Here is a 57,671-nt window from a genome sequence, read left to right on the forward strand (position 1 = left end):
GACTTCGTGTTCATGGTCCGTGAGACCTCGCAGATGTTCATCACCGGCCCGGACGTGGTCAAGGCCGTCACCGGTGAGGAGATCACCCAGAACGGCCTGGGCGGTGCGGACGTGCACGCCGAGGTGAGCGGGGTCTGCCACTTCGCCTACGACGACGAGGAGACGTGCATCGCGGAGGTGCGCTACCTGCTGTCGCTGCTGCCGCAGAACAACCGGGAGGCGCCGCCGCGGGTCGTGGCCTCGGATCCGGGGGACCGGCGGTCGCCGGTGCTGCTGGATCTGGTGCCGGCCGACGGGAGCCGGCCGTACGACATGACGAAGGTGATCGAGGAGATCGTCGACGACGGCGAGTACGTCGAGGTCCACGAGCGCTGGGCGCGGAACATCATCTGCGCGCTGGCGCGGCTGGACGGGCAGGTCGTGGGGGTCGTGGCCAACCAGCCGCAGGTCCTCGCGGGGGTGCTGGACATCGAGGCCAGCGAGAAGGCCGCCCGGTTCGTGCAGACCTGCGACGCCTTCAGCATCCCGATCGTCACCTTCCTGGACGTTCCGGGGTTCTTGCCGGGTGTGGACCAGGAGCACGGCGGGATCATCCGGCACGGGGCCAAACTCCTCTACGCCTACTGCAACGCCACGGTGCCGCGGATCTCGGTGATCCTCCGGAAGGCGTACGGAGGCGCCTACATCGTCATGGACAGCCTGTCCATCGGGGCGGACCTCGCCTACGCCTGGCCGACCAACGAGATCGCGGTGATGGGGGCGGAGGGCGCGGCGAACGTGGTGTTCCGACGTCAGATAGCCCAAGCGGAAGATCCCGAAGCCGTACGGGCGCGCATGGTCAAGGAGTACAAGTCGGAGCTGATGCACCCGTACTACGCGGCCGAGCGCGGCCTGGTCGACGACGTCATCGACCCGGCCGACACCCGTGCCGTGCTGATCCGTTCCTTGGCGATGCTGCGCGCCAAGCACGCCGAGCTGCCTTCCCGCAAGCACGGCAACCCCCCGCAGTGAACGCATGTACGACAGGCACCCGGTCGATGAGTGCCTCAGTACCGAGGCCCCGGCCAGGAGATGACTGATGGTCAAGCAGGAACGCGCGGCCCGTACCCGCCAGGCACTCATCCGTGCCGGGGCCGAGGTGTTCGCGCAGGAGGGATTCGCGGCCGCTTCGCTCTCGGCGATCAGCCGACGGGCCGGAGTGAGCAACGGAGCCCTGCACTTCCACTTCGAGAGCAAGAAAGCGCTGGCCGAGGCGGTCGAGGACGAGGCGCTCAAGGCGATGCGCGAGATCGTCCAGGAGGCGTCCGCGCGGGACGGCCGGGCGCTCGTGGAGCTGGTCGACGCCACCCACGGGCTGGTGAGCCGGATCGCCGAGGACGTCGTCGTACGGGCCGGGTTCGAGCTGTCGGGCGATCCGGGGCGGGGCGAGGGGCCCTCGCTGCGCTGGGAGTGGCAGCGGTGGGTCGAGGAGACGGTACGGCGCAGCGAGGAGGACGGCTGGCTGGCGCGGGGAGTGTCGGCGGACGACGCTGCGACCGCCATCGTGGCGGCGACCATGGGGTTCGAGGTGCTGGGCGCCGAGGACAAGGCATGGCTGTCGGAGGAGAAGGTCACCGGGTTCTGGGACCTGCTGCTGCCGCGGCTGACCGAGCGGCACGCGCAGGTGCGTGCGATCCGGAGCAGGCAGGCGCGGGTGGGGGCGCAGCGTGGTGAACCCGACCCCGTCGGGGGTTAGGGCTCTTCTGGCGGATCTCCGCGGCGTCGTGACGCCCGGCACGCACGCTCGCTCGCTCGCCGCACGGTGTGAAGGGCCGGGTGGCTCCGCCGCATGACCCTCCGCACCGCACGCCGGTCGCACGCACCGAACGCCGCTCCCATTCCCACGGAGATCCGTCAGGAGGGCCCTGGAGGCTGTCGTCCGGATCGTGCCGGCGCCGGGGGCGCCGGCACGCGCTCTCCCGCAGGGGGCGCCCCCTGCGGCGTTGCCGTCGGCCGACGGCTCCCCGCGCCCTGCGGCCCTGCTCGTGCCCGGCTCCCCGCGTCCGGCCCTGCTCCCCGTACCCGGTTCCGCTCGTGCCCGGCTCCTCCACGCCCGGCCCCCGTGCCCGGCTCTCCCACCCCGGCTCTCCCACCCCGGCTCCCCCGTACCCGGCTCCGCCGGTGCCCGGCTCCGTCCGCGCGGGGGTACCTCGTCGCGTCGACGCCTCTCTCGCCTTCTCGCCTCGCAGGCTCACGCACCGGACCCTGCCCAGGACCTGCTCGGATCCCGCTCAGGCCCTGTTCGGACCCCGCCCAGGTCCTGCTCGGACCCCGCTCAAGCCCTGCTCGGGGTCGGCCGAGAGGCGCTGTCCCTGCCTGATTCCTGGTCGGTACGGGCCCTCTGACGTCGGAAAACAGACCGCGCACCCTGTGTTTTGCTCCGGTTTGCGAAGGGGGCACCCAGGGTGAGGGGTGGCGCGGTCTGTTTACTGGATGGCTTCTACCTGCATCTATGTCGTTAAAGCCGGTATCCGGCGTCACTCAAGGCGCTCCTGAAAAATAAAAACAGCACGGTCGGTTTGGTATTGACAAACCGTCCGTCCTGTTTTTTAGTTGGTGTCACACCGACAGACGGCTGCTGGGCTCACGACTCAACATGCACGGGGATAGGGGAGACGGCATGGACATCGACGTTCTGGGAGCACTGAGCGTCCGGGAGAACGGAGTCTCGGTGACTCCGACGGCACCGAAGCCACGGCAGGTGCTTGCGCTGCTCGCCCTTCACGCCGATCAGGTCGTGCCCGTCGCGACGCTCATCGACGAGCTGTGGGGCGACCGGCCGCCGCGCAGCGCCCGCACCACGCTGCAGACGTACGTGCTCCAGCTGCGGGAGCTGATCGCGGCCGCCCTGGAGCGCGACCCCGAGAACGCCGCACGGCGTTCCGCCAAGGACGTGCTCGTCACCTCTCCGGGCGGGTACCTCCTCAGCTCGTCGGGCGGCACCATCGACGTCTGCGAGTTCGAGCGGCTGGCCGGCATGGGCTACCGGGCCATGGACGCCGGGGACTTCACCGGCGCGGCCCGCCAGCTGCGGGACGCCCTGAGCCTGTGGACCGGGTCCGCGCTCGCCGACGTGCAGACCGGGCCGCAGCTGGAGATGGAGACCAAGCGGCTGGAGGAGACCCGGCTGTGCGCGCTCGACCAGCGCATCGAGGCCGATCTGCGCCTGGGCCGCCACCGTGAGCTGCTGGGCGAACTCACCGTGCTGGTCAGCCGCTACCGCACCCACGAGAACCTGCACGGCCAGTTCATGCTGGCGCTGCACCGCTCCGGCCGGCGCAGCGAGGCGCTGGAGGTCTACCAGCGGCTGCGCAACGCGCTGGTGCGGGAACTCGGGCTGGAGCCGTCCTCCGGGCTGCGCCGGATGCAGCGGTCGATCCTGATGTCGGGGCCGGAGCCGGTGCTCGGCCAGCCGGCGGCCGCGGCGGAGCGCCTCAGCCGGGTGGGCTGAGGGTGTCGGTACACAAGCCTGTGGGTGAGGAGGAGCCGGAATGCAGGCGAGGTCGGAGAGGACGCGGCGCAGGCTGATCCGCGCAGGGGCGGAGATGTTCGACCGCGACGGCTATGCCAGTGCCACACTCGGGCAGATCGCCCGGACGGCGGGTCTGACCAAGGGGGCGCTCTACTTCCACTTCGCCTCCAAGGACGGGCTGGCCGACGCCGTGCAGGAACAGGGGGAGGTCCTGCTGCGCGACTTCGTCGTGCGGCAGCGGGAGGCGGGGGTCCCGCCGGTGCAGGGACTGATCGATCTGTCGCACTGGCTGGTGTGGACGCTGCACGATGATCCGGTGATCCGTGCGAGCTTCCGTATCACCGACGAGTGCGCCGGACGGCAGCTTCCGGTGACCGACTTCCATCAGGCATGGATCGCGGAGGTGATGCGGTTGGTGGGGCAGGCCCGTGCGATCGGTGAGCTGTGCGAGCCGTCTGCCGCGGACGGGCCGGAGACCCTGCTGTCCGCGGTCGTGTGCGGCCTGGAGGTGATCGCCGGATCCGCCGGTGTGCAGTACCCGGAACTGAGGCGCAGGGTGGGGGCGTTGTGGGAGTTCCTGCTGCCCTCCCTGGTGCCGGACGGGCAGGCCGGGCGCTACGACGTCCATGCCGCCGGGCTGGTCGTGCGGCCCGTCGAGGCCGCCTGAGCCCTGAGCCCTGAGCCCTGAGCCCTGAGCCCTGAGCCCTGAGCCCTGAGCCCTGAGCCCTGAGCCCTGAGCCCTGAGCTCCGAGCTCCGATTCCTGGGCCCTGAGCTCTGCGCTCTGCCCGCCTGCCCGCTTTTGTCTTGTATCCGCGTTTCATCTCGTCCCGTGCGCCGGTCCGTACTCCCTCGAACGGAGTAGGCGGCGGCGGGTGATCCCTCGCGCGGGCCAGTCGCGGTGCGCGGCTTCATCCCGGTCGGCGATGGTCCCGGGGCGTCCGCACCTTCGATACTTCCGTCGTCGGCCTGCCGGGACGGATCCCTTGGAGTCAACCCATGCCGCATGACAGTCAGACACTTCCGGCCACGGCGTCCGCCCCGCCCGGCGACCTGCTCACCGAACTCGTGGCCATGCTCGCCGCGATCCTGCGCCTGAAGCCCGAGAAGATCGACCCGGACCACACGTTCCGCTCGCTGGGGCTCGACTCGCTGCTGACGGTCGAGTTCGTCGCCACCGTCAACGCCCGTTACGGCACGGCCGTCAAGGCCGACGCGCTGTTCGACCAGCCGACGCCGCTGGCGTTCGCCCGGCATGTCGCCCGGGAGCGGGGAGTGCCGGGAGCCGCCCCCGCCGAGACGCCTGTCCGGCCCGGTCCCGCCGCTGCCTCTGCCTCCGCCGTTTTCGTGCCGCGCGCCGAGACGCCTGTGCAGGTCGCACCGGCCGTTTCTGCCGCACCGGCCGCTCCGGTCGCGCAGCCCGCCCCGGCCGTGCGGATGCCGCAGCCCCAGGCGGGGTCGGCGGCGGCCGGCGGGGGAGCGGTGCTGGACGTGCTGCGGGAGGAACTCGCCCGCATCCTGTGCTGCGACCCCTGGGACATCGACACCCGGGCCGCCTTCAACCTGCTGGGCGTGGACTCGATCCTGGGCGCGGAGTTCGTCGCGACCATCAACCGCATCTACGGGCTGCACGAACGCGCCGTCACGCTGTACGACCACCCCAGCCTCGCGGCGATGGCCGCGCACATCGCCGCCGTCGCGCCCGCCCCGCCACCGCCGGCGGCAGCGGTGTCCGCGAGCGGTGGCATGGACCTCGACGCACTGCTCGACGCGGTGCGCGACGGGCAGCTGTCCGTCGACGACGCGGTGGCCCTGCTGCCGCGGCGCGGCTGAACGGGCCTGGTGTCGTGCGATGAACGAACGCGAGATACTCATGCGCTTCAAGGCCGGGACGCTCGGCCGTGAGCAGGCGGCGCGGCTGCTGACCGGGTCGGCCGGGACGGCCGTGCCGACGGTCGTGGCCGAACCGCGGACCCCGCCGGTCGTGCTGCCGGAGGACCGGCCGGCCGGGGCCGCCGAGGTCGTCGGGGCCGTCGTGTCCGGTCCGGCCGTGGCCGACACCGCCGTCGTGCGTACGGCTCCGGTGCCCGCCGCGGTCCCGGGGACGGTGGCCGGCGACCGGTACGCCGTCGTCGGTGTCGCCGGGCGCTATCCGGCGGCGGGCGACGTGGACGCCTACTGGGAGAACCTGCGGGAGGGCCGTGACACGTCCGCGCCCGCACCCGTGGCCCGGCCCGGCGGCAGCCCCCTGGCGGCGGGGCAGCGCGGGTACTTCGTGGACGGGGCGGCCGAGTTCGACCCCGAGTTCTTCGGTGTCACCGCGGCCGAGGGCGCTGTGACGGACCCCCAGGAGCGGCTGTTCCTGGAGGTGGTCTGGGAGGCGCTGGAGGACGCAGGCTGCACCGGGTCCCGGCTGGACGCGCTGACGGCCGCCGGGGGAGCGCCGCGCGCGGTCGGGGTGTTCGCCGGAGCAGGCTCCTTCGACTACGCGCTGCTCGCCGCCGCCGCCTGGGCGGACGGAGGGAGCGAGATGCCGGCGGGCGGTCACGGGGGGCTGTCCGCGAGGGCCGCCGCGCTGCTCGGACTGACCGGGCCGGCGCAGGCCGTCGACACCGCGGAGTGCTCCGCCCTGACCGCCGTCCATCTCGCGGTCGGGGCACTGCGCCGGGGTGAGTGCGCGGCGGCCGTCGCCGGTGGCGTCGAACTGCTGCTGCACCCCTCGCGGGCCCGGGACGGGGCGGGGGAGGGCGCGGGAGCCGTCGTCCTCAAACCGCTGGACCGGGCGCTCGCCGACGGCGACCGGATCCACGCCGTGCTGCGGGACACCTACAGCGCGTTCGGCCCGCGGCGTCCGGGCCCGGCGGTGGCCGGCCGGGACGGGACGGGCCGGGGGCACGAGGTCCGGGAGACCCGGCAGAGCACCGCGGCACGGATCGGGCACGCCGGAGCGGCCACCGGGATCGCGGCGCTGACCGCCGCCGTGCTCCAGACCCGGCACGGCGTGCTCACCCCCGGGGACGGCGAGGGCGCGGGCGCGCCGTGGCCGCGGGCGACGGACGCACACGGGCGCGAGCTGCCCCGTACCGCCACCGTCGAGGTGGCGGCGGACGGCGGGCATGTGGCGGGGGCCGTGGTGGAGGAACATCTGGCCGCCCCGGGCGGGCCGCCGCCCCGCCGGACGGCGGGGGAGGACGGCGCGGCACGTGCGGAGCTGGTGCTCCTGTCGGCGCCGACGCCCGCGCATCTGGCCGCCACCGCCGGACGACTGGCGGACTGGCTGGACGAGCGGGACAAGCAGGGCGAGCCGGACGGACGGGACGGGCAGGGCGGGCAGGGCGGGGACACCGGTGGCCGGCTGGCCGGGGTGGCCCGTGCCCTGCGCGGTGGGCGGGCCGCACTGCCCTGCCGGATCGCGGTGCTCGTGCACGACGTGCCGCATCTCGTCACCGTGCTGCGGCGGGTCGCGGCCGGTGGGGACACCGACGCCGCCGGTGCGCCGCGGTGGGCCGACCTGCGGAACGGGCCGGCGGATGCGCTGGGCCTGAACGACGTGCCGGAAACCCGTGACTACCTCGCCGCACTGTGGCGGGGAGGGCGTCTGGAACAGCTGAGCCGGCTGTGGCTGCAGGGCGTCGACGTCGACTGGAGCGCGCTGGAGGCCGCGGAGCCGTGGGAGGCGACGCCGGTGCCGCCGCCGTCGGTGTTCCTGCGCAGCCGGCTGTGGCTGGGCGGCGGCCGCCCGGCCGGTACGGTCCGGCAGCCGGAGTCCGCCGCATGACCGAGCAGACCCTGGCGGTCGGCCCCATGGACACCCGCACGCGCCCCGAGCCGGTGAAACTGTGGTTCTGCCCCAACGACGAACTCGCCCCGGGCATCGCGGCGATCCTGGCCAGACACTGGCTGGACGAACACGAGCAGGAGATCGCCGGAAGGTTTCTCTTCGAACGCGACCGGCGCCAGTACCTCGTCGCGCACGCGCTCGTGCGCCGGGTGCTCGCGCTGGAGAGCGGGATCCCGGAGGCGGAAGCCGTGATCTGGCGGTCCTCGCGCGGACGGCCCTTCCTGCAGAAACCGTCCGAAGGACTGCCGCGCGGCGGCCGGGAGCTGGACTTCAACCTCTCGCACGCCCACGGCCACAACCTGCTCGGCGTGGTGCGCCGGCACCGTATCGGCGTGGACGTGGAACGGCTGGACCGCGGGGACCAGGGCTTCGACGCCATCGTGGAGTCGTTCGCCGAGTCCGAGCAGGCATGGGTCGCGCAGGCGGCGCCCGGCCGGCCCCGCGACCGGCGGGTGCTGCGGCTGTGGACGCTGAAGGAGGCGTACTCCAAGGCGCGCGGGCTCGGGCTCGGGCTGCCCTTCGACACGTTCTCCTTCACTCTGGCCGAGGACCGCGGTGTGCTCGCCTTCCGGCCGCCGGAGCAGGACAGCGGACGGGGCTGGCGGTTCGTGGAACTCGAACCGGTGCCCGACGTGCTGGCCGCGGTGGCCGTGCTGGCCGACGACGGCGCCTCGCCCGAGCTGCATCTGCACCACGGTTTCCCGTGGGGGCGGGCGGCGCACCGGCTGCTGGCACTGCCCGGGCCGGTGGCGCTGTCGGGCTGAGAGGACGTGACACAGGGGGGAGGCCCAGGGGGATGCCCAGGGGCACGGCGCCCATTCTGGGGTTCTCGTTGCGGCGGGGCCGCCCGAGGATGGGGCGAACCGCCCGTGTGCCGGCCCCGAAGGAGTGCTTTCGTGTCTTTGACCGCCGTGCCCGCCCCCCAGGGGGCCGCCGCCCAGCAGGTCGTCGACGCCCGTCAGTTCAGGGACGCGATGGCGCTGCTCGCCGCCCCGGTCACCATCGTCACCACCGTCGACACCGACGGCCGCCGCCGCGGGTTCACCGCCAGCGCGGTCACCTCCGTCTCCGCCGAACCACCGCTGCTGCTGGTCGGCGTCACCCGGGGAACGGGCTGCCATCAGCCGCTGCTGGCGGCCGGGGAGTTCGTCGTCAACGTGCTCGGTGCCCACCACGGCGAGCTGGCCCGGCGGTTCGCGGCCTCCGGCGTCGACCGGTTCGCCGGCGGCGAGTTCGAGGAGTGGCCCGGCAGCGGGCTGCCGTATCTGCCGGACGCGGCGGTGGCGCTGCGCTGCACCACGGCCGGTGTCGTGGCCGCCGGGGACCACGATCTGCTGCTCGGCACCCCGGCCGGGACGCACGAGCACGGTTCGAGCGGGGCTCTGGTCTGGTACCAGCGAGCCTTCCATGTCCCTGTGCAGACTTTCCAGGACGGAAAGGCGGCCGTGCACGCAGCCTGACGACAGGGGGATGCCGGTGGAACTGACACGGCGAGGCGGTGCACTCCGGCTGCTGGACGGGCTGCTGACGGAGGTCCGGCACACCCGGGGCGCCGTCGCGCTGGTGACCGGCAGCCCCGGCACCGGCAAGAGCGCCCTGCTCCGGGCCTTCGCCGCGCGGGCGGCCGCCGCCGGTGCGCCGGTGCTGTACGCGTCCGCCTCCCCGGCGGAGGCGGAACTGCCGCTCGGTGTGGTGGGCCAGCTCCTCAGCGGCGCCGGCCACCACGGCATCCCCGCGGCCGTGCACCGTGAAGGGCAGGACGCGGGCGTACCGCCCGGCGGCACGCAGCCGCAGGTGCTGTACGACGCCCTGCGTGCCCCGCGGCCGGGGCGGCCGGCGGTCGTCGTCGTGGACGACGTGCACCACACGGACGAGGCGTCCGCGCGGAGCCTGCTCTATCTGTGCGGACGGCTGGCCGCCACCGATGTGCTGCTGGTGCTGGGCGGGCAGCCGCGTCCGTCGCTGTCCCTGCCGCTCGCGGAACTGCTGGAGCACGCGCGCTGTGTCCGCATGCCGCTCCAGCCGCTGCCCGAGGACGGCGTCGCCGAGTTCCTCGGCGCGCCCGCCGGAGGCGCGATGGACGCGGCGACCGCCGCACGGCTCGCCCCCGACTGGCACCGCTTCACCGGCGGCAACCCGCGTCTGCTGCGCGCCCTGCTCGACGACCATCGCGACTGCGAGCCGGTGCGGCCCGTCCGGCCGGTCGCCGGAACCGCCTTCCGGGCCGCCGTCGCCGGGTGCCTGCGCAGCGCGGGGGCGGCGGTGACACGGACGGCCCGCGCTCTCGCCGTGCTCGCCGACGACGCCACCCTGACCCGGCTCGCCCGGTTCCTCGCCGTACCCGAACGGTCCGTGTCCTCCCGCACGGAGCACCTCGACGCCATCGGACTGCTGGACGGCGGACGGCTGCGCCACCAGGGCGTGCGCGCCGCGGTCCTCGAAGGACTGACCGCCGAGGAGAGCGCGGGCCTGCACGCACGGGCGGCCCGTGTGCTCTACGACGACGGCGCCGAACCGCCCGTGGTCGCCGTGCACCTGGTGGCCGCCGAAGCGGACGAGACGGGCGACACGGACGAGGCCGGCGGATCCGCCCGCGGCCGGACCGGCACGGCTCCCGCCTGGGCCGCACCACTGCTCGCGGAGGCGGCGCGGCACGCGCTGCGGGCGGGCGGAGCGCACCGGGCCGCGCAGTTCCTGCGGGCCGCGCACCGCGCCCGCGGCGGCGGGCCGCTCGCGGGCGGCACGCTGGCCGCGCTCGCCCGCGCCGAGTGGGAGAACGATCCGGCGTCCGTGCTCCGCCATCTGCCCGCGCTGGAGCGCGAACCGGGGGACGGGGCGGGCGGACCGCCCGCCGACCCGGCGGCTGACGCGGAGCGCCGGGCGGAGGCGGCCGGGCTGCTGCTGTGGCACGGCCGGCACGAACAGGCGGCGGCCGTGGCCGGGCTCGGGGAGAGCGCGGCCGTACGGGAGGTACGGGCCGCGCTCGGCTATGTCCGGCCCGTACCGGGCGGATCCTCCGCGGTGCCGGACGCGGACACCGCCGAACTGGTGCTGGATTCGATCGTGCACGGGCACGCGCCGCCGCCCGCGGTCGCGGCCGTTCTGACGGCGCTGCTGTACGCCGGTGAGACGGAGCGGGCCGCGCAGTGGTGCGCGCTGACGGCCGGGGCGGAGCGGCTGCGCGGCACACCCGCACGGCGGGCCGTGGCCCTCGCCGCGGCGGCCGTCGTCCACACCCGCACGGGGCTCCACGAGACCGGCGCCCGGTGCGCCGGGCGGGCACTGGCGCTGCTGTCGCCGGGTGCCTGGGGGGTGGCGGTGGGGATGCCGCTGTCGGCCGGGGTGTCGTCGGCGACCGCGCGCGGCGCGCACGAGGAGGCGGCGCGGCTGCTGCGGGTGCCGGTGCCGGAGGCGATGTTCCGTACCCGGGCCGGGGCGCACTATCTGCTGGCGCGGGGACGCCATCGGCTGGCGGTGGGCCGGGCACGGGCCGCGCTCGCCGACTTCCACGCCTGCCGCGACCTGACGGCGGACTGGGGCGCGCAGGCCCCGGACGCGGTCGACTGGCGGCAGCCCGCGGCGCAGGCGCTGCGCAGTCTGGGCGGTCTGCCGGACGGCGACCCGGTCGCGGTGCTCACCCGGTCGGAGCGGCGCGTCGCCGTGCTGGCCGCGGACGGCTGCACCAACCGGGCCATCGCGGCACGGCTGTACGTCACACCGAGCACGGTCGAGCAGCATCTCACCAACGTGTACCGCAAGCTGCGGGTGAAGTCGCGGGGCGACCTGGCGGAGCTGGTGGGGACGCGGGCGCGGACCGCGGCGGGCGCGTCCTGACGGCCGCCGTGTGACGGTCACCGTCCTTCCGCGGCGGCGAGCCGTGACGGTCTCCCGTGCCCGCGCCCGGCCGCCGGAGGGGGTGACGGCCGGGCGCGGGTGTCAGCGGGCGGGGAGGGAGGCGGTGCGCAGGCCCTGTCGGTTCTTGCGGCCCAGCAGGTCGGCGGCCACGAGCTCGCTGAGAGCCTGCGAGGGAAGGTAGTCCGGGGTGGGGAAACGCTCGTACAGGCGGTTCTGGATGGCGAGGGAGACGTCCAGACCGATGGTGTCCAGCAGGGCGAAGGGCCCCATGGGGTAGCCGAATCCGTGCTGCACGGCGGTGTCGGTGCGCTCGACGACACGGTCGTCGGCGCCCGGCCGGTCCAGCAGGGCGAGGGCCGCGCCCAGGTAGGGGAAGAGCAGGCTGTTGACGATGAAGCCGGTGCGGTCGGGACACTCCACGGCCGTCTTGCGCAGCCCCCGGCAGAACGCGCGGGCCGTGGCGAGGGTGGCCGGGGCCGTCGCGGGGGCGTGGACGATCTCCACCAGCCGCATCACCGGGGCCGGGTTGAAGAAGTGCAGGCCCACGACGTCGGCGGGGCGGCCCGACGCCTCGGCGCAGGCGGCGACGGACAGACTGGAGGTGGTGGTCGCCAGCACGGTGCCGGGGGCGCACACCTCGCCCAGCGCGGTGAACATCTCCCGCTTGACGTCGGGGTCCTCGGCGACGGCCTCGATCACCAGGTCGCAGCGGGCGAGCGCGCCGAGGTCCGCGGTGCCCTCCAGCACGGCCAGTGCCTCGTCGCGGGCGGCCGGTGTCACCTTGCCGCGGCGCACGCCGCGGGTGAGGGAGTCGGCGATGCCGTCCAGGGCCCCCCGCGCCTTGCCGGCGCTGCGGGCGACGAGAACGGTGGGGTGGCCGGCGGAGGCGGTGACCTCGGCGATGCCGCGGGCCATGGCGCCGGAGCCGACCACGCCGACGCGGTGCACGGGACGGGCCGTGGTCTCGTCCGGGACGCCGGTGTGTTCCGGCAGGAGGGTTCCGGTCTCGTCGTAGGAGTAGAAGCCGCGGCCGGCCTTGCGGCCCGGACGGCCTTCGGCGATCATCCGGCCCAGTACCGGGGCCGGTGCGAAGGAACGGTCGCCGGTGCGCTGCCACAGGTCGCTCAGGGCGGCGTGCGCGGTGTCCAGACCGATGCGGTCGAGCGTCTCCAGGGGGCCCGCGGGCAGTCCGCAGCCCAGGCGCATCGCGGTGTCGACGGCGTGGTGGGGGACGTAGCCCTCGTCGTACAGGGCGGCCGCGCGGTTGAGCAGTCCGAGGACCAGAGCGGTGGCGTCGGCGGCGGGCTGGGTGCCGACCTCGACGGCGGTGAGTCCGGCGGCGTCGAGGAGCAGCTCCAGGGCGGCGGCGGTCCCGGCGGAGGTCAGGGCCGTGTGGACGGGCTCGACGGGGGAGCCGGCCGACGGCGGGGTGAACAGACGCAGCCCGGCGAGGTCGGCGGGGCGCCCGGAGGCGATGGCGAGCCGGGCGAGGGGAGCCGAGACCGTGGTGGTGATCAGGGGCGTGCCGGGCGGGCAGACGCCGGTGATGCGGCGCAGGGCCTCGGCCTTGACGGCCCGGTCCTCGGGCACGGCCTCGACGACCAGGCCCGTCTCCCGCAGCAGGGCGTGGTCGTCGGTGAGGACCGGCCCGGGGGCGCCGGCGGGGCCGGCCGCCCCGGCGCGCCGGCCGACGCGGGCGAGGACGGCGGGGTCGGTGTCGACGCCGACGACACGGTGGCCGGCGCCGTGCAGCAGGAGCAGCAGGGCCTCGCCGACGGAGCCGAGGCCGACGATGCCGATCGCCGGGGCGGAGACAGGGGCGGGGGCAGGGGCGGGGAGCGGGGGCTGCGCGGTCATGGGGTCTGGTCCTGCCCTTCGCGGAAGCGGTTGATGGCCTTCAGATGGCGGGCGCGCAGTTCGGGGTCGGTGACGCCGAGGCCCTCCTCGGGGGCGAGGCAGAGCACGCCGACCTTGCCCTGGTGGACGTTGCGGTGCACGTCGTGGGCGGCCTGGCCGGTCTCCTCCAGGGAGTAGACCTTCGACAGGGTCGGGTGGATCTTGCCCTTGACGATCAGGCGGTTGGCCTCCCACGCCTCGCGGTAGTTCGCGAAGTGCGAGCCGATGATCCGCTTCAGCGACATCCACAGGTAGCGGTTGTCGTACTCGTGCCGGAAACCGGAGGTGGAGGCGCAGGTGACGACCGTGCCGCCCTTGCGGGTGACGTAGACCGAGGCACCGAAGGTCTCGCGGCCGGGGTGCTCGAAGACGATGTCGACGTCCTCGCCGCCGGTGAGCTCGCGGATGCGCTTGCCGAAGCGCTTCCACTCCTTGGGGTCCTGGGTGTTCTCGTCCTTCCAGAACCTGTACCCCTCGGCGCTGCGGTCGATGATCGCCTCGGCGCCCATCGAGCGGCAGATGTCCGCCTTCTGGTCGCTGGAGACCACGCAGACCGGGTTGGCGCCGCCGGCCAGGGCCAACTGGGTGGCGTAGGAGCCGAGGCCGCCGCTGGCGCCCCAGATCAGGACGTTGTCGCCCTGCTTCATGCCGGCGCCGTTGCGGGAGACCAGCTGGCGGTAGGCGGTGGAGTTCACCAGACCGGGGGCCGCGGCCTCCTCCCAGGTCAGATGGGCCGGCTTGGGCATCAGCTGGTTGGCCTTGACCAGGGCGACCTCGGCGAGGCCGCCGAAGTTGGTCTCGAAGCCCCAGATGCGCTGCTCGGGGTCGAGCATCGTGTCGTTGTGGCCGTCGGCGGACTCCAGCTCCACCGACAGACAGTGCGCGACCACCCGGTCGCCGGGCTTCCACCGGTTCACGCCCGGTCCGGTGCGCAGGACGACGCCGGACAGGTCCGAGCCGATGACGTGGTACGGCAGATCGTGGCGGGCGGTGTCCTCGGACAGCAGGGCGTACCGCTCCAGGAACCCGAAGGTCGCCAGGGGTTCGAAGATGGCGGACCAGACGGTGTTGTAGTTCACCGAGGAGGCCATCACCGCGACCAGCGCCTCGCCCGCGGCCGGCTCGGGGACCGGCACCTGCTGGATGTGCAGGGACTTGCGGGGATCCTTGTCGCGGGAGTCCATGCCCTCGAACATGGTGACGTCCTCACGGCGTACCACGGCACCCCGGTAGGACTCGGGCAGACGCAGAGCGGCGACGTCGTCCGGCGACGCGTCACCGACCACAGCACTGATGATCTCGTCCACGTGTTCCCGGTCCTCTCGCCACGGCTGCAACGGCACGTCGCACACCAGCGTGGACGCGCGGCCACGGGCCGCGGTACCCCGGCCCACCCCCTGTGTTCACCCCCGGCCCCGGGGCGCAGGTTCAGGGGGATGACAGGGGAAGCGGGGGGTGCCGCAGCCGCACATTCTGGGGTGACGCACGCCCGGAACCGGCCAGAGGCGACAGCCCGTAGGAGAACTCATGACCGCACATCGCGGCGACAGCCCGTGGTTCAGGAACTTCCGCCCCGCTCCCGAGGCGCCCGTGCGCCTGGTGTGCCTGCCGCACGCGGGCGGCTCGGCGAGTTTCTACTTCCAGGTGGCTCGCGCCCTGTCCCCTCGTGTCGAGGTGCTGGCGGTGCAGTACCCGGGCCGCCAGGACCGGCGCCAGGAGCCGGCGGCCACCGACCTGGAGGTCCTCGCCGAGCGGATCGCGGAGGCGCTCGGACCGTGGACGGACAAGCCGTACGCCCTCTTCGGACACAGCATGGGCGCCGTCGTCGGCTTCGAGGCGGCGCGCCGCCTGGAGGCGGCCGGCCGTGGGCCGGCGCAGTTGTTCGTCTCCGGGCGCCGGGCGCCGTCGGTGGACCGTGACGACTGGCAGCCCGGCACCGACGAGGAGGTCGTCGCGGAGATACGACGGCTCAACGGCACCGGCGACGCGCTGCTGGAGGACGAGGAGACGCTGCGCATGATCCTGCCCGCGCTGCGTGCCGACTACGGTGCCGTGCGCCGCTACCGCTACCGGCCGGGCCCCGCGCTCGGCTGCCCGGTCACCGCGTTCACCGGCGACAGCGACCCGAAGGCGGAGATCGGCGAGGTGCGGGCGTGGCACACGCACACCGCGTCCGCCTTCGAGCTGAACGTGCTGCCCGGCGGGCACTTCTTCCTCGTCGACCAGCAGGAGCCGGTGCTGCGCACGATCGAGGAGCAGCTGGAACGGGCGGCCGCGTCGGTGGTCGCGTCATGACCGTGTACGCGCCGGCCGTGGGCACGGTCGGGGTCCTGGGCACCGGCTCCTGTCTGCCCGAGCGGGTCGTCACCAACGACACGGTCGGGGAGGCGGCCGGGGTGAACGCGGAGTGGATCGAGCGCAAGACCGGCATCGTGGAGCGGCGTTACGCCGCCGACCACGAGGCGGCGTCCGATCTGGCCGCGGAGGCGGCGGCGCTGGCGCTGGCCGATGCCGGGGTGCGGGCCGAGGACCTCGCGTGGATCGTCGTGGCGACGTCCACACCGGACCATCCGCAGCCGGCGACCGCCGCGTTCGTGCAGCACCGGCTGGGCGCGTACGGGGCCGCCGCCTTCGACGTCAACGCCGTGTGCGCCGGCTTCGTGGCCGCGCTGCACACCGCCGCCCGGCTGCTGGCGGGCGACGGCGGCGGCGGGCGGCGCTGCGCGCTGGTCGTCGGCACCGAGGTGTACTCACGGATCATCGACCGGACCGACCGCAGGACCGCGCCGCTGTTCGGCGACGGCGCCGGTGCGGTGGTGATCGGGCCGGTGGGCGAGGGCCGGGGCCTGATCGGGACGGCGATGCGCACCGACGGGCATCTGCACGGGCTGATCGGGGTGGACGCGGGCGGCAGCAGGCGGCCGGCGTCGGAGAAGACCGTCGCACGCGGCGACCACTGGTTCCGTATGCAGGGCCGGGACGTGAGGGAGTTCGTCGAGCGGGAGCTGCCGCTCGCGGTCGCGGGGACGCTGGAGCGGTTCTCGGTGGCGCCCGGGGAGGTCGACCACTTCGTGCCGCACCAGGCCAACGGGGAGATGCTGCGCTCGGTCGCCGGGCGGCTCGGGCTGACCTCGGCACGGCTGCATCTGCCGGTGGACCGGCACGGCAACACCGGCGCCGCCTCCGTCCCCCTCGCCCTGGACCACGCCCGCCGGGGGGCCGGGCCGGGGGACGGGGCGCTGCGGGACGGGGAACTGGTGCTGCTCGCCGGGTTCGGCGGGGGGATGACGCTGGGAACGATCCTGTTGCGCTGGGGACGCTGAGGCGCTCCGGGGCACCCTGCCGGTGCTTCGCCGGGTTCCGTGTCCGCCCGCCGGCGGTGCCCGGCCCGCTGCCGCCACCGCGACTTCGGCGACTGGCCGCACTGCGAACGCGCCGCCGACGCGCCCAGGCCCCCGGCCCCCCCGGCACTCGCCCGCGGCGGCACGGCCGTCGCGCCGAACGCCGTCCGAGGGCCCTGCGGGACGGGGTCCTGCTAGGACGTCTCCGGCAGCCGGGCGACCAGGGTGTCGAAGCGGCGGACCAGGGCTTCCTGGCAGCGGTTGAGTTCGTCGATGCGCTGCTGGAGACGGGCGATCTCGCCGCCCAGTTCGAGGGCGTCGGTGAGGGTGGCCGAGGAGCGGCCGCCGGGGGCCGGGTGGGCCGGGGCGGACAGGTCGGGGGCGTGGTTGAGGATCGCCTCCATCCGGGCGCGCAGAGCCGGGCCCGGCTCGATGTCGAGAGCCTCCACCAGACGGCGGCGGGCACGTTCGTAGACGCCGAGGGCCTCCGCCTGGCGCCCGCTGCGGTAGAGGGCGACCATCAGCAGGTCGTAGAAGCGTTCGCGCAGCGGGTGGTCGGCGGTGAGCTTCTCCAGTTCGCCGGTGATCTCGCCGTGGCGGGCGCAGCGCAGGCTCGCCTCGTACAGGGACTCCAGGGCGGCCAGCCGGTTCTCCTCCAGCCGGTCCGCCTCGCTGGTGCAGATCGGGCCGTAGCGGCTGTCGGCGAGGGCGGGGCCCCGCCACAGGGACAGGGCGTGGCGCAGCAGCCGGGCGGCGTGCGAGGGGTCGGCGGCGACCGCGGCACGGCCCTGGGAGGACAGCCGGGTGAAGCGCTGCACGTCGGTGGTGGCGCCGCCCAGGCTCAGCAGATAGCCGGTGGGCAGGGTGCTGATCCACTCGTGGCCGGGTACGGGCCGGACGGGCTCGGGCAGCAGACGGCGCAGCCGGGCGACATGGGCCTGGAGGGCGTTGGCGGCGTTCGCGGGCGGCCGGTCGCCCCACAGTTCCTCGGTGAGCTGGTCGACGGAGAGCAGCCGGTCGGCGTGCAGGACGAGCGCGGACAGCAGGGCGCGCTGCTTGGAGCCCGGGGGGACGATGTCGGCGCCCGTGGTGCCGTCGTGGAACTCCATGGGCCCCAGCAGCCGGAACTCGGTCTCGCCGGCGGTCCCTTCGGGCGCAGGGGCACGGGCGGGGGCGGGGGCGAGAACGGAGGCGGAGGCGAGAACGGAGGCGGCCGTGGGCGCCCGGCGCTCCGCCGTCGTGGCGGTGCCCGGGGCCGTCATCGGGGCCCTGCGGGAGCGGACAGGGCGAGCGCGGCACGGATGTCGGCCGTGATGCGCGCGGTCAGCGGCGCGGGGTCGGGCTGGAAGTAGAAGTGGCCCCCCTCGAAGAGGCGCAGGCCGAGAGGGTGCGTGCTGTGCGCGGCCCATCCGGCCAGACGGTCCGGGGGCGCGACCGGGTCGTCGGTGCCGCCGTACACGGACAGCGGTACGGGCAGGGGCGCCGGGTCGGGCAGCGGACGCCAGGTCTCCACCAGACGGAGGTCGCCGCGGATGGCGGGCGAGAACAGCTCCCACAGCTCGGGGTCGTCGAGGACCTCGGCGGGGGTGCCGCCCATGAGGGCGAGTTCGCGGCGCAGGCCGGCGTCGGAGAGCAGATGACGGCGGGTGCCGTCGCCCCCGGGGCGGGGGATGCCGCGGGCCGACAGGCCGAGCCACATCGGCGCGCGGCCCTCGGCGACCAGCGCGCGGGTCAGCTCGTAGGCGATCAGGCCGCCCATGCTGTGCCCGAACAGGGCGAAGGGGCCCCTGAGTTCGGCGTCCAGCTCGGAGCGGAACCAGGACACCAGGCGAAGGGCGTCGCCGATGGCGGGACGGTCGCCGCACAGGCCGCGGCCGGGGGCGTCGACGAGACGGACGTCCCAGCCGGCGGGGAAGAGGCGCGGCCAGTCGCGGTACGCCAGGTGGGAACCACCGGCGTGGTGGAACACGAACAGGCGCAGTTCCATTCGGGGCTCCCTGCTGGATCAGGTCACTCGGCGGGCGGCGGTGCGGGGCCCGGTCCAGGGACGATAACCGGCGCTGCGGGGCGGCGGCGGGGTGCGCGAGTGCCGTTCCAGTGGTCGTGAAAGCGTTCTTGAGCAGGGCGGACGCAGGTGGGAAGGCCGCGTGTGGAGAGTCGCTCGAACGCGACTGGAGATCCCGACGGGTACGGCGGGAACGGGGCTAGCTTGCTGGACGGCCGACGGCTTTGAGCCACCGAGGGGCCTCGACCACTCGACCGGTACGGGGAGGAAAACTGTGGACATACAGGTTCTGGGTCCGTTGAGCGCCGACGTCAACGGGGTCTCGATCGTTCCGACCGCGGGCAAGCCGAGGCAGATCCTCGCTCTGCTCGCGTTCTATCCGGGCCGGGTCATGCCGGTGCCGACGCTCATGGAGGAGATCTGGGGCACCGAGATGCCCCAGAGCGCCATGACGACCATGCAGACGTACATTCTCCAGCTGCGCCGCCGGCTCGGCACCGCGATGGGGCCCGACGCTCCCGGCACCGCCAAGGAGGTGCTGGCCACCCGGCACGGCGGCTATCTGCTCCAGATCCCGCAGGAGAGCGTCGACGTGCACCGCTACGAGCAGCTGGTGACGGCCGGTCAGTCCGCCTTCGAGAGCGGCGACGACGAGCGGGCGGCAGACCTGTTCCGCGACGCGCTCGCCATGTGGCAGGGGCCCGCGCTGGTGGACGTACGGGTCGGGCCGATCCTGGAGATCGAGGTGATGCGGCTGGAGGAGAGCCGTCTGGTCACCGTCGAGCGCCGGATCGACGCCGACCTGCGGCTCGGCCGGCACGCCGAGCTCCTCGCCGAGCTGACCGACCTGATCGCCCGTCACCCCCAGCACGAGGGGCTGCACTCGCAGGCGATGGTGGCGCTGTACCGCTCCGGCCGGCAGGCCACCGCGCTGGACGTCTACCGCCGGCTGCGCGGCCGGCTGATCGAGGAACTGGGCGTGGAGCCGTCCCCGCAGCTCCAGCGGCTGCACCAGGCGATGCTCACCGTCGACCCGGCGCTCGACCAGGCGTGCGGACCGCGCCGCAGCTCCACCTTCGACCTCTACGCCGTCTGAGCCCGGGCACCGCAGGAGCCGTACGAGAGGGGACCAGCCATGCCCGACGCACAACCGGTGGAGCTGCACTGCTTCGCACACGCGGGGGCCGGGATCTCGGCGTTCCACGGCTGGCCCGCCCGGCTCGGCCCCGGTGCGACGCCCGTGCCGCATCTGCTGCCCGGGCGCGACCGCCGGCGCCGTGAACCCCGCGTGACCACGCGCGAGGCGCTGCTGGCCGACCTGTCCGACGGCTTCCGGGCACCGGACGGACCGTACGTGCTCTACGGGCACAGCCTCGGCGCGATGGTCGCCTACACCCTCGCCCGCGCCCTGCACGAGGCCGGGCTGCCGACGCCCGCGCTGCTCGCGGTGGGCGCGTGCCCGCCGCCGGACGCCGCCTCGGAACTCTCCGACGCCTGCGGGAGGTCCCCGGACCGGCTGCTGGAGCTGCTCGGCTCCCTGGGCGCGGTGCCCGAGGGCGCGCGGCCCGGAGGACTGTGGCATCGCGCGGTGCTGCCGGTGCTGCGCGACGACCTGACGCTCGCCGACAGCCTGCGCGCCGCCGCCCGTACACCCGTGGCGGGCGGCCCGTTCGCCGTGCCGCTGCTGGCCGTCGCGGGTGACGGCGACCCGCTGGCGCCGCCCGGCGCGACGGCGGGCTGGGCCCGCTGGACCGCGGGGCCGGTGGTGCGGCGCACCGTCGCCGGTGACCACTTCTTCGTACGGGGGCACGCGCTGCCCCGGCTGCTCGGGCGGGCCTGCCGGGTCGTCGGCCGGACCGCCCGAGCGCCGCTCGCCGCCGCGCACGGCTAGAGGGCGCCCCGTGCGGCGCCGTGCCGTCGTGTGCGGCCGGGGTGCCGCCGTCGCGTCCGTCGCGTCCCGGGGCGAGACCCCGGCGCCGACCGAAGCAGGCCGCGGTCGCGGCCGACCACAGGAGGACCAGCCATGAGGGACAGCCGATGAGACGAGTAGCCGTCACCGGGATCGGAGTGGTCGCGCCCGGCGGAGTGGGCACCGCGGCGTTCTGGTCGCTGCTGACCGAGGGCCGTACCGCCACCCGCCGGATCACGCTCTTCGACGCCTCGACGTTCCGTTCGCAGATCGCCGCCGAGGCCGACTTCGACCCGGTCCGGCACGGGTTCACGCCCGAGGAGGCGCGGCGGCTGGACCGGGCCGCGCAGTTCGGCCTGACCGCGGCGCGGGAGGCGGTCGCCGACAGCGGCCTGGACATCGGCGCGGTCGCGCACCGCACCGGGGTCACCCTGGGCAGCGCGGTCGGCTGCAGCAGCGGCCTGGACGAGACGTACGCGCACGTCAGCGAGCGCGGCGCGGACTGGCGGCTGGACCACACCCGGGCCGAGGCACGGCTCGGCGACTACCTCGTGCCCAGCTCGATGGCCGCCGAGGTGGCCCGGGACTGCGGCGCGCAGGGCCCGGTCGCCGTCGTCTCCACCGGCTGCACCTCCGGCCTGGACGCGCTCGGCCACGCCGTCGAACTCATCCGCGAGGGCAGCGCCGACGTGATGGTCGCCGGGGCGTCCGAGGCACCGATCACCCCGATCACGCTCGCCTCGTTCGACGCGATCCGCGCCACCAGCGCCCGCAACGACGAGCCGGAGACGGCCTCGCGCCCCTTCGACCGCACCCGCAACGGGTTCGTGCTCGGCGAGGGGTGCGCCGTCCTCGTCCTGGAGGAGTACGGGCACGCGCTGCGGCGCGGCGCGCACGTCTACGCCGAGATCGCCGGGTTCGCCAGCCGCTCCAACGCGTACCACATGACCGGGCTGCGGCTGGACGGCGAGGAGATGGCGGAGGCGATCCGGATCGCCCTGCTGGAGGCGCGGCTGAACCCCGACGCCGTCGACTACGTCAACGCGCACGGCTCGGGGACCAAGCAGAACGACAAGCACGAGACGGCCGCGTTCAAGCGGAGCCTGGGCGAGCACGCCCACCGGGTGCCGGTCAGCTCCATCAAGTCGATGATCGGGCACTCGCTGGGGGCGATCGGCTCGCTGGAGATCGCCGCCTGCGCGCTGGCCATCGAGCACGACGTCGTCCCGCCCACGGCCAACCTGCACGACCCGGACCCGGCCTGCGACCTCGACTACACGCCGCTGACCGCGCGCGAACAGCGCACCGACACCGTGCTCAGCGTCGGCAGCGGCTTCGGCGGCTTCCAGAGCGCGATGGTCCTCACCGCGCCGCGGGCGGCGGCATGAGGGCCGTCGCGCTGCGCGCGGCCGGCGCGGAGACAGCCGGGGCACGCGGCCCCGGGGCCGTGGACCTGGCCGGGCCGTGGGACACGGACCTGCTCGCGCGCGGCGTGGCGCGGGGCTGGGCCGGTGCGGTGACCGGCGGCCTGAGCGAGGGGGAGGAACTCGACGTGATCGGTACGCAGACGGTGCGGCAGCAGGGGCTGATCGGCACCCGGGACGTGGAGGCCGCCGTCACCGGCCTCGGGGTCGTGGCGCCGGGCGGCGTGGGCACCGAGACCTGGTGGGCGGCGATGCTGGAGGGCCGCGGTGCCATCGGGCCGGTCACCCGCTTCGACGCCTCCGGCTTCCCGGTGCGTCTGGCCGGTGAGGTGTCCGGGTTCGCCGACGAGGAGCACGTGCCCGGACGGCTGCTGCCGCAGACCGACCGGGTGACCCGGCTCGCGCTCGCCGCCGCCGGGGAGGCGCTCGGCGCGGCCGGACTGGACCCCGCCCGGATGCCCGACTACGCCGTCGGCGTGGTCACCGCCAACGCGGCCGGCGGGTTCGAGTTCGGCCAGCGGGAGCTCCAGGCGCTGTGGAGCCGGGGCAGCCGGCACGTCGGCGCCTACCAGTCCTTCGCCTGGTTCTACGCCGCCAACTCCGGCCAGATCTCCATCCGGCACGGGCTGCGCGGCCCGAGCGGCGTCGTCGTCTCCGAGCAGGCCGGCGGGCTCGACGCCGTCGCCCAGGCCCGCCGCCAGCTGCGCAGGGGCGTGCACGCGGTGGTCACCGGCGGCGCCGACTCCACCCTGTGCCCCTGGGGCTGGACCGCCCACCTCGCCGCCGGCGGCATGAGCACCGCCGAGGACCCGGAGCGCGCCTACCTGCCCTTCGACGCCGACGCCCGCGGCCATGTCGTCGGCGAGGGCGGAGCGCTGCTGGTGCTGGAGGACGGCGACGTCGCCCGCGCCCGCGGGGCCTCGGTGCTCGGCACCGTCGCCGGATGCGCCGCCACCTTCGACCCCGCGCCCGGCACCGGCGCCCCCCGGCTGCGGGCCGCCGCCGAACTCGCCCTGGCCGACGCCCGGACCACCCCCGCCGAGGTCGACGTCGTGTTCGCCGACGCGGCCGGGGAACGGGCCGCCGACCGGGCCGAGGCCGAGGCCCTGGCCGCGCTGTTCGGACCGTACGGCGTGCCGGTCACCGCGCCCAAGTCGATGACCGGACGGCTGCTGTCGGGCGGCTCGGCGGTCGACCTCGCGGCGGCGCTGCTCGCCCTGCGCGACCAGGTGATCCCGCCGACCCTCGGCACGGTCCGCGTCGCCGACGACTGCCCGCTGGACCTGGTCACCGGCACGGCCCGTCCGGCCCGGCTGCGCACCGCGCTGGTCCTGGCCCGTGGCCGCGGCGGCTTCAACGCGGCGACGGTCGTACGGGCCGCCCGCTGACCCCTCACCCATCACCCGCCAACCCGTAGGAGAAGAGGCACACCGTGGACCGGCTGGAACTCGACCGACTCACCGAACTGCTGCGCGAGTGCGCTGGAGAGGGCGAAGGCATCGGCCTGGACGGCGACGCCCTGGACACCCCCTTCCTCGATCTGGGCTACGACTCGCTCGCGCTGCTCCAGGTCACCGGCATCATCGAGCGCGACCACGACCTGATGCTCGATGAGGAGGCACTGGACGAGGCGGAGACGCCGCGCCAGTACCTGGACCTCGTCAACCGGGCGCTGGCCGCGCGCACCGCGGCATGACGGGCGGACCACGGCCATGGCCTCGCTGCGTGTGCCCCCGATGAACCGCGCCGACGACGTGCGCGCCGACGTCTGTGTGGTCGGCGCGGGCCCCGCCGGGCTCGCGCTCACCCTGATGCTGCTGCGCTCCGGGGCCGAGGTCGCCCTGGTGGAGCGGTCCACCGGGCTGCGCCGCGACTTCCACGGGGAGATCCTCCAGCCCGGCGGCCAGCGCGTCCTCGACGAACTGGGCGTCCTGGACGCCGCCCGCGCCCGGGGCGCCCGGGAACTCGACGCCTTCCAGGTGCTCCAGGACGAGCGGCTGCTGCTCGACATCGACTACCGGCGCCTGCCGGCCCCGTACGACTGTCTGCTGGCGCTGCCCCAGCGGCATCTGCTGGGCGAACTCCTCGACGCCTGCCGCGCCCTGCCCGGGCTCACCCTGCTGGAGGGGCACCGGGCGAAGGCCCTGGTGCAGGAGGGAGGGCGGGTCGCCGGGGTGGTGGCGCACCGGCGCGGCACCGCCTCCACCACGGTGCGGTCCCGGGTCGTGGTCGGCGCCGACGGCCGCCACTCGCAGGTCCGGATGCTCGCCGGGATCGACGCCGGCCGCCGGGAGGTGTTCGACCAGGACGTCGCCTGGTTCACGCTGCCCGCGCCCGGCCGCGCGACCGGCGCGGTCCGGGTGCACCGTACCGAGGGCGGGGCCCTGCTCGTGCACGACACCCACCCCGACCGGCTGCGCGTCGGCTGGACCCTGCCGCACCGCACCTGGAACCGGGTCGCGGCCCGCGGCATCGACGAGGTCCGCGGTGAACTGGCCGCCGCGCTGCCCCGGTTCGCCGACCTGATCCACGAGCACCTCGGCTCGCTGAAGGACCTCCGTCTGCTGGACGTGTTCGCCGCGCAGGCCGGCGAGTGGGTGCGCGACGGGCTGATGCTCGTCGGCGACAGCGCCCACACCCACGGGCCGATCGGCGCCCAGGGCATCAACCTCGCGCTCCAGGACGCGGCGGCGGCGCACCCCGTGCTGCTGGACGCCCTGCACGCGGGCGACACGGGCCGCGAGCGGCTGCTGCCGTACGAGCGGCGGCGCAGGCCGGTCGCGGCGGCCGTCCACCGGATGCAGCGGGTGCAGGCCAAGGCACTGCTCGGGCGCGGCGGCCCGGTCGCCACGCGGGTACGGGCGCGGGCGGCCTCCTGGGTGACCCGCTCCCCGGCCGGGGCCCGCATCACACGCCGTATCGCCTACGGCGCCGACGCGGCCCGGGTGCGCGACGATCTGTTCGCGGTGCCGGTCGGGGGTACGGCGTGACGGCCGCGGCCGGTGCACCCGGCCGGCTGACCGAGATCGCCGACGGCGTCCATGCCTTCGTCCAGCCCGACGGCGGATGGTGCCTGAGCAACGCCGGGCTCGTCGGCGACGGCGACGACGCCCTGCTGATCGACACCGCGGCGACCCGGGCGCGGGCCGAGCGGCTGCGCGAGGAGGTCCTGCGGGTCGTGCCGCGCCCGCCGCGGCTGCTGGTCAGCACCCACTTCCACGGCGACCACACCTTCGGCAACTGCGTCTTCCCCGAGGCGGTGACCGTCGCCCACGAGCGGGCCCGCGAGGACGTCACCGCGGCCGGGCTGCATCTGACCGGGCTGTGGCCCGACGTGTGCTGGGGCGACCTCGACGTGGTCGCGCCGCAGCTGACGTACCGTGACCGGCTGACCGTGCACGCGGGCGCGGTCCGCGCCGAACTGCTGCACCCGGGACCCGCGCACACCACCGGCGACACCGTGGTGTGGCTGCCCGGGCAGCGGGTGCTGTTCGCGGGCGACCTCGTGATGAACGGGGTCACGCCGTTCTGCCCGATGGGCTCGCTCGCCGGGTCCGTCGAGGCGCTGCGCATGCTGCGCGAACTGCGGCCGCGCGTCGTCGTGCCCGGCCACGGCCCGGTCGGCGGCCCCGGACTCCTCGACGACAACGAGGGCTATCTCCTGCGCCTGGAGCGGATCGCCGCCGACGGCCTGGCCGCCGGCCTCGACCCGCTCCAGGCCGCCCGCGAGGCCGGACCGGGACCGTACGGCGACCTCCTCGACGCGGAACGGCTGGTGCCGAACCTGCACCGCGCCTACCAGGAGGCGCTCGGCGGGGAGCGGGGGGCGCCGCTCGACATCCCGGCGCTGTTCGCGGAGATGACGCGGTACCACGGGGGTCTGCCCGTCTGCCGGGCCTGACCCGCGCGCGCGGGTCAGGGCGCCGCCTTCGGGCTCAGCCCGTGCGCAGGAGCGACTCCGCGTGGCGGCGGGCCAGTTCCAGGGTGGCCGTGGAGTTGCGGCCGAGGGCCTCACGGACGTAACGGCGGGCCTGGGCGAGATCGGCGCCCGGGCCCAGGACGCGTTCGACGGCGTCCTCGCGCAGGACCACGCTGTGCTGCGACACCGCCGTCACCCCGGTCCCGTCCGACACCACCGACCACTCACCGGTGTGCGCCTCCATCAGCGCCGGGGTGACGGTCTGCTTGTAGACGATGCGGCCCGCGTGCGGGAAGCACACCCGCACCGACTCGGTGGTGTGCGACGACCCGTCCGCGGTCAGCGTGTCCATCCTCATCACCTGCACGCCGGGCGCGTCCTCCGTCAGGTCCAGCCGCGACACGTGCGGGATCAGCCGGGGCCAGTCGCCGACGCGGTACAGGAAGTCGTAGACCGCCTCCTCGGGCGCGTCGATGTGCACCGTGTCCTCGAAGGACAGCACCAGCTCGTCGAAGCGCGTCCAGCGTTCCGCGAGACCCTTCAGACTGGCCAGCTCCGCACGGGAGTTGGTGTCGACGGCCTGCTCCACCCAGGCGATGTCCTCGGCCCGGTCGCCGTACACCGTGAAGTCGTGCAGCAGCGTCAGCCGGGTGGTGCCGCCCGCCAGCTCCTCGATCTGCCAGATGCCCAGCATCGACTCCACCGGTGCCTGCGGATGCGACTGGCGGAACTCGATCCGCCGGGTCTGCGGGTCCTGCACCCGCTGGGAGATCCACGAGCGGACCTCACCGCCCGCCGTGGCCCACATCCGCAGCCGCTCGTTCGTGCCGTCGAACTCCAGCCGCTCCACGTGCACGTTCGGCGGGAAGAACAGCGGCCAGCGCACCGCGTCCGAGATCAGCCCGTACACGACCCCGGCCGGGGCGGCCACCTCCGTCGAGTGCGACGTACGGCGCACGCGCTCACCGGTCACCACAAACACCTGCTTCCCTGTGTCCGGTCCACGGCGGACCGGCATCGAGTCGAGAACATCCGGATCTAGAAGTTGCCGAGACCGCCGCAGACGTTGAGCGCCTGCGCGGTGATCGAGGCGGCGGGCTCCGAGGCCAGATAGCCGACCAGACCGGCCACCTCCTCGGGCGTCGAGTACCGGCCCAGCGGGATCTTGGCCTCGAACTGCTCCTGCACCTCGTCCTCGGAGGTGTTCCAGGCGGCGGCGTACCCCTGCCGCACCCGTACCGCCATCGGCGTCTCCACATAGCCCGGGCAGACCGCGTTCACGGTCACGCCGGTGGGGGCCAGCTCCCGGCCCAGTGCCTTGGTGAAGCCGACCACGCCGTGCTTGGAGGCGCTGTAGGGGGCGCCGAGCAGGACACCCTGCTTGCCCGCCGTGGAGGCGATGTTGATGATCCGCCCGGTGGCCGCGTCGCGCAGCCCGCCGTTTCGCAGCACCTCACGGGTCACCCGGAACACGCTGTTGAGGTTGGTGTCGATGACGTCGTCCCACAGCTCGTCGGTGAGGTCGGCGGTGACGCCACCGCCGCTGCGCCCGGCGTTGTTCACCAGCACCGACACCGGCCCGTACGTCTCCACCGCGGCCCGCACCAGCGCGGCCACCGACTCGGCGGAGCGCACGTCGGCGGCCCGGCCGTCCACGTCGAGGCCCTCGGCGCGCAGGTTCTTCACGGTCTGCTCGACGTCGGACCCGTTGCGCGCGCACAGGAACACCCGGTGTCCGGCGCGGCCCAGGGTGCGGGCCACCTCCAGTCCGATGCCGCTGGTGCCGCCCGTGACCAGGGCGACAGGGTGGTTGGCGGTCACGTTCACAGCTCCTTCGGCCGGGGGACGGGGGCGGGGAGGACGAGGTCGGGTTCGCGGCGGGCCTCGCCGGCCAGTCGCGTGGCGAGCCCCAGCGGGGCCAGCGCCCGTTCCAGGGCGGCCCGGGTGAGGATGCCGCCGCGGGCGGCGACATAGCCGTCGGGGCGCACCAGCAGCCAGCAGCCGGCCGCCAGGCCGAGCGCGCGGCGCAGCGAGGCGCCAGGGTCGGAGAGCGGGGCCGGGCCGTCGGCGGGGGTGCCGCCCACGGTCCGGACGGACAGCCACTCGCCGTACTGCACGGCCGCCGTCACGGCGACGCCGACGGGCACGTCACCGGGTCCGGTGCCGCCCGCGGCGAGCAGCAGCGTCCAGCGCGGGTCGCGCAGTTCGTCGTGCAGGGCGCGGCAGCCGGGGGCGTGCGGATCGTGCACCCGGGCGGCGGTGATCCGCTCCCCGGGGTGGGGCTGCGGGGCGGGCAGGGTGCCCGCCACCACGACCGGGCCGAGCGCGTTGACGTAGTGGTAGGAGTCCAGAGTGGTCAGCGGGGAGGCGGGGTAGCCGATGCGCAGCCCGGACATGCCGCCGAGGACCTTGCGCTGGATCGCCCTGCGCAGCGGGCGCACGGTGCGCACCACGGAGAAGACGACGGGCAGCGCGGCGGAGGCGAGCAGGTTCTTCAGCTGGACCAGGAACGTCGCGGTGCGGGTGGAGCCCAGCAGGTTCCGTCCGATCGGTACGCGTTCCGCGCTGTAGCTGTCCAGCAGGGCGCGTCCGGCGTGGCCCTGCTCGACCTGGGCGAGCTTCCAGGCGAGGTTGTACGCCTCCTGCACACCGGTGTTCATGCCCTGCCCGGAGGCGGGGCTGTGCACATGGGCGGCGTCCCCGGCGACGAAGACCCGGCCCTGCTGCATGCGCTCGACCATGCGCTGCTGGAAGGTGAACACGCTGGTCCACTCCGGCTCGCCGACGCGCACGTCGCGGCCGAGCCCGGCCGACAATTTGGCCGCCAGCCGCCCGGCGGCCTCACCGGGCGTGATGTCCGCGGCGTCCCCGGCGGGTGCGGTGTCCAGCAGCCGCCAGTGGCCCTCGCGGGCGTAGGGCACCATCATCAGCGCCTGGCCGCCGGTGTGCGCCCAGTAGATGGTGTCGGGCGGCAGGTCGGTGTCCACGGGCGCGTCGGCGAGCATCCAGCGCTCGCTGGACTCGCCGGTCAGCTCCAGGCCGAGCTGCTTGCGCACGGTGCTGTGGCCGCCGTCGCAGCCGACCAGCCAGGACGTCTCCACGACCTCCGTGCGGCCCGCGCGCTCCAGCCGCAGCAGCACCCGGTCCTCGTCCTGCTCGAACGAGGTCAGCCGGGTGCCCCACTCGATCTGCACACCGAGCCGGGCCACCGCGAGCCGCAGCACGGCCTCGGTGTCCCGCTGCCCGGCGATCAGCGTGTACGGGTAGGACGTCGGCATCGACGCGTAGTCCGCCTCCAGCCGCACCAGACGGCGTCCGCCGGCGAACATGGTGAAGGCGCGGTTCTTCCGGCCCCGGGGCAGCAGCTCGTCGACGACACCCATCTGCGCGAACGTCTCCAGCGTGCGCGGGTGCACGGCCACGGCCCGGCTGGTGCGCGCCGGCCCGTCGGCGGCGTCCACCAGCCGTACGGCGACACCGCGGCGGGCGAGTTCGTGGGCGGCGGTCAGGCCGACGGGGCCCGCGCCCACGACGACGGCCCGGGGCCTGCCGGAACGGGCGATCACGCGCTCGCCTCGACCGTCTCGTACAGGCCCGGCTCGGGGGTGGCCAGCGGGCCGAGGCCCTTGACGATGGCCTGGAACTCCTCGCTGCGCACGGCCTTGCCGTGGGCGGCGGCGTCCTGCCACACGGCCAGCTCCAGGAACACGTTGGGCTGTCCGGCGTGGCGCAGGGTCTGGTGGCTGACATAGCCGGGCTGGGCCGACATGTAGGAGGTCAGCCTGTCCTTCACGGCGAGGAAGGCGTCGACGTCGCCGTGCACGGTCAGCTTGTTGACGAAGGTCACCATGGTCTGCTCCTGACGGGGGGAAGAGGGTGCGGGGGCGGATGCGGGGGCCGGTCCGCCTGTCGTGAGCCGGCGCCGGATCAGACGGCGGGCCGGCTTTCCGGTGGGGGTGCGCGGTACGGCGTCGAGGGCCTCGGTGACGCGGACGCGCTCGAACGGGGCGAGGTGCTCGTTGGCGCGTGCGGCGACCGAGTCCAGGGTCCGCGCCACCGTGCCGGGATCCTCCGCGGCCAGGTCCGGGGACAGGACCACGCCCGCCCACACCACGCCGCCGTGCTCGCCGTCGGGCAGGCCCGCGACCACGCAGTCGGCGACGCGCGGGTCCCCGGCGAGAACACGCTCGACCCTGCTCGGGGAGACGATCTCGTTGTCGTACTTGAAGACGTCGTCGACCCGGTCGACCAGCCACAGCACCCCGTCGTCGTCGACGTAGCCGAGGTCGCCGGTGGAGAACCAGCCGTCCTCGGTGAGGCGTGCGCCGGGCCGTTCGCCGAGGTAGCCGGCCATCAGCTGGGGGCCCTTGACCTGTACCTCCCCGGTGGCCCAGACGTCGACGGGGCGGCGGGTGTCGAGGCCGACCAGCCGGCAGCCGGTGCCCGGCACCGGGGTGCCGACCGCGCCGGGGCGGTGCCGGCCGGGCCGCTGGAAGTGGGTGAGCGGGGACAGTTCGGCCATGCCGTAGCCCTGGACGACGGGCACGCCGAGGGCCTCGCCCAGGGTGCGGGCCGCCTCGGGCAGCAGTGCGGAGCCGCCGGACAGGACGGCGGTCAGCCGTGCGCCGCCGCGCGCCGCCCGCGGCAGGCGGGGCAGGCGCTCGTCGGCGGCGAGGCGGTGCAGCCGGGCGGGCAGCCCGTAGTAGTGGGTGACCCCGCAGCCCGCGGCCACCGCCAGCGACACCACCGGGTCGGGGTCCTGGCACAGCACCTGGCAGGCGCCCGCGTCCAGGGCGGAGTTGAGGTGCATCACGTGGTACAGCGGCAGATGGTTCAGCGTCACGGATCCCGGGCCGAGACCCTGGGCGAGCGCGGTCTGCCGGGCGTTGGCGACCAGGTTGCGGTGGGTGAGCAGCACGCCCTTGGGCCGGCCCGTGGTGCCGGTGGTGAACTGCACACAGGCCACCGCGTCCAGGCCGGCGCCGCTGTCCTCGGCGACCGGTTCCCCGTCCTCCAGCACCGCCTCCAGCGGCAGGCACCCGGCCGGGACCACGCCGTCGGGGGCGTCGGTCACCACCAGGGTGCGCAGCTCGGGCAGGCCGTCGCGCAGCTTGGCCAGCAGCCCCGCGGTGGCGGCGGGCGCCAGCACCAGCCGGACTCCGGCCTCGGCCATGACATGGCGCAGCCCGTCCTCGCCGAGCAGCGGGTTGATCAGGACGACGGTCGCCCCGGCCCGGGCCGTGCCGTGGTAGGCGGCGGCGAACACGGGGTCGAGGACGGAGACGACGCCGACGCGCGCGCCCGGCTCACGGCCGGTCTCACGGCGTACGAACGCCGCGATCCGGTCGGCCTGCGCGTCCAGTTCGCGGAAGGTCAGCGCACGGTCGGCGGTGCGTACGGCGACGCCCTCGGGGTCGCGGGCGGCTGCCGAGCGCAGCAGACCGTCCACCGTCACGGCGGGGTGGGTGAAGTTCGGCATGGCTCGTGGTCCTCCGGTTCTCGGCGGGCGGCGCGGGCACCGCTGGGCGTCCCGGACGTCTCCCACGTTCTGCCGGATCGCTTGAGGAAGGTTCGAAGAGTGCTCGATCGGGAGCGCGGACAGTGTCGGCATCCGACGGAACGGAGACCGGTCCCATGACCACCGAGACACTCATCCGCGCCGAACACCCCCTGCCGGAAGCCGAGTTCGGCGAGCGGTACGCGCAGGTGCAGCAGTTCTACTCGCACCAGATGCAGCTGTTCGACGCGCACGACGCCGACCGCTGGGCGGCGACCTTCACCGAGGACGCCGTCTTCGACGTGCCCACCCTGGACGCCCCGGTGCGCGGCCGTGCGGGACTGGCGGCGAACGTGCGGCGCAACCGGGCCCAGCAGGAGCGCAGCGGCGATCAGCTGCGGCACTGGATCGGGATGCTCGACATCCGGCCGGGCCGCGACGACGAGCTGCACACCCGCTGCTACGCGCTGGTCTACGTCACCCCGCGCGGCGGCACCTCCAAGGTGCTGCGGGTGTGCGTGATGGAGGACGTGCTGGTGCGGGTGCGCGGCAAGTGGCGCACCCGCCACCGGGTCGTCACCCGGGACGACCTGGCCTGAGACGGGAGAGACACGATGACGATCCACGCCACCGGGACCGCTGCCGCCACCGCCCTGGACACGACGCCCGTGGCCGGCCTGGAGGCCCTGCTGTACGCGCGCGTCCAGCAGTTCTACGCCCACCAGACCGCCCTGCTGGACGAGCTGCGCGCGCAGGAGTTCGCGGCGACGTTCACCGAGGACGGCGTGCTCACGCCCGCGCCGATCGCGTCCGCGGCCCGCGGCCGTGCCGCCATCGCCGCGGCGCTCGTCGCCGCGCACGAGCGGCGTTTCGGCACCGAGCAGGTGCGCCGCCGCCACTGGCAGGACGCGCTGCGTGTGCAGGAGCTCCCCGACGGGTCCCTGCGCGCGAGCTACTGCACGCTGGTGACGGTGGTCCGCCCCTGGCACCCCGTCCCGGCCCTCGGCCCCAGCGCGGCCGTGGAGGACGTCCTGGTCCTCGACGGCGGCGAACTGCGGGTCCGTGAGCGCCGCATCACCCCGGACCACCTGGCCTTCTGAACTCCGCGCACTCCCGCGCACCCCCCTCCCCGCCCGACCCCTGGCGCCGCTCGCGGCGCCGCCGTACGACGCCGGCGTCCACCGCAGCTCCGGCCCCGCTCTAGGCAGCGCCTCGACAGTTGGCTGACGACGGACACCTCGAAAGGGGCACGGGGCAGCAGTTGTGGGCGCTCGGCCCTTTCCGGACGGCCGACACCTCAAGGAGAGGCATGAGCCCCAAGATCACCATCGCTGGGACGAACGACGAGGCGGCGCTGCGGCCGTCCGAGCCGGTGCTGTGGCACCTGGCGCTGCTCAGCGGCTCCAACGGCACGACTCTCGACGCCGGCCTCGCCGGACTCAAGGCCCGCTACGCCAGTACGCCCGCCGCGGAGGACGTGCCCGTGCGCATCCGCACGGTGGGCAGCACCGAGGGCGGGCACCGCGGCGCCGTCCTCACCGGCGAGGGCGTCGCCACGGAGATCGGCGCGCAGGAGGCCGGCGGCGCCAAGCCGGTCGCCTTCATGTTCCCCGGCCTCGGCGACCACTACGTCGACATGGGCCGCGACCTGTACCGCGACTTCCCCGTCTTCCGCGAGGCCGTCGACGCCTGCGCCGAGGCGCTCACCGGCGAGCTGGGCCTGGACATCCGCGAGGTCGTCTTCCCCGCCTCCGAGGAGGCCGCCCCGGCCGCCGCGCCCGCCTTCGACCTGCGCCGCATGCTGGGCCGTGACACGGGCCCGCAGAGCGAGAACGAGCGCCGCCTGAACGCCACCCGGCTGGCCCAGCCGGCGCTGTTCGTCATCGAGTACGCGCTGGCCCGGCTGTGGGAGTCGTGGGGCGCCCGCCCCTCGCTGATGATCGGCTACAGCCTCGGCGAGTACGTCGCCGCCACCCTCGCCGGAGTGCTCAGCCTCCCGGACGCGCTGACGCTGGTGGCCCGCCGGGCCGCGCTGATCGACGAGCTGCCCGCGGGCGCCATGCTCGCCGTGATGCTGCCCGAGCAGGAGGTCACCCCGCTGCTCGGCGAGAACGTGTCGCTGTCCGCCGTCAACGGTCCCGAGTTCTGCGTCGCGGCCGGACCGGTCGCCGCCGTCGAGGCCCTGGAGGCCACCCTGCGCGAGCGCGGCGTGGTGTGCCGCCGGGTGCAGACCACGCACGCCTTCCACTCCTCGATGATGGAGCCCATCGCCGAGCAGGTGACCGAGCTGGCGCGGACCCTCACCCTCAACCCGCCGGGCATCCCCTACATCTCCAACGTCACCGGTGAGCCGATCACCGACGAGCAGGCCACCGACCCCGGCTACTGGGCCCGCCACCTGGTCAGCCCGGTCCGGTTCGCCGCCGGTCTGCGGCACCTGTCCGCGACCCCGCTGCTGCTGGAGGCCGGCCCCGGCCAGAGCCTGAGCAGCATGGCCACCGTGGTGCGCGGCAGCGACGTCGGCACGGTCGTGGCGTCCATGCGGCACCCGCTGGAGCGCCAGTCCGACTCCGCCGTCGCGCTGAAGGCGCTGGGCCGGCTGTGGCTGGCGGGCGGGGACATCGACTGGGCCGGTTTCCCGGCCGACGAGCTGGACATCGTCGCCGACGCCGCCGCGACCGCCGTCCGCGAGGCGGCCGACCCGGCCGTCGCGCCGAGCAGCGTGGAGCGCGACCTGGCCGCCCTGTGGGCGAAGGTGCTGAAGAACGAGCAGCTCCCGCACGACGTCAGCTTCTTCGAGGTCGGCGGCAACTCGCTGCTGGCCACCCGGCTGTCGCTGCGCATCAAGCGCACGTTCGGCGTGGAACTGACCCTGCGCCAGATCTACGAGTGGTCCACCATCGCCCGGATGGCCGCGGCCGTGGAGACCCTGGCCGCGGGCGGCGAGCTGGACGCCCAGGGCTCCTCGCACACCGGCACCTCGCTGGCCCGGTTCCGGCTGCCGAACGGGCTGACGGTGTGGCACCAGAACGAGGCCGAGACCCGCCACTTCTACGAGGACATCTTCGACCACCGCACCTACGCCAAGAACGGCATCACCCTGCCCGACGGCGCCACCGTCGTCGACGTCGGCGGCAACATCGGCCTGTTCACCCTGTTCTCGCACTACGAGGCGAAGGACGTCCGGGTCTTCACCTTCGAGCCGGCACCGCCGATGTTCGAGCTGCTCAGCCGGAACGTCGCCGAGCACGGCGTGAACGCCACCCTGTTCAACATCGGTGTCTCCGACAGCGAGTCGCAGGCGACGTTCACCTTCTACCCGCGCAGCTCCGGGATGTCCTCCTTCCACCCCGACGAGGCGGAGGAGAAGCACAACCTGCGCACGATCATCGCCAACCAGCAGAAGACCGACGAGGACGCGGAGGTGGCCGAGCTGGTCGCCGACGACGAGGAACTGCTCGACGTCCGCTTCGAGGCCATCGAGTTCACCGCCACGCTGCGCCCGCTCTCCGCCGTGATCCGCGAGCAGGGCATCGAGCGCATCGACCTCATCAAGATCGACGTGCAGAAGAGCGAGCGCCAGGTCATCGACGGCATCGCCGACGAGGACTGGCCGAAGATCCAGCAGATGGTGCTGGAGGTGCACGACGCGGACGGCGAGGTCGACCGCCTCGTGGAACTGCTCCGGGGCCACGGCTTCACGGTCCTCGCCGAGCAGGACGAGATGTACGTCGGTACGGACATCCACAACATCTACGCCGTCCGCGGCGCACGCTGACGCAACGTAACGGAGTAGCAGGACATGGAATTCACGACCGCAGGAGTCGTCGGCGCGGGCGTCATGGGCGTCGGCGTCGCACAGAACCTCGCCCAGACCGGCCACCGGGTGGTCCTCGTCGACGTCTCCGACGACGTCCTGGACAACGCGCGCCGGGAACTGCGCACCAGCCTGCGCACCTACGCCCTGTTCAACAAGGGCGCCGGTGTGGACATGGCGGAGATCTTCGACCGCATCGAGTTCACCACGGACTACGAGCTGCTCGCCAAGGCGGACTTCGTCGTCGAGAACGTCACCGAGGACTGGGCGATCAAGAAGGAGGTGTACGAGCGGATCGACCGCATCGTGCGCCCCGAGGTGGTGTTCGCCGTGAACACCTCCGCGATCTCCATCACCCGGGTCGGCTCGGTCACCTCGCGCCCCGAGCGGGTCGTGGGCATGCACTTCATGAACCCGGTGCCGATGAAGCCGATGGTCGAGGTGATCCGCGGCTACCACACCACGCCCGAGACCATCGACACCGCCCGCCGCTTCCTGGCGGAGCTGGGCAAGGAGTGCATCGTCGTCGAGGACGTGCCCGGCTTCGTGTCCAACCGGGTGCTGATGCTCACCATCAACGAGGCCGCGTTCCTCGTGCAGGACGGGGTGGCCCCGGCGGCCGACGTCGACCGCATCTTCAAGACCTGTTTCGACCACCGCATGGGTCCGCTGGAGACCGCCGACCTGATCGGCCTGGACACGATCCTGAAGTCGGTCGAGGTGCTGTACGAGAGCTTCAACGACGACAAGTACCGGCCGGCCCCGCTGCTGAAGAAGATGGTCGCCGCCGGCCTGCTCGGGCGCAAGAGCGGAGAGGGCTTCCACACGTACCGCTGACGCCCGCCCTCTTCCTTCTCCCACCACCGCCACGACCACAGGACGGATGACGACGACCATGAGCACGGACAACACGAACCACGGGGACAACCGGGCCAGGATCGCCGAGTACCTCTCGCGCTTCTTCCCGGTCCAGGACCTGGCCGACGACGACGACATCTTCGAGCTCGGCTTCGTCAGCTCGATGTTCGCGATGCAGCTGGTGTCCTTCGTGGAGCACGAGTTCGGCATCACGGTCGAGAACGAGGACCTGGAGCTGGAGTACTTCCGCTCCATCAGCGCGCTCGACGCGTTCGTCACCCGCAAGCTCTCCGCCCCCGTCCCCCAGTAGCGAGAGCGGACGGCCGACGACATGACCGGAGCGCTCACCGAGCGGCAGGAGCAGGCCCGCAAGGAGTTCAGGGCCTTCACCGACCGCCACATCGCACCCCACGCCGACGCCTGGCACCGCGCCCAGCGCACCCCGCCGGAGGTGATACGGCTCCTCGCCGACGAGGGCCTGCTCGGCATCCACGTGCCGCAGGAGTTCGGCGGGGGCGGCTGCGACGCGGTCACCCTGGGGCTCCTCGCCGGCGAACTGGGCCGCGCCTGCTCCTCGGTGCGCAGCCTGCTCACCGTGCACTCGATGGTGGCGCACACCGTCGCCCGCTGGGGCAGCCGCGAGCTCAAGCAGAGCCGGCTGCCCCAGCTGGCCCGCGGCGAGCGCATCGCGGCGCTCGCCGTGTCCGAGCCGGACGCCGGCAGCGACGCGGCCGGCGTCACCACCCGCATCGAGCGGGACGGCGACGACTTCGTCATGACCGGCCACAAGAAGTGGATCACCTACGGGGAGAGCGCCGACGTCTTCCTCCTGGTGGGCCGCTCCGCCGAGGGCCCCACCGCCCTGCTGGTGGAGCGGGACACCCCGGGCCTGACCACCGAACTCATCGAGGACATGATCGGCATCCGCGCCTCGATGACCGCCCATGTCCGCCTCGACGGCTGCCGGGTCCCCGGCGGCAACCTGCTCGCCCGGCCGGGCCTCGGCGTCTCCCACGTGGTGGGCGCCGCCCTGGACCTCGGCCGCTACACCGTCGGCTGGGGCTGCGTCGGCATCCTCGACGCGGCCCTGGAGGCGAGCGTCGACTACGCCGGACGGCGCGAGACGTTCGGCTCGCCGATCAGGGAGCACCAGCTGGTGCGCCGGCTGATCAGCGACATGTACACCCAGGCCCGTGCGGCCCGGCTGATGTGCCTGGAGGCCGGGCGGCTGCGCGACGAGCGCGACCCCGGCGCGCTGGCCGCCACGTCCACCGCGAAGTACTTCGCGGCCACCGCCGCCGGGCGGGCCGCCGCCGACGCCGTGCAGCTCCACGGAGCCAACGGCTGCAGTTCCGAATACCCCGTCCAGCGCCTGCTCGGCGACTCCCGCGTGATGGAGATCATCGAGGGCAGCGCGCAGCTCCACCAAGTGGGCCTTGCCGAGTACGCGTTCCAGGAACACGCGCCGAGGAGTGAGCGATGACCGCCACCGTCAATGCCGTCAGGACCGTCAAGTGTGTGGTCTGGGACCTGGACAACACCGTGTGGGACGGCGTGCTGCTGGAGGACGGCGACGTCACCCTGCGCCCCGAGGTCGTCGAGGTGATCCGCACCCTCGACGAACGCGGCATCCTGCACTCCGTCGCCAGCCGCAACGACCACGACGCGGCCATGGCGAAGCTGGAGGAGTTCGGCATCGCCGAGTACTTCCTGTACCCGCAGATCAACTGGGGCAACAAGTCCGAGTCGGTGAAGGCGGTCGCCGAGGCGATCAACATCGGCGTCGACACCCTGGCGTTCGTCGACGACCAGCCCTTCGAGCGGGACGAGGTGAGCTTCGCGCACGCCGACGTGCTGTGCGTCGACGCCGCCGACGCCGCCGGCATCCCGGCCCTGCCGCAGATGCAGCCGCGGTTCGTCACCGCCGACTCGCGCGAGCGCCGCCACCTGTACCGGGCGGACGCCGAGCGCAGGCGCGCGGAGGACGACCACCACGGCACCGACGAGGAGTTCCTCGCCTCCCTGGGCATGCGCTTCACCATCGGGCCCGCCGAGGAGCGCGACCTCCAGCGCGCGGAGGAACTCACCGTGCGCACCAACCAGCTCAACGCCACCGGCTACACCTACTCCTACGAGGAGCTGGACGCCTTCCGCCGCTCGCCCGACCACGACCTGCTGGTCGCGGGCCTGGAGGACCGGTACGGCACCTACGGCAAGATCGGCCTGTCCCTCGTGGAACGCGGCAGCGACGTGTGGACGGTGAAGCTGCTGCTGATGTCGTGCCGCGTCATGTCGCGCGGCGTCGGCTCCGTGCTGCTCGGCCATCTGATCCGCAGCGCCCACGAGGCCGGGGCCGCCCTGCGTGCGGAGTTCGTGCCCACGAACCGCAACCGGACCATGTACGTCACCTACAAGTTCTCCGGGTTCCGCGAGGTGGAGCAGTCCGACGGCGTGAGCGTGCTGGAGCACGACGGCGCCCGGCTGCCGGAGTTCCCGCCCTACATGGACGTCACCGTCGCACGCTGACGTCCCGGCACACCCCCTTCGGCGAGACAACACGAGACGGCGAGACGGATGGCGGAGATGAACGCCCAGGCGAACGAGGACCGGCTGCGGCGGGCCATGGCCGCAGTCCTGCAGCTCCAGCAGCGCAATGCCGAACTGGAGGAGCGGCTGCGTGAACCGGCCGCGATCGTCGGCATGGCCTGCCGGCTGCCCGGCGGGGTCGGCACCCCGCAGGAGTACTGGCGGCTGCTGGCCGAGGGCCGCGACGCCATCGGCCCGCTCCCGGACCGCTGGGAGGGGCTCGACCTGTACGACCCCGACCCGCAGGCCCCCGGCAAGAGCTACGCCGACCAGGGCGGGTTCCTGGACGACCTGGAGCAGTTCGACGCCGACCTGTTCGGCATCTCCCCCCGTGAAGCGGTGTCGATGGACCCGCAGCAGCGGCTGGTGCTGGAGGCGTCCTGGGAGGCGCTGGAGCACTCCGGGATCCGCCCGGACGCCCTCACCGGCAGCCGCACCGGCGTCTACCTGGGCTGCATGCGCTCCGACTACGACACCGGCAACGCGCCCCTCGACGTCCTCGACGGCTACCAGGGCACCGGCATCTCCGGCAGCGTGGTCTCCGGCCGGGTCTCGTACGCGCTCGGCCTCCAGGGCCCGGCGCTGACCATCGACACCGCCTGCTCCTCCTCGCTGGTCGCCATCCACTCCGCCCTCGCCGCGCTGCGCACCGGGGAGTGCGACCTGGCGCTGGCGGGCGGGGTGACGGTGATGAGCTCGCCCGCCATGTTCGTGGAGTCCAGCAGGCTCGGCGCGATGGCGCCCGACGGACGCTGCAAGAGCTTCTCGGCCGCCGCCGACGGCGCCATCTGGTCCGAGGGCGTCGGCATCCTCGTCCTGAAGCGGCTGTCGGACGCGCAGCGCGACGGGGACCGGATCCTCGCCGTGGTGCGCGGCTCGGCCGTCAACCAGGACGGCCGCAGCCAGGGCCTGACCGCCCCCAACGGCCCCGCCCAGCAGCGGGTGGTGCGGGACGCGCTGGCCGCGTCCCGGCTCACCCCCGCCGACATCGACGCCATCGACGCGCACGGCACCGGCACCCCGCTCGGCGACCCCATCGAGGCGGGCGCCCTGGCCGAGGTGTTCGGCCCGCAGCGCTCCGCGGACCGTCCGCTGTGGCTCGGCTCGTCGAAGTCGAACATCGGGCACACCCAGGCCGCGGCGGGCGTCGCCGGAGTGATGAAGATGGTGCTGGCGCTCCAGCACGAGACGCTGCCGAAGACCCTGCACGCCGACGAGCCCAGCCCGCACATCCCGTGGGAGCACAGCGGGATGGCCCTGCTCCAGGAGCCGGTGTCCTGGCCGCGCGGCGAACGCGTACGCCGGGCCGGGGTGTCGTCGTTCGGCATCAGCGGCACCAACGCCCATGTCGTCCTGGAGGAGGCCCCCGCCCCCCGGCCCGCCGCACCCGCCGAGCCGGTGGAGCCCGCCGGGACCGGGGCCCTGCCGCTGCTGCTGTCGGGCCACGACCCGCAGGCGCTGCGCGCCCAGGCGGCCCGCTGGGCGGCCTGGCTGGAGGAGCACGGCACGGCCGCCGCCTGGCAGGACGTCGTGCGCACCGCCGCACTGCACCGCGCACATCTGCCGGCCCGGGCCTGTGTGTCCGCCGACGGACCGGCCGCGGCCGCCGAGGCGCTGCGCGCGCTCGGCGACGGCGCCCCGCACACCGCGGTCGTCACCGGTGAGGTCCACGAACGGGGCAAGCCCGTCTTCGTCTTCCCCGGGCAGGGTTCCCAGTGGGTGGGCATGGGACGTGAACTCCTCGCCGAGAGCCCGGTGTTCCGGACCGCAGCCGAGGAGTGCGACGCCGCCCTGCGGCCGTGGACCGGCTGGTCCGTCCTCGACGTGCTGCGCGGCGAGGCCGACGCCGAACTGAACCTGGAGCGCATCGACGTGCTCCAGCCCGCCCTGTTCACCGTGATGCTCGGCCTGGTCGCGGTGTGGCGGTCGCTGGGCGTCGAGCCCGCCGCGGTCGTCGGCTCCAGCCAGGGCGAGGTGCCCGCCGCGGTCGTGGCGGGCGCGCTGTCGCTGGCCGACGGAGCCCGGCTGACCGCGCTGCGCTCCCAGGGCCAGCTGCGCGAGTGCAGCGGCCGCGGGGCGATGGCGCTGGTGGAGCTGCCGGTCGCCGACGTGGAGTCGCTGATCGCCCCCTACGGCGCCGCCCTGTCGATCGCCGTGGTCAACACCGAGGCGTCCGCCGTCGTCTCCGGCGACGTGGAGGCCGTCGAGGCGCTGCTGGCCTCGCTCGCGGACACCGACGTCTTCAGCCGGCGCATCGCCTCCGACACCGCCGGGCACAGCGCGCACATCGACCCGATGCTGCCCTGGCTCGCCGGGGAACTCGCCGGGCTGCGGCCCACCGGCTGGAACGTGCCGTTCTACTCGACCGTCACCGGCGCCGCCCTGGAGGGCACCGCACTGGACGGCACCTACTGGTGCCGCAACGCCCGCGAGACGGTCCGGATGGACCGGGCGCTGCACGCGCTGGTCGCCGACGGCTTCGACGTGTTCGTGGAGATCTCCCCGCACCCCGTGCTCGGCATGGCGCTGACCGGCGCGACCGCCGATGTGCAGGGCGCGGTCGTCGGCAGCCTGCGCCGCGGGCACGGCGGCCCGGACCAGGTGCTGCGCTCGCTGGGCGCCCTGCACACGCAAGGGTGCGCGGTGGACTGGGCGGCCGTCCTCGGCACCCTGCCGCGCTCCGCCGCCGCCGAGCTGCCCACCTACGCCTTCCAGCACCGCCCGTACTGGACCGACGTCGTCGGCCACCACCTCGCCGCCCCCGGCACCCGCCGCACGACCGCCCCCGCCGCCGACACGGACGCCGGTTCCGGCGCCGCCGGCCCGTCCGCGCTGCGCACGCGCCTCGCCGCGCTCGACGAGGACGCCCGCGCCGAGGCACTGTGCGAGACCGTGGGCCGGGAGGCCGCCGCCGTGCTCGGCGCGCGCGAACCGGTGCCGGCCGGCAAGCGGCTGCCCGAGCTGGGCCTGGACTCGATCATGGCGCTCCAGCTGCGCAACCGGCTCGCCGAACTCCTCGGCGCCGAACTGCCCACCAACCTCGCCTTCAAGCACCCCACGCCCCGCGACATCGCCGTCCACCTGCTCGGCCTGGACCTGGACCTGGACGCCGCACCCGCCGGGCCGCCGCTGGAACGCGCCGACCGCACCGGGGTGTACCCGGCGACCGAGGGGCAGAAGCGGCTGTGGTTCCTGGAACTGATGGACCCCGGCAGCGCCCGCTACAACACCCCGCTCGTGCTGCGCACCGCCGGCCCGCTCGACCCGGGGCTCCTCACGGACGCCCTGCGCACGGTGACGGCCCGTCACGAGTCGCTGCGCACCGGCCTGGAGTCCCGTGACGGCGAGCTGGTGCAGGTCGTGCACGACGACCTCGTGCCGTCGTTCACGCACGAGGACCTCACCGGCGCCACGCCCGAGGAGATCGACGAGCGGCTCGCACGCGAGGAGACCGCGCCCTTCGACCTGGGCGGCCCGGGCCTGCTGCGCTGCACCCTGCTGGACGTGCCCGACGGCGGGCTGCTGTGCCTGACGCTGCACCACGCCGTCACCGACGGCTGGTCGCTGAGCCTGCTCACCCGGGAGCTGTACGACGCCTACCGGGCGGCGGCCGAGGGCCGCGAGGCCGCCGGGCACACCGAGGGAGCCGACGGCTTCCAGCTCGGCGACTACGCGCTCTGGGAGCGCCGCGCCGTCGAGAGCGGCCGCTTCACCCCCGCGGTGGAGAGCCTCGCCGCCGCACTGGACGGCGTGGGCCGGCTGGACCTGCCGCCCGCCGGCACGGACGGCGGACCGGGCGGTTCGGTGCCCCTCGCGGTACCCGCCGACGTGCACGCCGGGGTGGAGGAGATCGCGGCGCGGGCGTCGGTGACGCCGTACACGGTGTACGCGACCGCGTTCGCCGTGCTGCTGGCACGGACCACGGGCACGCAGGACTTCGCCGTCGGCACGGTGTGGGCGAACCGCCAGCTGGCCGGGGTGCAGGGTCTCACCGGATTCCTCGTCAACACGCTGCCGCTGCGCTTCGAACTCGGCGGTGACCCGCTGTTCACGGACGTGCTGACGGCGACCGCGCCCAGGGTGCTGGAACTGCTGGAGCGGCAGGACGTACCGCTGACGGAGCTGGTGCGGGTCTCGGGCGGTGCGCGCAACGGCGAGGAGAACCCGCTGTTCCGTGCCGTCTTCAACTACCGGGCCTCCGCGCTGCCGGCGCTCGGCGAGGGCGCGGACGCCTGGATCCCCGCCGAGGACGGCGCCGTCGGCGGCGGCCCGCGCGGGGTCGCCAAGGCGGATGTCGGCCTCACCCTCGCGCCGGGCGCAGGGGGCGCTCTGCGCGGCGAACTGGAGTTCCTGCCCGGCGTGCTGGACGAGGAGTCGGCGCTGCGGCTGGCGGCGGGCCTGCGGGCGCTGCTGGCGGACGTGGTGACGGACGCCGCCCGGCCGGTGGGCGAACTGACGGTGATCGACGACGCCGAGCTGGCGTGGCTGCGCGAACGCGGCGGCACCGCGGCCGGGGCGGCGCCGGGACCGTCGGCACCGGAGCGGATCCTGGCCCGGGCGCGCACGGCCCCCGACGCCGTGGCGCTGGTCACCGACGACGGCGAGCTGACCTACCGCGCGCTGCTCGCGCGGGCCTGGGCGATGGCCGGGCATCTGCGGTCGGCCGGCGTCGGACGCGAGAGCCTGGTCGGGATCCATCTGCCGCGCTCGGCCGACCTGGTCGTGGCCGTACTGGCGACCTGGCTGGCCGGAGGCGCGTACGTACCGCTCGACCCGGAGTACCCCAAGGCCCGCCTGGAGCACGTGGTCCGCGACAGCCGGCTCGGCGTGGTCGTCTCCACCCGCGACGGCGCCGGCGAGATCGCCGACGACCGGGTCCAGGTGCTCCTCGCCGACGCCCTGCCGGACATCCCGCCGGACGCGGAGCTTCCGGACCCGCAGGAGCTGCCCGGCCCGGCGGACCTGGCGTACGTGATCTACACCTCGGGCTCGACCGGACTGCCGAAGGGCGTGCAGCTGGAGCACGCCCAGTTCGCGAACTTCTGCTCGGCGATGGACGAGCGGGTCGGCGGCGGCGCGGGCGACACCTGGCTGGCGGTCACGAGCCTGTCGTTCGACATCTCCACCCTGGAACTGCTGTGGACGCTGACCCGCGGCTACCGCGTGGTCGTCGCCCAGGGCGGCCCGGCCGCCTGGACGGACTACCTGCCCTACGCCCCCACCCACCTCCAGTGCACCCCGTCGCTGGCGCGGATGCTGCTCGCCGACGCCGACGGACGCGCCCTGGTGCAGGGCCTGGACCGGATGCTCGTCGGCGGCGAGGCCCTCGACCGCGGCCTGGCCCGCAGACTGCTGCGGCTGTGCCCGCACGTGATGAACATGTACGGCCCGACCGAGACCACCGTGTGGTCGGCGGCCTGGGACGTGCTGCCCGGCGAGGTCGCCCTCGGCGAACCCCTGGTCAACAACGTGCTGTACGTGCTCGACGCGGCCCGGCGGCGGGTACCGCGCGGCACCCGCGGCGAGCTGTGGATCGGCGGCCTCCAGGTGGCCCGCGGCTATCTGCACCGGCCCGAGCTGAACGCCGAGCGGTTCACGGACGACCCGTTCGCCCCGGGCGGGCGCATGTACCGCACCGGCGACGTCGTGCGCTATCGCACCGACGGCAGCCTGGAGTTCTGCGGACGCGTGGACGCGCAGGTCAAACTGCGCGGGCACCGGATCGAGCTGGGCGAGATCGAGGCGGTCGCCGCCGAGCACCCGGCCGTCACCGAGACCGCCGCGGTGGTCCGCGAGGACATGCCCGGAGACCCCCGGCTGTGCCTGTACTACACCGCGGGCGGCACCCTGGCCGAGGACGACGTGCGCGCGCTGCTGGCCGGCCGGCTGCCCGCCTACATGGTCCCGGCGCGGCTGATCCGCATGGACGAGCTGCCGCACACCCCGAACAAGAAGGTCGACCGCAACGCGCTGCTCGCCCTCCAGGCGCCGCAGACACGGGCGCCGTCCTTCGCGGCCGCGGACGCCGACAGCCTGGAAGGACTGATCACCGGGGCGTGGGCGGAGGTCCTGGACACCGCGCACATCGACCCGGACAAGGGCATCTTCGACCTCGGCGCCACCTCCATGACGGCCCTGGAGGCACACAAGATCATCTGTGCGGGCCTGGGACGCGAGTTCCCGCTGTCCACGCTGTTCCGCTACCCGACCGTGCGCCAGCTCGCCGCGTATCTGCGCGACGGCACCGCCCCCACCCTGCTCAGGCAGCAGGCGGCGGCCCGGCGCGAGCGCGACGGCGAGGACGCGGTCGCGATCGTCGGCATGGCCTGCAAGCTGCCCGGCGCCTCCGACCTGGACACCTTCTGGACCAACCTGCGCGGCGGGGTGGAGTCCATCACCCGCTTCACCGACGACGAACTGCGCGAGGCCGGAGCCACCGAGGAGGAACTCGCCGACCCGAACTACGTGCGCGCCCGCGGCCTGATCGACGGCCCCGACCTGTTCGACGCCGCGTTCTTCGACTACTCGCCCGCCGAGGCGCTGGTCATGGACCCGCAGCACCGGCTGTTCCTGGAGTGCGCCTGGCAGGCGCTGGAGCACTCCGGCATCGTCCCGCGCACCTTCGACGGCAAGGTCGCCGTCTTCGGCGGCACCGGCTACGGCGGCTACCCGCAGGAGCCCGCCGAGGACCTGTCGTCGTTCTACCGCTCGATGATCGGCGGCAAGGCCGACTACCTGGCCACCCGCGTCGCCCACAAGCTGAACCTGCGCGGCCCCGCCCTCACCGTGCAGACCGCCTGCTCCACCGGCCTGGTCGCCGCCCACCTGGCCCGCGAGAGCCTGCTGCGCGGCGAGTCCGACGTCGCCCTGGTCGGCGCCTCCTCGCTGACCATCCCGCTCAAGCAGGGCTTCGTCCACCAGGAGGGCCTGGTCGTCTCGCCCGACGGCAAGTGCCGCGCCTTCGACGAGAAGGGCGCCGGGACCGTCTTCGGCAGCGGCGCCGGTGTGCTGGTGCTGCGCCGCCTGGCCGACGCCGTCGAGGCCGGCGACACCGTGTACGCCGTCCTGCGCGGCAGCGCCGTCAACAACGACGGCGCCGACAAGGCCGGCTTCACCGCCCCCAGCGTCCAGGGCCAGGCGTACGTCATCGCCGAGGCCCAGGCGGCCGCCGGAGTCGACGCGGCCTCCGTCGGCTTCGTCGAGGCGCACGGCACCGCCACCTCGCTGGGCGACCCGATCGAGGTGCAGGCACTCCAGCAGGTGTTCGGCGCCGCCGAGCGCGACGAGCCGTGCGCGATCGGCTCGGTGAAGACGAACATCGGGCACGCCGACGCCACCGCCGGCGTGGCCGGCCTGATCAAGGCCGCGCTCATGGTGCACCACGGCGAACTGGTGCCGAGCCTGAACTTCGAGCACCCCAACCCCGAGATGGGGATGGACCCCAACCTGTTCCACGTCAACACCGAGACCCGGCCCTGGCAGCAGGAACAGGGCCCGCGCCGGGCGGGCGTGTCCTCCTTCGGCATCGGCGGCACCAACGCCCACCTCGTGCTGGAGCAGGCGCCCGCACACGACACGGCGGCCCCCGCGCCGGCCCCGGCCGCGCTGCCGGTGGTGCTGTCGGCACGCGACGAGACGGCGCTCGCCGAACAGGCCGGCCGCTGGGCCGACTGGCTGAGCCGCACCCCCGGCACCACGCTCGGCGACGTGGCCCGTACGGCCGCCACCCGCCGGACGCACTTCACGCACCGGGCCGCGGTCACCGCTGCGGACCTGCCGGAACTCGTGCAGGCGCTGACCGCGCTCGCCGAGGACCGCTCGCACGCCGCGCTCACCCGGGCCACGGCCCGGCCGCGGGGCGGGCCGGTGTTCGTCTTCCCCGGTCAGGGCGCCCGGTGGGACGGCATGGCACACGAACTGCTCGACCGGTCCGCGGCGTTCGCCGAGACGGTCGGCGCGTGCGACGCGGCCCTCGCCGAGGTCACCGGCTGGTCGGTGACCGACGTGCTGCTGGACCGTGCCGCGCCGGAACTGACCATGGACCGCCTGGACGTCAACCAGCCGGTGATGTTCACCCTGTACGTCGCCCTCGCCGCGGCCTGGCGCGAACTGGGCGTGGAACCCGCCGCGGTGGTCGGCCACTCGCAGGGCGAGGTCGCCGCGGCCGTGGTGGCCGGGGCACTCACCCTCGCCGAGGGCGCGCGGATCGTCGCGGTACGCAGCCGCGCCCTCCAGGGCGTGGCCGGCGTGGGCGCGATGGCCGTGGTGGAACTGCCGCTGGAGCAGGTGCTTGAGCGGATCGCCCGGTTCGGCGGGACGGTGTCCGTCGCGGCCGTCAACACCCCCTCCTCGGTGGCCGTCTCGGGCGAGGCCGACGCGATCGAGGACCTGCTGTTCGAACTGGACGACGACGACGTCGTGTGCGGGAAGCTGGAGGCGCCGGTCGCCTCCCACAGCCACCACATGGACGCCCTGCTGCCCGCCCTGGAGGCGGAACTGGCCGCCCTCGCCCCCCGGCCCGGCGACATCCCCTTCTACTCCACCGTGACCGGCGCCCTGCTGGACGGCAGCGCGCTGGACGGCGGCTACTGGTCGCGCAACCTGCGCGAGCCGGTACGCCTCGACCTCGCCCAGCGGGCCCTGCTCGACGCGGGCCTGGAGACCTTCGTCGAGGTCAGCCCGCACCCGGTGCTGGCGATGCCGCTGACCGAGGGCAGCGAACGCGCCGTCGTGACGGGCACCCTGCGCCGCGGCCACGGCGGGCCCGCCGAGTTCCTGCGCACCCTGGGCGTCCTGCACGCCCACGGCCACCCGGTGGACTGGACCCGCGTCCTGCCCGGCGGCCGGGTCGCGCCGCTGCCGTCGTACGCCTTCCAGCGCCGCAGCTACTGGCTGGAGGAGACCCGCACCGCCCGGGACGCGGCCGTCGACCGCTCCTTCTGGGACGCCGTCGGCGACCAGGAGACCGCGACGATCGCCGAACTGCTGGACGCCCCCGAGCAGCTGCGCGGCAGCATCGAGGAACTGCTGCCGCTGCTGAACTCCTGGTGGCGGCGCCAGGGAGCCGACTCGCGGATCGCCGGATGGCTGTACGAGGACACCTGGCGGCCGGTGCCCGCGGGCGCGCCGCGCGCGGTCCCCGCGACCGTCGCCCTGGTCACCGCCGAGGGCGAGGAACGGACCGCCGACGCGCTGGAAGAGGCACTGACCGCCGCCGGCGCCCGGGTGCACCGGGTGCCCGGCACGACGGACCGCACGGCAGCCGCGGCGGCGCTCGCTGCACTGCCCGGACCGCCGGACGCCGTCCTCACCCTGGCCTCGCTGGACACCACCGCCGGACCGGGCGGCACCACCCGCGGCTTCCTCGCCGCGCTCGCCCTGCTCCAGGCCCTCGGCGACAGCGCGCTCGCCGTTCCCGTCTGGGCGCTGACCCGCGGCGCGACCGCCGCCGACGGCACCGTCCCCGACCCGGCCGCCGCGCTGGTCGGCGGCCTCGGCCGGGTGGCCGCCCTGGAGGACCCGCTGCGCTGGGGCGGTACCCTCGACCTCGCGCCCGAGCCGTACGACGGCTGGGCCGGCCAGGTCGTCGCCGCCCTCGCGAGCGGCGACCACGAGGACCAGTGCGCACTGCGCCCCGCCGGCCGGTTCGTACGCCGTCTGGAGCGGACCGCGCCCCGCGCGGCGGGCGGCGACTGGACCACCCGCGGCACCGCGCTGATCACCGGCGGACAGGGCGCGCTCGGACTGCACCTGGCCCGCAGGCTCGCCGAACGCGGCGCCGAACGCATCGTGCTGGCCTCCCGCCGCGCCACCCCCACCGACGGCACCGGGACCCTCGCGGCCGAACTCGCCGAGCGGGGCGTCGAACTGGCCCTGGAGGCGTGCGACGTCACCGACCGCGGGCAGGTCGCCGCGCTGGTCGCCCGCAGCGCCGCCGACACCGCCCGCCCGCTGTCCGTCGTCGCCCACCTCGCGGGTGTCTCCCGCCTCGCGGCCATCGGCGACCTGACCGCCGACGCGGCCGCCGACGAGATCGCCGCGAAGGTGCTCGGCGCCCGGTACCTGCACGAGGCGCTCACCGGCGCCGACCTGGACGCCTTCCTGCTGTACGGCAGCGGCGCCAGCCTGTGGGGCGGCGCCGGCCAGGCCGCCTACGGCGCCGCGAACACCGCGCTGGACGCCCTCGCCCGGCAGCGCCGCGCCCAGGGCCTGCCCGCCACCGTGCTGCACTGGGGCGGCTGGGCCGGCGGCGGAATGGTCTCCGAGGAGGCCGAGAAGGCGGCCCGCGCGCGCGGCCTGCGCTCCATGCCGCCCGTGCGCGCACTGGACGCCCTCGACCTGGCGCTGCGCTCCGGCAGCACGGCGCTCGGTGTCGCCGACATCGACTGGACGGCGTTCGCCCCCGCCTACCGCGCCGCCCGGCCCCGCCCGCTGCTCGACGGCATCGACGAGGCCCGGCCCGCCCCGGAACAGGGCCCCGCCGAGGACCCGGGGGCCGGCCGCGAGCTGCGGCTGCGGCTGGCCGCGCAGGACGCCGCCGAGCGGCTGCGCACGGTCACCGCCCTGGTCCGCGACGAGGTCGTGCCCGTCCTCGGCGTCGCGGCCGGCGACCTGCCCGACGACAAGCCGCTCCAGCAGACCGGCCTGGACTCCCTGATGGCCGTCACCCTGCGCAACCAGCTCATCCGGGTGACCGGGCTGCCGGTCACCACGGAGCTGATCCTGCGGCACGCCAGCTGCGCGGGCATCGCCGCCCGGCTGCTGGAGGACCTGCGGCCCGAGGACACCGCCCCGGCGAAGGAGTCCCGCCCGGCCGCGGCCGGATCCTGGCTGCGGGTGCTCAAGCCCGCCGAGCGGCCCCGCGCCCGGGTGCTGTGCGTGGCCGGGATGGGCGGCACCACCGGCGGCTACGTCCCGCTGGTGCGCCATCTGCCCGACGACGTCGAACTGATCGGCGTCCAGCTGCCCGGCCGCGAGGCCCGGGCGGACGAGCCGGCCATGACCGACATGATGGCCGTCGCCGACCAGGTCGTCGCCGCCCTCGGCGAGATGCTCGACGTGCCGGTCGTCCTCTACGGCCACAGCCAGGGCTCCTGGCTGTGCTGGGAGGTCGCGCACCGGCTCGCGCACCGCCCGGGCGTGCCGCCGCTGGCGCTGGTCGCCGCGTGCGCGCTGCCCCCGCTCGCCGAGCCGACCGCGGGCCTCGACCGGCTCGCCGAACTCACCGCCGACGGCGACTTCGACCAGGTCGCGCTCGACGAACTCGCCGGGATCTTCCGGGGGCTGCTGCCGGACCAGATCCTCGACAGCGAGGAGCTCCTCGCCGAGTACGTCGACCGGCTGCGCGCCGACACCGTCCTCGCCGAGAGCCACCGCAGCGTGCTGCGCGGCGTCACCCGCGCCCCGCTCGGGGTGCCCGTCCTCGCCGTGGAGGGCAGCGACGACCCGGTCCTGCCCGCCGGGGCCACGCAGGTGTGGCAGGAGCTGACCGACGGCCCCTTCACCCGCAGCGCCATCGACGGCACCCACGCGGCGCCGATCGTCAACACCGAGGCGATGGCGGACCAGCTCATGAACGTGATCAGGCACATCGCAACCCTGGAGGAGCCCCATGCCTGAGACAGTCCGCCCCGACGGGGCGCGGATCCACTACGAGGTGCACGGGGAAGGCTTCCCCGTGCTGCTCCTGGCGGACGGAGCCGCGAGCGGCGACAGCGCCTCCTGGGAGGAGAACTTCTACCACCCGGTCGCCGAACTCGCCGGACGCTTCCGGGTGATCGCCGTGGACCTGCGGCACACCGGCCGCTCGGCCGCCGCCCCGTTCGCGCCGTTCTCCTACGAGCAGCACGCCGCCGACCTGGTGGCCGTCCTCGACGACGCGGGTGCGCCCCAGGCACATGTGGTCGCCGCCGGTTCCGGCACGGCCGTGGCGTGGCGGCTCGCCCACGACGCCCCCGCCCGGGTGCGGTCCGTGGTCGCCGAGCGGCCCGTCGGACTCGACGCCACCAACACCCTCGGCGACTTCCTCGCCGGACACGACGAGCCGATGCGGTACGCCCGCGCCGAGGGCATCGCCGGTGTCCTCGCCGCCGCCGAGCGCGACGGCAGTTTCACCCGCAACCCGCAGGCGGGCCCGTACGCGGCCCGGCTGGCCGCCGACGAGGAGTTCCGGCAGGAGATCGTGGCGCTGCGCCGCGAGCGCTACATCGTCTCCCTGGTCCGCCACCGCGACGGCATCTGGCCGGCCGGTTCGCCGTACTTCTCCGTGCCCGAGGAGTGGCCGGCCACCTTCGGCCGCCCGCTGCTGATCCTCGCCGGGGCCGGTCCGCTGAGCCCGGAGGGCGTGGCCAAGCGGCTCGCCGGCGAGGCGCCCGGCGCCCGGCTGCTGGACGCGGGCCACGCCGACGCCGACCGCCGCGCGGACACCGTGGCCACGATCGTCACCTTCCTGAACGAGCACACGCCTGCCGCTGCTGAGGACCGATGACCATGCTCACCCTCGACTCACTCGACATCACCGACGAGGCCGCCTACGCGGCGGCCGGCGACTACCCGTACGCGGAGTTCGACCTGCTGCGGCGCGAGGCGCCGGTGTTCTGGTACCGGCGGCCCGGCTTCGAGCCGTTCTGGGTGCTGACCCGGCACGAGGACATCGCCTGGGTGTCCCGCAACCCGAAGATCTTCTCCAGCGCGCAGCGCGTCACCCTCGACACCCCCGAGGCCGTCGACATGTTCGAGATCCAGCTCGAACAGCGCGGCCAGATGTTCGGGCACGGCCCCGACCTGCCGCCGGCGCTGTCGTACATGGACGCGCCCCGCCACCGCCATCTGCGCCAGGTGATGGCCCCCTGCTTCACCCCGAAGGCCATCGCCGAGCTGGAGGACCGCTTCCACGAGCTGGCCCGCGGCTACGTCGCCGAGTTCACCGCCCGGCTCGGCGAGCACGGCGAGGCCGACGTGGCCCGCCATCTGTCCGCCCGGCTGCCCGTCGCGGCGATCTGCGAGCTGGTCGGCGCCCCGCTGAAGGACTGGGACGACATCTTCGAGTGGACGGAGGGCACCACGGGTGCCGCCGACCCGGAGAACCAGCGCGACGGCGAGGACGCGGAGGCCACCTTCGCCCGCAACATGACCGCCCTCAACGGCTATGTGGCGCAGCTGGTGCAGGAGCGCATGGGGCAGATCGACGGCACCGGCACGGACGTGCTCAGCCGGCTGGCCCGCGCCCGGATCGACGACGAGCCGCTGGCCTTCCACGAGATCCTCTACACCGTCTTCAACCTGCTGGTCGCCGGCATCGGCACCACCCGCAACGCCACCACCGGCGGCGTCCAGGCCCTCCTGGACCACCCCGAGCAGCTGCGGCTGCTGAGCGAGGACCCCTCGCTGGTGGACGGCGCGGTGGAGGAGATCCTGCGCTGGACGTCGATCGCGGTGAACTTCGTGCGCACCGCCCGCCAGGACACCGAGATCGGCGGGCAGCGCATCCGCAAGGGCGAGACGGTCGCCATGTGGTACCCGGCGGGCAACCGCGACGCGGCGGTCTTCGACGACCCCTACCGCTTCGACATCACCCGGGACGCGCGCGCCCATGTCGCCTTCGGCGGGCACGGCGAGCACGTGTGCCTGGGCTCGCACCTGGCCCGGCTCGAACTGCGGGCCGTGCTGCGGGCGATCACCCCCGTCCTCACGGAGCTGGAGGCCGTGCGCCGGCCCGAGTTCGGGGTCCTGCACCTCCAGGCGGCCGAGATCAAGCGGCTCGTCGTACGACGCAAGGAGCACTGACCATGGCGGACAGCCGACCGATCCCCACCACGCTGCAGGAGTTCGCCGACGGGGACGAGTCCGACCTGAACGTGGTGGCCCCGTGGGCGGGCCCCGCGGTGGACCCGGAGACGGGACTGCTGCGCGAACCGCTGCGCGGCCGTCATCTGATAGCGACCTCGGTCGGCTGGCCGAAACCGGGACACGAGCCGGTGGCCATCCAGCTGAACGAGGCGATTCTCAAGGAACTGTATGTGCGGCCCGGACTGCTGGCCGTTTCCCTCGCTATTTCCGAGAACAATTTCAACAGCACCCGCAGCCTCAGCATCTGGGAGGACGAGGCGGCTCTGCGCGGTTTCATGAAATCGGAGCCGCACATGGCGGCGGCACGCCGGGTGAAAGAGCTCATGTTCGACTGGGAGGGTACGCACTGGGTTTCCGAGGAGACCACCGAACTTCCCACGTTCGAGGAATCCCGGGTTCGGCTCGCGGCCGTACGGGATCCCGGACCGAGCGCATTCGCGTCGCCCGGTGAGTGAGATCGTCCAGAAATCTCCTGAGATCTGCTCAAGAACCGCTTGAGAACCACTTGAGAATCCTTCGAGGACCGCTCGAAACCGATTCGAGGGGGATTCGAGAATTCCTTGGCAACATGCCTGAAGAACGCTTGAAAACAACCGAGAGGAGTCCGGTACATGACCGCGACCATCGAGGCCGCCCCGCCGCAGTCCCTCACCGACCACTTCCTGCACAGCTTCGACCTCGCCCACGGCATGGTCCTGCAGCTCGCGGAGGACTTCGACGACGCGTCCGCCCGTCTCGCGCCGGCCCCGCACAAGCCGCTGGTGTGGTTCCTCGGGCATCTGACCTGCTCCACGGACTACTTCTCCACCCTGCACCAGGGCACGGAGTCACTGGTCACGGAGGAGTTCTCGCGCCGCTACGCCGGCAACGACAACCAGGACTGGTCCATCGGCCCGTCGCTGGAGGAGATGATCGACCTCTACAAGGCCGTGCATGCCCGCATGCGCGAGTTCGTGGCCGGTCTGACCCCTTCCGACCTGGACAAGGAGTCCCCGCTGGAGCCGTTCGGCGACGACCGGCTGAAGAACCTCGGCAAGGCGCTCGCCATCATCCAGATGCACGACGCCTACCACTGCGGCCAGGTCGGCTGCCTGCGGGTGGCACTCGGGAAGCACGTTCCCTTCTAGGCCGCCGCACTCCGGTTCGCATCGCTCCGGGGCGCTGCTACGGTGAATCAGGAATTCGCCCGCAGCGTCTGATGCGCCTCGGAGGAGAGAGCTCATGTCGTCTCACATCGCCTTTTTCAACTTCCCGGCGATCGGCCATGTGAATCCCACGCTGGGGGTCGTGGAAGAACTGGTGAAGCGCGGTCACCGGGTCACCTGCACGGTGACGGAACATTTCGTTCCGGCGGTGACCGGCGTAGGCGCGGAACCGGTCGTCTACGAATCGGTCTTCGGTGATTTCTACCGGAGTCCTTACACGGCCGAGGCGAATGCCGGAGAGGGGCTGCGCTGTCTGAACGAGGCGACGTCCCTCGTCGAGCAGGTGGGGCCGTTCTACGAGAAGAACCGGCCGGATGTCATCGCGCACGACTTCATGGCGTGGGGAGCCCGTTTCCACGCCGCGAAGAACGACATCCCGGTGGTCCGGCTGTTCCCGTCGTACGCGTGGAACGAGCAGTTCAACATCCAGGAGAAGTTCCCGCTCGCCGAGTACTCCGACCCCCAGGTCATGGACATGATCGGGAAGTTGACGGCGCTGCTGCCGGAGTTCGGCCTGCCCGCCGACCCGATGGGCTTCTTCCAGGGCATCGAGAAGCTCGGCATCGTCTTCATGCCCCGTCAGTTCCACTACGACGGCGACACGTTCGACGAGCGGTTCGTCTTCGCCGGACCGTGCCTGGGCGACCGCTCGTTCCAGGGCAGCTGGCAGCCCTCCGGTGAGCGACCCGTGCTGCTGGTCTCCCTCGGCACGGCCGCCACCGGCTGGCCGGAGTTCTTCCACGCGGCCGTCGAGGCGTTCCGCGACTCCGAGTGGGACGTCGTCATGGCCGTCGGCGACCACATGGACCCGGCCGCGCTCGGCGACCTGCCCGCCCACATCGACGTCCGCCGGCACGTGCCGCAGCTCGACGTGCTGCGGCACGCCCGGGTGTTCGTCACCCACGGCGGCATGAACTCCACCATGGAGGCGCTCTACCACGGCGTGCCCATGGTCGTGATCCCGCAGATGAACGAGCAGAAGGCCAACGGCCTGCGCGTCGACGAACTGGGCCTCGGCCGCCACCTCGCCAAGGACGACACCACCGCGCAGAGCCTGCGCGCGGCCGTCGACCAGGTCGCGGCCGACGCCGCCGTCGCCGAGCGGGTGCGCGACCTGAGCACCTCCATGCAGGCCGTCGACGGACCCGCCGTCGCCGCCGACGCCATCGAGAACTTCCTCGCCGGTCGCAGCTGAGCCCACCGCTCACACCACCGAGGGGCCCGCGCCCCGGGACACCGCTCCCGGGACACGGGCCCCTCGGCCATGTCCGCCCGCCTCCCGGAACGGCGGCTGAGGTCAGGTTCGAGCCGACTTCGAGCGGCGGCGCCCAAGGTGTCAGCGTGCGGGGGACTGCCCTCATGTCTCATGCGGAGCAACCCGTGATCCCAACCGTCTCTCACCTGGAAGGCACCGTGAAGCGACTTCTCAAGATCGCGGGCGTGGTCCTGACCCTGGGTCTGCTCACCCCCGTCGCCGCCATGGCCGGCACGGACAACGGCACCGACTCCTCCGGCACCGCCGCCGACACCGCGGCCCGCCGCGGCAAGACATTCGCCCGGACCGGCTCACTGACCGCCCCCAAGGGCAAGGGCAGCTTCCGCTTCGGCGTGTCCAGCTCCGCCACGCAGATCGAGGACCTGAACCCCAACACCGACTGGTACAAGTGGACCCAGCCCGCCCCGGACGGCATGGGCCGCAGCCCGTTCGTCGGCGACGGCGTCAAGGGCTACAGCAAGGCGATCGAGGACGTCGACCTGCTCGACGACCTCAACGTCGACTCCTACCGGTTCAGCATCGAATGGGCCCGCGTGGAGCCCAGGCGCAACCAGATCGACGAGGCCGCGCTCGACCACTACAGCGACCAGATCGACGCGCTCCTCGCCCGCGGCATACGCCCGATGATCGTCATCCACCACTTCGCCAACCCCGTCTGGGCCGACAACCCCGAGGACGCCGGCTGCGCGAACGGCCCCTCCGACACCAACCTGTGCGGCCTGGACCACCCCCAGGGCGGCCCCCTCGTCGTCAAGGAGATGGCCGAGCACGCCAAGCTGCTCGCCGAACGCTTCGGCGACCGCGTCGACGAATGGGCCACGGTCAACGAGCCCATGGTCTACATGCTGTTCTCGCACGCCTTCGGCGCGGGCCCGCCCGGCAAGGCCAACCTGCCCACCAACTTCTCCACCAAGTTCGCGCCCGCCATCCGCCAGTACATCAACGCCCACGCCGCCATGTACAAGGCGGTCAAGCGCTACGACCGCGTCGACGCCGACGGCGACGGCCGCGCCTCCGCCATCGGCCTGACCGCCAGCGTCAAGCAGTACATCGCCGTCCGCGACGGGAAGATCAGCACCGAGCCGCGCGACATCGCCGCCCGCGACCGCTTCCGCTACTTCTTCGAGCTGAACTTCCTCAACTCGCTGAAGAACGGCAGCTTCGACGCCGACTTCGACGGCACCGCCGACGAGGCCCACCCCGAGTGGAAGGGCACGATGGACTGGCTGGGCATCCAGCTGTACGACCGCACCGGCGTCACCGACCCCGGCGGCGCGGCCCCCTCCCTGCCGGTGATCGACGTCAACGTGTGCGGTGCCGCGCCCTGTCTGCCGCTGCTCGACCCGTCGTACTTCGTCCCCGCCATGGGCTACGAGTCCGACCCCGACGGCCTCTACCCGGTCCTCAAGGACTTCGCCGCCCGCTTCCCCGGCGTCCCGCTCGTCGTCAGCGAGTCCGGCATCGCCAGTGAGTCCGGCAAGCGCCGCGCCGAGTTCACCGTCCGCGCGCTCCAGCAGATCGAGCGGGTGCGCGCCGAAGGCGTCGACGTCCGCGGCTACTACCACTGGAGCCTGATGGACAACTTCGAGTGGCTGATGGGCTACAGCGCCCGCTTCGGCCTGTACCGGGTGGACCGCACCACCATGGAGCGCATCCCCACCGAGGCCGCGACCGTCTACTCCGAGATCGCCCGCACCCGCTCCCTGACGCCCGCCGTCCGCGCGGCCTACGGCGGCAGCGGCCCGCTGACCCCGGAGCCCGGCGGCGACAGCACCCCGGCACCGTCGTCCCCCGCCGCGACCCCGGCGGGCACCCGCAAGGACTGACCCGACCCCGCCCCGCCCCCCGCTCCCCGCGCCCGGGTGCCGCACCGGCACCGGGGCGCGGCGGATGCGGCACGGCTCCACCCGGTCTCCAGCGCGGCCGCCGACGCTGGGACGGGCACCGTGCACCCCGGGGCGTGCCCCGCCCGGCGCCGGTCCGCTTCAACGCGCTTCAACGCGCTTGACGAGCTTCGAGGATGAGCAGATGAGCTATGCCCAGGTGAACAGCGGCGCCGGCCAGGACATGACCTCCGCCGAGGACGTCACGGCCTTCCTGCGGACGTCGGTCGCAGCCCTGCTGGAGGTCACGCCCGAATCCGTCGACACCGGCCGGCCCCTGCGCGACCTCGGGCTGGACTCGATGCGGATCGTGTCCCTCGTCGCAGCCCTCTCGCAGCACCTGGGCCGGCCCGTACCCGGCTGGGTGGTGTGGCAGTACCCGACGATCGCCGCCGTCGCCGCCCATCTGACCGGCGCCGCCACCACCCCCGCCACCCCGTCGGCCCGGGTCCGCGCCGACGACGGCGAACCGATCGCCGTGGTCGGCCTCGGCTGCCGGCTGCCCGGCGGCGTCGACACCCCCGAGCAGCTCTGGCAGGCCCTCACCGACGGCCTGGACGCGGTCCGTGAGGTGCCCGCCGACCGCTGGAACGTCCACGAGTGGCTGGACCCCGACCCCCGCGCACCCGGCAGGATGAACACCCGCTGGGGCGGCTTCCTCGACGACATCTCCCGCTTCGACGCCGAACTGTTCCGCATCTCCCCGGCCGAGGCCCGGCACATGGACCCCCAGCAGCGCATGGCGCTGGAGGTCGCCTGGGCCGCCCTGGAGGACGCCCGGATCGTGCCCGGCTCCCTGTCCGGCAGCCGCACCGGCGTGTTCCTCGGCGCGATGGCGCAGGAGTACCACCTGGCCACCGGCGCCGACCCGGACGCCATCGGCACCCACTCCGCCGTCGGCTGGGACAACTCGATCATCCCCGCCCGCATCGCCTACACCCTCGGTCTCCAGGGCCCGGTGATGGCCGTCGCCACCGCGTGCAGCTCCTCCCTCACCGCCAC

The 57,671-nt window shown here is 74.0% G+C and carries 41 protein-coding genes (1 of these 41 running past the window's edge); 33 read left to right on the forward strand and 8 right to left on the reverse strand.

Features of this window, described 5'->3' with window-relative positions:
* The 9 genes from ACIQGV_RS36780 to ACIQGV_RS36820 all read left to right on the forward strand — a co-directional run.
* On the forward strand, nucleotides 1-1,011 hold a 1,011-nt coding region (locus tag ACIQGV_RS36780), incomplete at its 5' end, for an acyl-CoA carboxylase subunit beta (RefSeq protein WP_402503115.1).
* A gap of 67 nt (nucleotides 1,012-1,078) precedes the next feature.
* The gene (locus ACIQGV_RS36785; protein WP_402503118.1) at nucleotides 1,079-1,735 is read left to right on the forward strand and encodes a ScbR family autoregulator-binding transcription factor; all 657 of its coding nucleotides are present in this window, start codon (nucleotides 1,079-1,081) and stop codon (nucleotides 1,733-1,735) included.
* Nucleotides 1,736-2,659: 924 nt separating this feature from the next.
* Nucleotides 2,660-3,490 carry a BTAD domain-containing putative transcriptional regulator gene (locus ACIQGV_RS36790; protein WP_402503121.1) on the forward strand — a complete coding sequence of 277 codons (831 nt, stop codon included), beginning with the start codon at nucleotides 2,660-2,662 and terminating at the stop codon, nucleotides 3,488-3,490.
* Nucleotides 3,491-3,530: 40 nt separating this feature from the next.
* A complete protein-coding gene (locus ACIQGV_RS36795; RefSeq protein WP_402503123.1) occupies nucleotides 3,531-4,178 on the forward strand; it encodes a ScbR family autoregulator-binding transcription factor in 648 nt (215 codons plus the stop codon).
* 330 nt (nucleotides 4,179-4,508) lie between these two features.
* Entirely contained in the window at nucleotides 4,509-5,342 is an 834-nt protein-coding gene (locus tag ACIQGV_RS36800; RefSeq protein ID WP_402503125.1) for a phosphopantetheine-binding protein, read from the forward strand.
* A 19-nt stretch (nucleotides 5,343-5,361) separates the two neighbouring features.
* Complete coding sequence (locus tag ACIQGV_RS36805; protein WP_402503127.1) at nucleotides 5,362-7,287, forward strand: polyketide synthase; 1,926 nt, start codon at nucleotides 5,362-5,364, stop codon at nucleotides 7,285-7,287.
* Nucleotides 7,284-8,114 (forward strand): 4'-phosphopantetheinyl transferase family protein, encoded by an 831-nt coding sequence (locus ACIQGV_RS36810; RefSeq protein WP_402503130.1) that lies wholly within the window; start codon nucleotides 7,284-7,286, stop codon nucleotides 8,112-8,114. Before ACIQGV_RS36805 ends, ACIQGV_RS36810 begins: the two co-directional genes overlap by 4 nt.
* 132 nt (nucleotides 8,115-8,246) lie before the next feature.
* Complete coding sequence (locus tag ACIQGV_RS36815) at nucleotides 8,247-8,810, forward strand: flavin reductase family protein (RefSeq protein ID WP_402503132.1); 564 nt, start codon at nucleotides 8,247-8,249, stop codon at nucleotides 8,808-8,810.
* A gap of 16 nt (nucleotides 8,811-8,826) precedes the next feature.
* Complete coding sequence (locus tag ACIQGV_RS36820) at nucleotides 8,827-11,184, forward strand: AAA family ATPase (RefSeq protein WP_402503135.1); 2,358 nt, start codon at nucleotides 8,827-8,829, stop codon at nucleotides 11,182-11,184.
* 102 nt (nucleotides 11,185-11,286) lie between these two features.
* Here the strand turns inward: ACIQGV_RS36820 and ACIQGV_RS36825 are convergent, their stop codons facing one another.
* Nucleotides 11,287-13,062 (reverse strand): 3-hydroxyacyl-CoA dehydrogenase family protein, encoded by a 1,776-nt coding sequence (locus tag ACIQGV_RS36825; protein ID WP_402503137.1) that lies wholly within the window; start codon nucleotides 13,060-13,062, stop codon nucleotides 11,287-11,289.
* A complete protein-coding gene (gene ccrA / locus ACIQGV_RS36830; protein ID WP_402503140.1) occupies nucleotides 13,059-14,408 on the reverse strand; it encodes a crotonyl-CoA carboxylase/reductase in 1,350 nt (449 codons plus the stop codon). Before ccrA ends, ACIQGV_RS36825 begins: the two co-directional genes overlap by 4 nt.
* Before the next feature lie 220 nt (nucleotides 14,409-14,628).
* On the opposite strand from ccrA, the gene ACIQGV_RS36835 reads away from it, so the two are divergent.
* Both ACIQGV_RS36835 and ACIQGV_RS36840 read left to right on the forward strand, forming a co-directional pair.
* Nucleotides 14,629-15,396 (forward strand): thioesterase II family protein, encoded by a 768-nt coding sequence (locus tag ACIQGV_RS36835; protein ID WP_402503142.1) that lies wholly within the window; start codon nucleotides 14,629-14,631, stop codon nucleotides 15,394-15,396.
* Nucleotides 15,393-16,424 (forward strand): 3-oxoacyl-ACP synthase III family protein, encoded by a 1,032-nt coding sequence (locus tag ACIQGV_RS36840; RefSeq protein WP_402503144.1) that lies wholly within the window; start codon nucleotides 15,393-15,395, stop codon nucleotides 16,422-16,424. Before ACIQGV_RS36835 ends, ACIQGV_RS36840 begins: the two co-directional genes overlap by 4 nt.
* A 212-nt stretch (nucleotides 16,425-16,636) precedes the next feature.
* Here the strand turns inward: ACIQGV_RS36840 and ACIQGV_RS36845 are convergent, their stop codons facing one another.
* On the reverse strand, nucleotides 16,637-17,704 hold the full coding sequence (locus tag ACIQGV_RS36845; protein WP_402503146.1) for a BTAD domain-containing putative transcriptional regulator: 1,068 nt from the start codon (nucleotides 17,702-17,704) through the stop codon (nucleotides 16,637-16,639).
* Nucleotides 17,701-18,429 (reverse strand): thioesterase II family protein, encoded by a 729-nt coding sequence (locus tag ACIQGV_RS36850; protein WP_402503147.1) that lies wholly within the window; start codon nucleotides 18,427-18,429, stop codon nucleotides 17,701-17,703. Before ACIQGV_RS36850 ends, ACIQGV_RS36845 begins: the two co-directional genes overlap by 4 nt.
* Nucleotides 18,430-18,721: 292 nt before the next feature.
* Here ACIQGV_RS36850 and ACIQGV_RS36855 point away from each other — a divergent pair, with 292 nt between their 5' ends.
* From ACIQGV_RS36855 to ACIQGV_RS36885, 7 genes are all read left to right on the forward strand, one after another.
* On the forward strand, nucleotides 18,722-19,543 hold the full coding sequence (locus tag ACIQGV_RS36855; RefSeq protein WP_402503149.1) for a BTAD domain-containing putative transcriptional regulator: 822 nt from the start codon (nucleotides 18,722-18,724) through the stop codon (nucleotides 19,541-19,543).
* Nucleotides 19,544-19,582: 39 nt separating this feature from the next.
* Entirely contained in the window at nucleotides 19,583-20,338 is a 756-nt protein-coding gene (locus ACIQGV_RS36860; protein ID WP_402503151.1) for a thioesterase II family protein, read from the forward strand.
* Between the two features lie 146 nt (nucleotides 20,339-20,484).
* A complete protein-coding gene (locus ACIQGV_RS36865; protein ID WP_402503154.1) occupies nucleotides 20,485-21,744 on the forward strand; it encodes a beta-ketoacyl-[acyl-carrier-protein] synthase family protein in 1,260 nt (419 codons plus the stop codon).
* The gene (locus ACIQGV_RS36870) at nucleotides 21,741-23,168 is read left to right on the forward strand and encodes a beta-ketoacyl synthase N-terminal-like domain-containing protein (RefSeq protein ID WP_402503156.1); all 1,428 of its coding nucleotides are present in this window, start codon (nucleotides 21,741-21,743) and stop codon (nucleotides 23,166-23,168) included. Before ACIQGV_RS36865 ends, ACIQGV_RS36870 begins: the two co-directional genes overlap by 4 nt.
* A gap of 44 nt (nucleotides 23,169-23,212) precedes the next feature.
* Nucleotides 23,213-23,476: an acyl carrier protein gene (locus ACIQGV_RS36875; RefSeq protein ID WP_402503159.1), complete on the forward strand. Its 264-nt coding sequence runs from the start codon at nucleotides 23,213-23,215 to the stop codon at nucleotides 23,474-23,476.
* 16 nt (nucleotides 23,477-23,492) lie between these two features.
* Nucleotides 23,493-24,770 carry an FAD-dependent monooxygenase gene (locus ACIQGV_RS36880; RefSeq protein WP_402503161.1) on the forward strand — a complete coding sequence of 426 codons (1,278 nt, stop codon included), beginning with the start codon at nucleotides 23,493-23,495 and terminating at the stop codon, nucleotides 24,768-24,770.
* The gene (locus ACIQGV_RS36885) at nucleotides 24,767-25,681 is read left to right on the forward strand and encodes an MBL fold metallo-hydrolase (RefSeq protein WP_402503164.1); all 915 of its coding nucleotides are present in this window, start codon (nucleotides 24,767-24,769) and stop codon (nucleotides 25,679-25,681) included. Before ACIQGV_RS36880 ends, ACIQGV_RS36885 begins: the two co-directional genes overlap by 4 nt.
* A 34-nt stretch (nucleotides 25,682-25,715) precedes the next feature.
* Here ACIQGV_RS36885 and ACIQGV_RS36890 read toward each other — a convergent pair whose 3' ends face one another.
* From ACIQGV_RS36890 to ACIQGV_RS36905, 4 genes are all read right to left on the reverse strand, one after another.
* A complete protein-coding gene (locus tag ACIQGV_RS36890) occupies nucleotides 25,716-26,672 on the reverse strand; it encodes an aromatase/cyclase (protein WP_402503167.1) in 957 nt (318 codons plus the stop codon).
* 65 nt (nucleotides 26,673-26,737) lie between these two features.
* Nucleotides 26,738-27,520, reverse strand: coding sequence for a 3-oxoacyl-ACP reductase FabG (gene fabG, locus ACIQGV_RS36895; RefSeq protein ID WP_402503170.1), 783 nt, complete (start codon nucleotides 27,518-27,520; stop codon nucleotides 26,738-26,740).
* Nucleotides 27,521-27,522: 2 nt separating this feature from the next.
* Nucleotides 27,523-29,265, reverse strand: coding sequence for an FAD-dependent oxidoreductase (locus tag ACIQGV_RS36900; protein WP_402503172.1), 1,743 nt, complete (start codon nucleotides 29,263-29,265; stop codon nucleotides 27,523-27,525).
* Nucleotides 29,262-31,178 (reverse strand): AMP-binding protein, encoded by a 1,917-nt coding sequence (locus ACIQGV_RS36905; protein ID WP_402503174.1) that lies wholly within the window; start codon nucleotides 31,176-31,178, stop codon nucleotides 29,262-29,264. The genes ACIQGV_RS36900 and ACIQGV_RS36905 overlap by 4 nt, the downstream gene beginning before the upstream one ends.
* Nucleotides 31,179-31,333: 155 nt before the next feature.
* On the opposite strand from ACIQGV_RS36905, the gene ACIQGV_RS36910 reads away from it, so the two are divergent.
* From ACIQGV_RS36910 to ACIQGV_RS36980, 15 genes are all read left to right on the forward strand, one after another.
* A complete protein-coding gene (locus ACIQGV_RS36910; RefSeq protein ID WP_402503176.1) occupies nucleotides 31,334-31,795 on the forward strand; it encodes a nuclear transport factor 2 family protein in 462 nt (153 codons plus the stop codon).
* Between the two features lie 15 nt (nucleotides 31,796-31,810).
* Complete coding sequence (locus ACIQGV_RS36915) at nucleotides 31,811-32,296, forward strand: nuclear transport factor 2 family protein (RefSeq protein WP_402503179.1); 486 nt, start codon at nucleotides 31,811-31,813, stop codon at nucleotides 32,294-32,296.
* A gap of 209 nt (nucleotides 32,297-32,505) precedes the next feature.
* A complete protein-coding gene (locus ACIQGV_RS36920; RefSeq protein ID WP_402503181.1) occupies nucleotides 32,506-34,974 on the forward strand; it encodes an FkbM family methyltransferase in 2,469 nt (822 codons plus the stop codon).
* Nucleotides 34,975-34,998: 24 nt separating this feature from the next.
* A complete protein-coding gene (locus tag ACIQGV_RS36925) occupies nucleotides 34,999-35,850 on the forward strand; it encodes a 3-hydroxyacyl-CoA dehydrogenase family protein (protein WP_402503183.1) in 852 nt (283 codons plus the stop codon).
* 58 nt (nucleotides 35,851-35,908) lie between these two features.
* The gene (locus ACIQGV_RS36930; protein ID WP_402503185.1) at nucleotides 35,909-36,181 is read left to right on the forward strand and encodes a phosphopantetheine-binding protein; all 273 of its coding nucleotides are present in this window, start codon (nucleotides 35,909-35,911) and stop codon (nucleotides 36,179-36,181) included.
* 21 nt (nucleotides 36,182-36,202) lie between these two features.
* Entirely contained in the window at nucleotides 36,203-37,354 is a 1,152-nt protein-coding gene (locus ACIQGV_RS36935; RefSeq protein ID WP_402503188.1) for an acyl-CoA dehydrogenase family protein, read from the forward strand.
* On the forward strand, nucleotides 37,351-38,397 hold the full coding sequence (locus ACIQGV_RS36940) for an HAD-IIIC family phosphatase (protein ID WP_402503190.1): 1,047 nt from the start codon (nucleotides 37,351-37,353) through the stop codon (nucleotides 38,395-38,397). Before ACIQGV_RS36935 ends, ACIQGV_RS36940 begins: the two co-directional genes overlap by 4 nt.
* 57 nt (nucleotides 38,398-38,454) lie before the next feature.
* Nucleotides 38,455-50,076, forward strand: coding sequence for an amino acid adenylation domain-containing protein (locus ACIQGV_RS36945; RefSeq protein ID WP_402503193.1), 11,622 nt, complete (start codon nucleotides 38,455-38,457; stop codon nucleotides 50,074-50,076).
* The gene (locus ACIQGV_RS36950; protein ID WP_402503196.1) at nucleotides 50,069-50,944 is read left to right on the forward strand and encodes an alpha/beta fold hydrolase; all 876 of its coding nucleotides are present in this window, start codon (nucleotides 50,069-50,071) and stop codon (nucleotides 50,942-50,944) included. The genes ACIQGV_RS36945 and ACIQGV_RS36950 overlap by 8 nt, the downstream gene beginning before the upstream one ends.
* Nucleotides 50,941-52,242: a cytochrome P450 gene (locus ACIQGV_RS36955; protein ID WP_402503199.1), complete on the forward strand. Its 1,302-nt coding sequence runs from the start codon at nucleotides 50,941-50,943 to the stop codon at nucleotides 52,240-52,242. Before ACIQGV_RS36950 ends, ACIQGV_RS36955 begins: the two co-directional genes overlap by 4 nt.
* Nucleotides 52,243-52,244: 2 nt before the next feature.
* Nucleotides 52,245-52,760, forward strand: coding sequence for a DUF3291 domain-containing protein (locus tag ACIQGV_RS36960; RefSeq protein WP_402503201.1), 516 nt, complete (start codon nucleotides 52,245-52,247; stop codon nucleotides 52,758-52,760).
* A 156-nt stretch (nucleotides 52,761-52,916) separates the two neighbouring features.
* A complete protein-coding gene (locus ACIQGV_RS36965) occupies nucleotides 52,917-53,432 on the forward strand; it encodes a DinB family protein (RefSeq protein WP_402503202.1) in 516 nt (171 codons plus the stop codon).
* A 94-nt stretch (nucleotides 53,433-53,526) separates the two neighbouring features.
* A complete protein-coding gene (locus ACIQGV_RS36970; protein WP_402503205.1) occupies nucleotides 53,527-54,705 on the forward strand; it encodes a macrolide family glycosyltransferase in 1,179 nt (392 codons plus the stop codon).
* Nucleotides 54,706-54,923: 218 nt separating this feature from the next.
* On the forward strand, nucleotides 54,924-56,612 hold the full coding sequence (locus ACIQGV_RS36975; RefSeq protein ID WP_402503208.1) for a glycoside hydrolase family 1 protein: 1,689 nt from the start codon (nucleotides 54,924-54,926) through the stop codon (nucleotides 56,610-56,612).
* 202 nt (nucleotides 56,613-56,814) lie between these two features.
* Nucleotides 56,815-57,671, forward strand: the start of a protein-coding gene (locus tag ACIQGV_RS36980) for an SDR family NAD(P)-dependent oxidoreductase (RefSeq protein WP_402503210.1). It continues 10,645 nt past the right edge of the window; only the first 857 of its 11,502 coding nucleotides appear in the window; the start codon lies at nucleotides 56,815-56,817; its stop codon lies off the right edge, out of view.

Source organism: Streptomyces sp. NPDC093094, assembly GCF_044754345.1.
GTDB lineage: Bacteria > Actinomycetota > Actinomycetes > Streptomycetales > Streptomycetaceae > Streptomyces.

Excerpts from the sequence above, each read along its gene's own strand:
- ACIQGV_RS36940 (WP_402503190.1), top strand. The coding sequence starts at position 37,351 with ATGACCGCCACCGTCAATGCCGTCAGGACCGTCAAGTGTGTGGTCTGG.
- ACIQGV_RS36970 (WP_402503205.1), top strand. The coding sequence starts at position 53,527 with ATGTCGTCTCACATCGCCTTTTTCAACTTCCCGGCGATCGGCCATGTG.
- ACIQGV_RS36800 (WP_402503125.1), top strand. The coding sequence starts at position 4,509 with ATGCCGCATGACAGTCAGACACTTCCGGCCACGGCGTCCGCCCCGCCC.
- ACIQGV_RS36915 (WP_402503179.1), top strand. The coding sequence starts at position 31,811 with ATGACGATCCACGCCACCGGGACCGCTGCCGCCACCGCCCTGGACACG.
- ACIQGV_RS36790 (WP_402503121.1), top strand. The coding sequence starts at position 2,660 with ATGGACATCGACGTTCTGGGAGCACTGAGCGTCCGGGAGAACGGAGTC.
- ACIQGV_RS36905 (WP_402503174.1), bottom strand. The coding sequence starts at position 31,178 with ATGCCGAACTTCACCCACCCCGCCGTGACGGTGGACGGTCTGCTGCGC.
- ACIQGV_RS36865 (WP_402503154.1), top strand. The coding sequence starts at position 20,485 with ATGAGACGAGTAGCCGTCACCGGGATCGGAGTGGTCGCGCCCGGCGGA.
- ACIQGV_RS36805 (WP_402503127.1), top strand. The coding sequence starts at position 5,362 with ATGAACGAACGCGAGATACTCATGCGCTTCAAGGCCGGGACGCTCGGC.
- ACIQGV_RS36835 (WP_402503142.1), top strand. The coding sequence starts at position 14,629 with ATGACCGCACATCGCGGCGACAGCCCGTGGTTCAGGAACTTCCGCCCC.
- ACIQGV_RS36825 (WP_402503137.1), bottom strand. The coding sequence starts at position 13,062 with ATGACCGCGCAGCCCCCGCTCCCCGCCCCTGCCCCCGCCCCTGTCTCC.
- ACIQGV_RS36945 (WP_402503193.1), top strand. The coding sequence starts at position 38,455 with ATGAACGCCCAGGCGAACGAGGACCGGCTGCGGCGGGCCATGGCCGCA.
- ACIQGV_RS36845 (WP_402503146.1), bottom strand. The coding sequence starts at position 17,704 with ATGACGGCCCCGGGCACCGCCACGACGGCGGAGCGCCGGGCGCCCACG.
- ACIQGV_RS36955 (WP_402503199.1), top strand. The coding sequence starts at position 50,941 with ATGACCATGCTCACCCTCGACTCACTCGACATCACCGACGAGGCCGCC.
- ACIQGV_RS36850 (WP_402503147.1), bottom strand. The coding sequence starts at position 18,429 with ATGGAACTGCGCCTGTTCGTGTTCCACCACGCCGGTGGTTCCCACCTG.
- ACIQGV_RS36925 (WP_402503183.1), top strand. The coding sequence starts at position 34,999 with ATGGAATTCACGACCGCAGGAGTCGTCGGCGCGGGCGTCATGGGCGTC.
- ACIQGV_RS36960 (WP_402503201.1), top strand. The coding sequence starts at position 52,245 with ATGGCGGACAGCCGACCGATCCCCACCACGCTGCAGGAGTTCGCCGAC.
- ACIQGV_RS36795 (WP_402503123.1), top strand. The coding sequence starts at position 3,531 with ATGCAGGCGAGGTCGGAGAGGACGCGGCGCAGGCTGATCCGCGCAGGG.
- ACIQGV_RS36810 (WP_402503130.1), top strand. The coding sequence starts at position 7,284 with ATGACCGAGCAGACCCTGGCGGTCGGCCCCATGGACACCCGCACGCGC.
- ACIQGV_RS36785 (WP_402503118.1), top strand. The coding sequence starts at position 1,079 with ATGGTCAAGCAGGAACGCGCGGCCCGTACCCGCCAGGCACTCATCCGT.
- ACIQGV_RS36860 (WP_402503151.1), top strand. The coding sequence starts at position 19,583 with ATGCCCGACGCACAACCGGTGGAGCTGCACTGCTTCGCACACGCGGGG.
- ACIQGV_RS36870 (WP_402503156.1), top strand. The coding sequence starts at position 21,741 with ATGAGGGCCGTCGCGCTGCGCGCGGCCGGCGCGGAGACAGCCGGGGCA.
- ACIQGV_RS36910 (WP_402503176.1), top strand. The coding sequence starts at position 31,334 with ATGACCACCGAGACACTCATCCGCGCCGAACACCCCCTGCCGGAAGCC.
- ACIQGV_RS36920 (WP_402503181.1), top strand. The coding sequence starts at position 32,506 with ATGAGCCCCAAGATCACCATCGCTGGGACGAACGACGAGGCGGCGCTG.
- ACIQGV_RS36965 (WP_402503202.1), top strand. The coding sequence starts at position 52,917 with ATGACCGCGACCATCGAGGCCGCCCCGCCGCAGTCCCTCACCGACCAC.
- ACIQGV_RS36880 (WP_402503161.1), top strand. The coding sequence starts at position 23,493 with ATGGCCTCGCTGCGTGTGCCCCCGATGAACCGCGCCGACGACGTGCGC.
- ACIQGV_RS36935 (WP_402503188.1), top strand. The coding sequence starts at position 36,203 with ATGACCGGAGCGCTCACCGAGCGGCAGGAGCAGGCCCGCAAGGAGTTC.
- ACIQGV_RS36950 (WP_402503196.1), top strand. The coding sequence starts at position 50,069 with ATGCCTGAGACAGTCCGCCCCGACGGGGCGCGGATCCACTACGAGGTG.
- ACIQGV_RS36930 (WP_402503185.1), top strand. The coding sequence starts at position 35,909 with ATGAGCACGGACAACACGAACCACGGGGACAACCGGGCCAGGATCGCC.
- ACIQGV_RS36840 (WP_402503144.1), top strand. The coding sequence starts at position 15,393 with ATGACCGTGTACGCGCCGGCCGTGGGCACGGTCGGGGTCCTGGGCACC.